This window comes from Bacillus sp. ES1-5 (assembly GCF_022487605.1).
In the GTDB taxonomy this organism is placed as follows: Bacteria; Bacillota; Bacilli; order Bacillales; family Bacillaceae_G; genus Bacillus_A; species Bacillus_A wiedmannii.
Genome location: NZ_JAKVPU010000002.1, coordinates 400,469 through 458,139 on the forward strand (window position 1 = coordinate 400,469; position 57,671 = coordinate 458,139).

At 35.7% G+C, this 57,671-nt stretch carries 45 protein-coding genes and 1 riboswitch (1 of these 46 cut by a window edge); of the genes, 41 read left to right on the plus strand and 4 right to left on the minus strand.

What is annotated here, in order from left to right; all coding sequences use genetic code 11:
• The 39 genes from pnp to MKO96_RS12040 all read left to right on the plus strand — a co-directional run.
• Window positions 1–1,503 carry the 3' portion of a polyribonucleotide nucleotidyltransferase gene (pnp, locus tag MKO96_RS11850; RefSeq protein ID WP_240587521.1) on the plus strand. The gene continues 636 nt to the left of window position 1, outside the view, so only the last 1,503 of its 2,139 coding nucleotides appear in the window; its start codon lies beyond the left edge, outside the window; the stop codon is at window positions 1,501–1,503.
• Between the two features lie 152 nt (window positions 1,504–1,655).
• Window positions 1,656–2,555, plus strand: a complete 900-nt coding sequence (locus MKO96_RS11855) for a polysaccharide deacetylase family protein (RefSeq protein WP_240587522.1) — start codon at window positions 1,656–1,658, stop codon at window positions 2,553–2,555.
• A gap of 86 nt (window positions 2,556–2,641) precedes the next feature.
• Window positions 2,642–3,883, plus strand: a complete 1,242-nt coding sequence (locus MKO96_RS11860) for a M16 family metallopeptidase (protein ID WP_000593005.1) — start codon at window positions 2,642–2,644, stop codon at window positions 3,881–3,883.
• A 129-nt stretch (window positions 3,884–4,012) separates the two neighbouring features.
• Entirely contained in the window at window positions 4,013–4,264 is a 252-nt protein-coding gene (locus tag MKO96_RS11865) for a YlmC/YmxH family sporulation protein (protein ID WP_240587523.1), read from the plus strand.
• Window positions 4,265–4,537: 273 nt separating this feature from the next.
• Window positions 4,538–5,440, plus strand: coding sequence for a dipicolinic acid synthetase subunit A (gene dpaA / locus MKO96_RS11870; RefSeq protein ID WP_098156361.1), 903 nt, complete (start codon window positions 4,538–4,540; stop codon window positions 5,438–5,440).
• A complete protein-coding gene (gene dpaB / locus MKO96_RS11875; protein WP_001049480.1) occupies window positions 5,437–6,036 on the plus strand; it encodes a dipicolinate synthase subunit B in 600 nt (199 codons plus the stop codon). The genes dpaA and dpaB overlap by 4 nt, the downstream gene beginning before the upstream one ends.
• Window positions 6,037–6,186: 150 nt before the next feature.
• Window positions 6,187–7,233 (plus strand): aspartate-semialdehyde dehydrogenase, encoded by a 1,047-nt coding sequence (gene asd / locus MKO96_RS11880; RefSeq protein WP_000414854.1) that lies wholly within the window; start codon window positions 6,187–6,189, stop codon window positions 7,231–7,233.
• A gap of 23 nt (window positions 7,234–7,256) precedes the next feature.
• A complete protein-coding gene (dapG, locus tag MKO96_RS11885; protein WP_000692477.1) occupies window positions 7,257–8,489 on the plus strand; it encodes an aspartate kinase in 1,233 nt (410 codons plus the stop codon).
• An 11-nt stretch (window positions 8,490–8,500) separates the two neighbouring features.
• A complete protein-coding gene (gene dapA / locus MKO96_RS11890) occupies window positions 8,501–9,379 on the plus strand; it encodes a 4-hydroxy-tetrahydrodipicolinate synthase (protein ID WP_000564777.1) in 879 nt (292 codons plus the stop codon).
• 755 nt (window positions 9,380–10,134) lie between these two features.
• On the plus strand, window positions 10,135–11,805 hold the full coding sequence (locus tag MKO96_RS11895) for a ribonuclease J (protein ID WP_240587524.1): 1,671 nt from the start codon (window positions 10,135–10,137) through the stop codon (window positions 11,803–11,805).
• A 103-nt stretch (window positions 11,806–11,908) separates the two neighbouring features.
• Window positions 11,909–12,658, plus strand: a complete 750-nt coding sequence (gene tepA / locus MKO96_RS11900; protein WP_000139828.1) for a translocation-enhancing protein TepA — start codon at window positions 11,909–11,911, stop codon at window positions 12,656–12,658.
• Window positions 12,655–12,858 (plus strand): YlzJ-like family protein, encoded by a 204-nt coding sequence (locus tag MKO96_RS11905; RefSeq protein WP_000605020.1) that lies wholly within the window; start codon window positions 12,655–12,657, stop codon window positions 12,856–12,858. The genes tepA and MKO96_RS11905 overlap by 4 nt, the downstream gene beginning before the upstream one ends.
• A gap of 212 nt (window positions 12,859–13,070) precedes the next feature.
• The gene (locus MKO96_RS11910; RefSeq protein WP_240587525.1) at window positions 13,071–15,455 is read left to right on the plus strand and encodes a DNA translocase FtsK; all 2,385 of its coding nucleotides are present in this window, start codon (window positions 13,071–13,073) and stop codon (window positions 15,453–15,455) included.
• Window positions 15,456–15,658: 203 nt separating this feature from the next.
• Window positions 15,659–15,760, plus strand: a riboswitch (purine riboswitch).
• 233 nt (window positions 15,761–15,993) lie between these two features.
• Window positions 15,994–16,719: a GntR family transcriptional regulator gene (locus MKO96_RS11915; RefSeq protein ID WP_000114178.1), complete on the plus strand. Its 726-nt coding sequence runs from the start codon at window positions 15,994–15,996 to the stop codon at window positions 16,717–16,719.
• Between the two features lie 94 nt (window positions 16,720–16,813).
• Entirely contained in the window at window positions 16,814–17,881 is a 1,068-nt protein-coding gene (locus tag MKO96_RS11920; RefSeq protein WP_240587526.1) for a BMP family lipoprotein, read from the plus strand.
• A 108-nt stretch (window positions 17,882–17,989) separates the two neighbouring features.
• Window positions 17,990–19,522, plus strand: a complete 1,533-nt coding sequence (locus tag MKO96_RS11925; RefSeq protein WP_000456917.1) for an ABC transporter ATP-binding protein — start codon at window positions 17,990–17,992, stop codon at window positions 19,520–19,522.
• Window positions 19,515–20,573 (plus strand): ABC transporter permease, encoded by a 1,059-nt coding sequence (locus MKO96_RS11930; protein WP_240587527.1) that lies wholly within the window; start codon window positions 19,515–19,517, stop codon window positions 20,571–20,573. Before MKO96_RS11925 ends, MKO96_RS11930 begins: the two co-directional genes overlap by 8 nt.
• Entirely contained in the window at window positions 20,574–21,533 is a 960-nt protein-coding gene (locus tag MKO96_RS11935) for an ABC transporter permease (RefSeq protein WP_000008847.1), read from the plus strand.
• A 198-nt stretch (window positions 21,534–21,731) separates the two neighbouring features.
• Window positions 21,732–23,006 carry an EF-P 5-aminopentanol modification-associated protein YfmF gene (yfmF, locus tag MKO96_RS11940; protein ID WP_240587528.1) on the plus strand — a complete coding sequence of 425 codons (1,275 nt, stop codon included), beginning with the start codon at window positions 21,732–21,734 and terminating at the stop codon, window positions 23,004–23,006.
• Window positions 23,007–24,293: an EF-P 5-aminopentanol modification-associated protein YfmH gene (gene yfmH, locus MKO96_RS11945; RefSeq protein WP_087981642.1), complete on the plus strand. Its 1,287-nt coding sequence runs from the start codon at window positions 23,007–23,009 to the stop codon at window positions 24,291–24,293.
• Window positions 24,294–24,396: 103 nt separating this feature from the next.
• The gene (gene ymfI / locus MKO96_RS11950) at window positions 24,397–25,110 is read left to right on the plus strand and encodes an elongation factor P 5-aminopentanone reductase (RefSeq protein ID WP_087981641.1); all 714 of its coding nucleotides are present in this window, start codon (window positions 24,397–24,399) and stop codon (window positions 25,108–25,110) included.
• 75 nt (window positions 25,111–25,185) lie between these two features.
• Complete coding sequence (locus tag MKO96_RS11955) at window positions 25,186–25,434, plus strand: DUF3243 domain-containing protein (RefSeq protein WP_000114455.1); 249 nt, start codon at window positions 25,186–25,188, stop codon at window positions 25,432–25,434.
• A 139-nt stretch (window positions 25,435–25,573) separates the two neighbouring features.
• Window positions 25,574–26,359 (plus strand): DUF3388 domain-containing protein, encoded by a 786-nt coding sequence (locus MKO96_RS11960; protein ID WP_000574107.1) that lies wholly within the window; start codon window positions 25,574–25,576, stop codon window positions 26,357–26,359.
• Between the two features lie 21 nt (window positions 26,360–26,380).
• On the plus strand, window positions 26,381–27,292 hold the full coding sequence (locus MKO96_RS11965; protein WP_087981640.1) for a helix-turn-helix domain-containing protein: 912 nt from the start codon (window positions 26,381–26,383) through the stop codon (window positions 27,290–27,292).
• A 63-nt stretch (window positions 27,293–27,355) separates the two neighbouring features.
• Window positions 27,356–27,934, plus strand: coding sequence for a CDP-diacylglycerol--glycerol-3-phosphate 3-phosphatidyltransferase (gene pgsA / locus MKO96_RS11970; RefSeq protein ID WP_001052972.1), 579 nt, complete (start codon window positions 27,356–27,358; stop codon window positions 27,932–27,934).
• 20 nt (window positions 27,935–27,954) lie between these two features.
• Complete coding sequence (gene cinA, locus MKO96_RS11975) at window positions 27,955–29,193, plus strand: competence/damage-inducible protein CinA (protein WP_087981639.1); 1,239 nt, start codon at window positions 27,955–27,957, stop codon at window positions 29,191–29,193.
• 144 nt (window positions 29,194–29,337) lie between these two features.
• The gene (recA, locus tag MKO96_RS11980; protein ID WP_046956499.1) at window positions 29,338–30,369 is read left to right on the plus strand and encodes a recombinase RecA; all 1,032 of its coding nucleotides are present in this window, start codon (window positions 29,338–29,340) and stop codon (window positions 30,367–30,369) included.
• A 482-nt stretch (window positions 30,370–30,851) separates the two neighbouring features.
• The gene (gene rny, locus MKO96_RS11985) at window positions 30,852–32,417 is read left to right on the plus strand and encodes a ribonuclease Y (RefSeq protein WP_016086643.1); all 1,566 of its coding nucleotides are present in this window, start codon (window positions 30,852–30,854) and stop codon (window positions 32,415–32,417) included.
• Between the two features lie 154 nt (window positions 32,418–32,571).
• Window positions 32,572–33,366, plus strand: a complete 795-nt coding sequence (locus MKO96_RS11990; RefSeq protein ID WP_001221093.1) for a TIGR00282 family metallophosphoesterase — start codon at window positions 32,572–32,574, stop codon at window positions 33,364–33,366.
• A 149-nt stretch (window positions 33,367–33,515) separates the two neighbouring features.
• Window positions 33,516–33,776: a stage V sporulation protein SpoVS gene (spoVS, locus tag MKO96_RS11995; RefSeq protein WP_000404341.1), complete on the plus strand. Its 261-nt coding sequence runs from the start codon at window positions 33,516–33,518 to the stop codon at window positions 33,774–33,776.
• Window positions 33,777–33,834: 58 nt separating this feature from the next.
• Window positions 33,835–34,758 (plus strand): dipeptidase, encoded by a 924-nt coding sequence (locus tag MKO96_RS12000; protein ID WP_240587529.1) that lies wholly within the window; start codon window positions 33,835–33,837, stop codon window positions 34,756–34,758.
• Between the two features lie 227 nt (window positions 34,759–34,985).
• Window positions 34,986–36,743, plus strand: coding sequence for a 2-oxoacid:acceptor oxidoreductase subunit alpha (locus tag MKO96_RS12005; RefSeq protein WP_000625413.1), 1,758 nt, complete (start codon window positions 34,986–34,988; stop codon window positions 36,741–36,743).
• Complete coding sequence (locus tag MKO96_RS12010) at window positions 36,730–37,596, plus strand: 2-oxoacid:ferredoxin oxidoreductase subunit beta (protein WP_000190162.1); 867 nt, start codon at window positions 36,730–36,732, stop codon at window positions 37,594–37,596. Before MKO96_RS12005 ends, MKO96_RS12010 begins: the two co-directional genes overlap by 14 nt.
• Window positions 37,597–38,023: 427 nt before the next feature.
• Complete coding sequence (miaB, locus tag MKO96_RS12015; protein WP_240587530.1) at window positions 38,024–39,553, plus strand: tRNA (N6-isopentenyl adenosine(37)-C2)-methylthiotransferase MiaB; 1,530 nt, start codon at window positions 38,024–38,026, stop codon at window positions 39,551–39,553.
• A gap of 3 nt (window positions 39,554–39,556) precedes the next feature.
• Window positions 39,557–39,988: a YlbF/YmcA family competence regulator gene (locus MKO96_RS12020; protein WP_000649386.1), complete on the plus strand. Its 432-nt coding sequence runs from the start codon at window positions 39,557–39,559 to the stop codon at window positions 39,986–39,988.
• 125 nt (window positions 39,989–40,113) lie between these two features.
• Window positions 40,114–40,656, plus strand: coding sequence for an outer spore coat protein CotE (cotE, locus tag MKO96_RS12025; protein ID WP_001288802.1), 543 nt, complete (start codon window positions 40,114–40,116; stop codon window positions 40,654–40,656).
• Window positions 40,657–40,837: 181 nt separating this feature from the next.
• Window positions 40,838–43,510, plus strand: coding sequence for a DNA mismatch repair protein MutS (gene mutS / locus MKO96_RS12030; protein WP_240587531.1), 2,673 nt, complete (start codon window positions 40,838–40,840; stop codon window positions 43,508–43,510).
• Between the two features lie 8 nt (window positions 43,511–43,518).
• Window positions 43,519–45,462, plus strand: coding sequence for a DNA mismatch repair endonuclease MutL (mutL, locus tag MKO96_RS12035; RefSeq protein WP_240587532.1), 1,944 nt, complete (start codon window positions 43,519–43,521; stop codon window positions 45,460–45,462).
• 252 nt (window positions 45,463–45,714) lie between these two features.
• Window positions 45,715–46,701, plus strand: coding sequence for a choloylglycine hydrolase family protein (locus tag MKO96_RS12040; protein ID WP_240587533.1), 987 nt, complete (start codon window positions 45,715–45,717; stop codon window positions 46,699–46,701).
• Window positions 46,702–47,157: 456 nt separating this feature from the next.
• On the opposite strand, the gene MKO96_RS12045 is transcribed toward MKO96_RS12040, so the two are convergent.
• Entirely contained in the window at window positions 47,158–47,343 is a 186-nt protein-coding gene (locus MKO96_RS12045) for a hypothetical protein (protein ID WP_000461131.1), read from the minus strand.
• Window positions 47,344–47,825: 482 nt separating this feature from the next.
• Between MKO96_RS12045 and MKO96_RS12050 the strand changes: the two genes are divergently transcribed.
• Window positions 47,826–50,609, plus strand: a complete 2,784-nt coding sequence (locus tag MKO96_RS12050) for a dynamin family protein (protein ID WP_240587534.1) — start codon at window positions 47,826–47,828, stop codon at window positions 50,607–50,609.
• A 98-nt stretch (window positions 50,610–50,707) separates the two neighbouring features.
• Here the strand turns inward: MKO96_RS12050 and MKO96_RS12055 are convergent, their stop codons facing one another.
• From MKO96_RS12055 to MKO96_RS12065, 3 genes are all read right to left on the minus strand, one after another.
• Window positions 50,708–52,627, minus strand: coding sequence for an LTA synthase family protein (locus MKO96_RS12055; RefSeq protein ID WP_240587535.1), 1,920 nt, complete (start codon window positions 52,625–52,627; stop codon window positions 50,708–50,710).
• 466 nt (window positions 52,628–53,093) lie between these two features.
• Entirely contained in the window at window positions 53,094–54,431 is a 1,338-nt protein-coding gene (locus MKO96_RS12060) for an NAD(P)/FAD-dependent oxidoreductase (protein WP_240587536.1), read from the minus strand.
• Between the two features lie 265 nt (window positions 54,432–54,696).
• Complete coding sequence (locus MKO96_RS12065; RefSeq protein WP_240587537.1) at window positions 54,697–55,500, minus strand: cell wall hydrolase; 804 nt, start codon at window positions 55,498–55,500, stop codon at window positions 54,697–54,699.
• Between the two features lie 282 nt (window positions 55,501–55,782).
• Between MKO96_RS12065 and MKO96_RS12070 the strand changes: the two genes are divergently transcribed.
• A complete protein-coding gene (locus MKO96_RS12070; protein WP_240587538.1) occupies window positions 55,783–57,621 on the plus strand; it encodes a S8 family peptidase in 1,839 nt (612 codons plus the stop codon).
• Window positions 57,622–57,671 lie beyond the last annotated feature (50 nt).

Consider the following 57,671-nt stretch of genomic DNA (forward strand, 5'->3'; position numbering starts at 1 on the left):
AAACGTCTAATTGCATTCCAAGAAGAGATTGTACAAGCTGTAGGTAAAGAGAAAACAGAAGTGAAACTTTATGAAGTTGACGCTGATCTTAATCAAGCTGTACGTGAAATGTCTGAGAAGGATATGCATTCTGCAATTCAAGTACATGAGAAACATGCACGTGAAGATGCAATTAACGAAGTGAAAAAGCGTGTAATTGAGCATTACGAAGCGCAGGAAGCTGACGCTGATACATTAGGACAAGTAAGTGAGATTTTATATAAAATTGTAAAAGAAGAAGTACGTCGTCTTATTACAGTTGAAAAAATCCGCCCAGATGGCCGTAAAGGTGACGAAATCCGTCCATTAGCATCAGAGGTTGGTATTTTATCTCGTACACACGGTTCTGGTTTATTCACACGTGGACAAACACAAGCATTAAGTATTTGTACATTAGGTGCATTAGGCGATGTGCAAATTTTAGATGGTCTTGGTGTAGAAGAATCAAAACGCTTTATGCACCATTACAATTTCCCATCATTTAGTGTTGGTGAAACAAGACCGATGCGTGGACCAGGTCGTCGTGAAATTGGTCACGGTGCACTAGGAGAACGTGCTCTTGAGCCTGTAATTCCATCTGAAAAAGATTTCCCATATACAGTACGTCTTGTATCTGAAGTTTTAGAATCAAATGGTTCTACTTCACAAGCAAGTATTTGTGGTAGTACTTTAGCAATGATGGATGCTGGTGTTCCACTTAAAGCTCCAGTTGCAGGTATTGCAATGGGTCTAGTTAAAACTGGTGAGCATTACACAATTTTATCTGATATTCAAGGTATGGAAGATCATTTAGGTGATATGGACTTTAAAGTAGCAGGTACAGCAAAAGGTGTAACTGCACTGCAAATGGACATTAAAATCGATGGTCTATCTCGTGAAATTTTAGAAGAGGCATTACAACAGGCGAAAGTTGGTCGTGTGCACATTCTAAATCATATGTTATCTGTTATTGCAGAGCCACGTACTGAATTATCAGCTTATGCTCCAAAGATCATTACAATGACAATTAACCCAGATAAAATCCGTGACGTTATTGGGCCGAGCGGTAAACAAATCAATAAAATTATTGAAGAAACTGGCGTTAAAATTGACATCGAGCAAGATGGTACAGTATTCATTTCTTCAATAAATCAAGAAATGAATGACAAAGCTAAGAAAATTATCGAAGATATCGTTCGCGAAGTACAAGTAGATGAAATCTACGAAGGAAAAGTGAAACGTGTTGAGAAATTCGGTGCTTTCGTTGAATTATTCAGCGGTAAAGACGGATTAGTGCACATTTCTGAACTTGCACTTGAGCGTGTAGGTAAAGTAGAAGACGTTGTGAAAATCGGTGATGTAATTACAGTTAAAGTTATCGAGATTGACAAGCAAGGTCGCGTGAATCTATCTAGAAAAGTATTGCTAAAAGAAGAGCAAGAAAAAGAAGCTGCTAAAGAAGAAAACAAACAAGAGCAGCAATAAGTAAAAGCCAGTTAAACTGGCTTTTTTTGTTATGTAAAAAATATGGTTTATATATATTTTTATGTCAGTATAGGTATAGTTTTCATTATAACGCTCAAATTAACAAAGATAAGAAGAAAAAAGGTTTTTATATAGTTAATGGGAGGGTTTATATGAAAGCTCGTATATTGGCATACATATGTATATTCTTTTTATATGTCAGTGTAGGCTCTTATTCCGTTTTTGCACAGGATAATTTGTATGAAGAAATTCAAAAACATGCAAAACAATATGAGATTGCACCTCAAAATGCGATGATTGATAAAATATGGAAATCAACACCAGGATATAATGGAAGAAAAGTTGATATCGAAGCATCCTATAATAATATGAAGAAGCTAAAGAAATTTGATCAAAAATATCTGGAATTTAGGGAAGTATCACCGGGTGTCCACTTAGAAGATTTATCACCAGCTCCAATTTATAGGGGACATCCAAATAAAAAGATGGTGGGATTAACAATAAATGTGGCGTGGGGAAACGAGTATTTGCCTCGTATATTAGAAATATTGAAAAAACATGATGTGAAGGCGACTTTCTTTTTAGAAGGACGTTGGGTGAAAGAAAATTTACGATTTGCAAAAATGATTGTCGATGCAAATCAAGAAGTTGGAAATCATTCTTACACACATCCTAATATGAAAACGCTATCTTCTGATGAAATACGAGATCAGTTACAAAAAACCAATCGAATGATCGAAGCAGCTACGAATCAAAAGGTAAGATGGTTTGCTCCGCCGAGTGGAAGTTTTCGGGATGAAGTCGTGAAAATTGCAGATGATTTCCAAATGGGAACGATTATGTGGACTGTAGATACAATTGATTGGAAGCGACCGGATCCAGATGTACTATTGCAGAGAGTGATGAGAAAAATACATCCAGGTGCTATCGTATTAATGCATCCAACTTCATCTACAGCAGAAGCATTAGATACAATGATTACAAAATTGAAGGAACAAGGATATAAAGTAGGGAATATAACAGAATTACTGGATGAAAAACGTGTGGATTAAATACATTTGCATGACATTCATCCTTAAACTTGTTATCATTAAATAATAGCACTTATTTAGAGAAACTGGCAGTAGGAGGAAAGTTTTTGATTAAAAAATATACTTGTAAAAATGGTGTAAGAATCGTTATGGAGAATATACCAACCGTAAGATCGGTTGCGATTGGTATTTGGATCCATGCGGGATCAAGAAATGAAAATGAAAAAAATAATGGGGTTTCCCACTTTTTAGAGCATATGTTCTTTAAAGGGACAGAAACACGTAGTGCACGCGAAATTGCAGAATCATTTGATAGCATTGGTGGGCAAGTGAATGCTTTTACTTCAAAAGAATACACTTGTTACTATGCAAAAGTGCTAGATGAGCATGCTAAATATGCTTTAGATGTATTAGCAGATATGTTCTTTAATTCAACATTTGATGAGGAAGAACTGAAAAAAGAGAAGAATGTCGTATGTGAAGAAATTAAAATGTATGAAGATGCTCCAGATGATATTGTGCATGATATGTTAACGAAAGCAACATATGAAACGCATCCACTTGGATATCCTATTTTAGGAACAGAAGAAACGCTTGATACGTTTACAGGTGATACGCTACGCCAATATATTAAGGATCATTACACACCTGAAAATGTAGTTGTTTCAGTTGCAGGAAATATTGATGAAGCCTTCTTACAAACGGTAGAGCAATATTTCGGTAGTTATGAAGGAACAACAAACCGTGAACAAGTACATAGCCCAATTTTCCATTTTAATAAAGTAGCACGTAAAAAGGAAACAGAACAAGCTCATTTATGTTTAGGATATAAAGGCTTACAAATGGGACACGAAGATATTTATAACTTAATTGTATTAAATAACGTTTTAGGCGGTAGTATGAGTAGCCGTTTATTCCAAGAAGTACGTGAGCAACGCGGGTTAGCCTATTCAGTATTTTCTTACCATTCTTCTTATGAAGATACAGGTATGTTAACACTGTATGGTGGAACAGGTAGCCAACAATTAGATACACTGTATGAAACAATGCAAGAAACATTAGACACATTGAAAAATACAGGTATTACAGAAAAAGAGCTTATTAATAGTAAAGAGCAATTAAAAGGAAACTTAATGTTAAGTTTAGAAAGTACGAATAGCCGTATGAGCCGTAATGGTAAAAATGAATTGCTACTTCGTAAGCATCGTTCACTTGATGAGATTATTGAAAGTGTAAACACAGTAACAAAAGAAAATGTTGATGAGTTAATTCGTAACATGTTTACAGATGAATTCTCTGCAGCATTAATTAGTCCAGATGGAAAACTTCCAAAAGGAATAAAACTATAATTGCTTTATATGAAGTATGTAAAAATAACCGTATCTCTTTTAAAAGAGATACGGTTATTTTTTTGGGATATACAGAATAGGTACTAATTATGGATAACTTAAATTCATAATTCGGTAGGGGGAGAGTGTATGCGTTTAAGCGAATTAAGTAGTAAAGAAATCGTAAATTTAGAAAGAGCAGAAAAAATGGGAGTTTTAGGCCATGTGGATTTAGAAATCGATGAGAAGAATGGGCAAATACAGGCTCTTATCATACCGACTGGGAAATGGGGAGGTTTTAAAAAGGAACCACAAGAAGTAAGAGTAACGTGGAGTCAAATTAAGAAAGTGGGGCATGATATGATCCTTTGTGATATTACGGATCGTTCAAATTCGAATTGAAAGATGGCCATTTTGGTCATCTTTTTTTGTTCATTCGCCGCTGAGTAAAAGCTCACATGAATCGAGCTTATACCGGAAATCAATTTCCCGTATAATGTCCTCTCATATGCCGAATGTTGAGGTGGGGTCTAACTGCGTACAAATAGCGGGATAAATCATACGTGCTTTTTGTTTTTCAATCACCTAAAACTCGTACATTACATATGATGTGGAGGAAAAAGAAAAAGTAGGCACTTTTCTTATAAATGACAGAAAAAGAAGGTGAATTAGGGAATGTTGACTGAGATGCATATTGCTGTCATAGGAGGAGATGCAAGACAGCTAGAAGTAATTCGCAAACTAGTTGAATTGGATGCGAAACTTTCATTGATAGGGTTTGATCAGTTAGATCATGGCTTCACAGGGGCAGCAAAAGAAAGTATACAAAATTTAGATTTCACTTCTGTAGATGCAATTATTTTGCCAGTTGCAGGCACAAATGCCAAGGGAGAAGTAGATACTATTTTTTCAAACGAAAAAGTTTCTATAACGAAAGAACAAATTGAAAATACACCAGAACACTTTACTATATATTCAGGTATTGGTACGCCTTACTTGGAAAAACTCGTATCTACTACAAACCGCAAACTTGTTAAATTATTTGATCGTGATGATGTGGCAATCTACAATTCTATTCCAACTGTAGAAGGTACATTAATGATGGTAATTCAACATACCGACTATACAATTCATGGTTCCAATGTAATGGTTTTAGGATTTGGTAGAACAGGGATGAGTGTTGCCAGAGCATTTCAATCATTAGGAGCCCATGTCAAAGTTGGAGCAAGACGATCGGAACATATTGCACGTATTACAGAAATGATGTTTTCTCCTTTTCATATGCAAAACATTGAGAAAGAAGTAGGAAATATCGATATTGTCATTAATACAATTCCGCATCTCGTCGTGACAGCGAATGTCATTTCAAAAATGCCAGCTCATACGTTAGTAATTGATTTAGCTTCTAAACCAGGCGGTACCGACTTTAGATATGCGGAAAAAAGAGGAGTCAAAGCGCTGTTAGCACCTGGATTACCAGGTATTGTTGCTCCAAAAACAGCAGGACAAATTTTAGCGAACGTTCTTTCTCAGTTACTAGCAGAAGACGTAATAGCAAGAAAGGAGAATGGGGAATGAACTTAAAAGGGAAAAGAATAGGATTTGGTTTTACTGGTTCACATTGTACGTACGAAGAAGTAATGCCTCATTTAGAAAAATTAATTGCTGAGGGAGCAGAAGTACGCCCCGTTGTTTCTTACACTGTTCAATCAACAAATACGAGATTTGGCGAAGGAGCAGAGTGGATTAAAAAGATTGAAGAAGTAACAGGCTTTAAAGCGATTAATTCCATCGTTGGTGCAGAACCACTAGGACCTAAAATTCCACTAGATTGTATGGTGATTGCACCACTAACAGGAAATTCTATGAGTAAATTTGCAAATGCAATGACAGATTCTCCAGTATTAATGGCAGCAAAAGCGACGCTAAGAAATGGCAAGCCTGTCGTGTTGGCTGTTTCGACGAATGATGCTTTAGGGCTTAATGGGGTAAATCTCATGCGCCTAATGGCAACAAAAAACATCTACTTCGTCCCATTCGGTCAAGATGCACCAGAGAAAAAACCGAACTCAATGGTAGCTCGCATGGAGCTACTTGAAGATACAGTGTTAGAAGCGCTGCAAGGGAAGCAATTGCAACCGGTTGTCGTAGAAAAATTCAGATATATGAATTAAAAAACGAAAAAAAACGGACAATTTTTGATGAAACCATCATTCTTACTGTAGAATATGATAAAATTAACGTTATTAAGATTAGAAGGGGTATTGTATACTCCTTCTGATTCTAAGTTATAGAAGGATTGGTATCTAGAAAGGGGCATAGTGATGGAAAAGCAAAAAACTTTTCATGTCGCTGTAGTTGGAGCAACCGGCGCAGTTGGTGAACAAATGTTAAATACTTTAGAGAAACGAGAATTTCCAATCGGGAAGTTAACGTTACTTTCATCTAAACGATCTGCAGGTAAGAAACTTGTATTTAAAGGCGAAGAATTTACAGTTCAAGAGGCAACTCCTGAAAGTTTTGAAGGAGTAGATATCGCACTATTTAGTGCTGGTGGATCTGTATCAAAACAATTAGCGCCAGAAGCAGCAAAACGCGGTGCGATTGTTGTTGATAATACAAGTGCATTCCGTATGACAGAAAACGTGCCACTTGTTGTACCTGAAGTAAATGAAAACGACTTAAAAGAACATAATGGTATTATTGCAAATCCAAACTGTTCTACAATTCAAATGGTAGTAGCTCTTGAGCCAGTTCGTCAGCAATATGGTTTAAAACGAGTAATCGTTTCCACATATCAAGCTGTATCAGGTGCTGGTGCGGCAGCGATTGAAGAACTTCATGAACAATCACAAGCAATCTTAAATGGTGAAGAAGTGAAGGCAAATGTTTTACCTGTATCAGGTGATAAAAAACATTTCCAAATTGCTTTTAACGCGATTCCACAGATTGATAAATTCCAAGATAATGGATTTACGTTTGAAGAAATGAAAATGATTAATGAAACGAAAAAAATTATGCATATGCCTGAATTAGAAGTAGCGGCAACATGTGTACGTTTACCAGTTGTATCAGGTCACTCGGAGTCTGTTTACATCGAAGTAGAAAAAGAAGGTGTAACAGTAGAAGAATTCAAGAGCTTACTTGCAAATGCGGAAGGTATTGTTCTGCAAGATAATCCAGAAGAGCAGTTATATCCAATGCCAGCTACTGCAGTAGGTAAAAACGAAGTATTCGTTGGAAGAATCCGTAAAGATTTAAATAACGATAAAGGATTCCATCTTTGGGTCGTATCTGATAACTTATTAAAAGGCGCTGCATGGAATTCTGTTCAAATTGCAGAGCGCTTAGTAAAATTACAATTAGTGTAAACGGCTAAGAGAAGGTGCAAAATATGAAAATTATTGTTCAAAAATTTGGTGGCACATCCGTACGTGATGAAAATGGACGTAAGCATGCGCTTCATCATATAAAAAAATCGCTAGATGCGGGTTATAAAGTAGTTACTGTCGTATCTGCTATGGGCCGTAAAGGTGAACCATATGCAACTGATACTTTGTTAAGTCTTGTAAATCAAGAGGAATCTCGCATTTCTAATCGTGAGCAAGATTTATTATTATCATGCGGAGAATTAATCTCAGCAATCGTCTTCTCTAACATGTTAAATGAGAACGGTATAAAAGCAGCGGCATTAAATGGTGCACAAGCTGGTTTTGTAACAAATGATGATTTTACAAATGCTAAGATTATTGAAATGAACTGCGATCGTATACATGAAGAGCTAGAAAATCTAGATGTAATCGTCGTTACAGGATTCCAAGGACAAACGAAAAAAGGTGATACGACAACACTTGGACGCGGAGGTAGCGATACTTCAGCTTCTGCATTAGGTGTTGCGCTTCATGCTGAATTTATTGATATCTTTACAGATGTAGAAGGTGTTATGACTGCGGATCCTCGCATTGTAAAAGATGCACGTCATCTTCAAACGGTAACATACAATGAAATTTGTAACATGGCATATCAAGGTGCAAAAGTCGTTCATCCACGTGCAGTTGAAATTGCGATGCATGCAAAAGTACCACTTCGTGTACGTTCTACGTATTCTGATAGTGAAGGTACGCTTATTTCAGCATCGGACGGTGCGACAAAAGGCCGTGATGTAGAAGAACGTCCTGTTACAGGTATCGCCCATGTGTCAAATGTGACGCAAATTAAAGTGCTTGCAAAAGAAACGGCATATGATTTACAACAGCATGTGTTTAAAGAAATGGCGAATGAAGGAATCAGTGTCGATTTAATTAACATTTCACCTACTGGGGTAGCTTATACGGTGAGTGATAGTGTATCAAGTCGTGCAGTTGAATTATTAAAAAACCTTGGATATGAGCCAATTGTGACAGAGCATTGTGCAAAAGTATCTATTGTAGGAGCTGGAATGGCAGGATACCCAGGGGTTACTGCGAAAATCGTTACAGCTTTAGCGGAAAAAGGTATTCAAATTTTGCAATCGGCAGATAGCCATACGACAATTTGGGTTCTTGTAAAAGAAACTGATTTAGTGGAGGCTGTAAATGCATTACATAGTGCGTTTGAGCTTTCAAAAGAAAAGCAACTGGAACAATAAGGAGTGAGACCATGATAGATTTTGGGACAATTGCAACCGCGATGGTAACTCCGTTTGATAAAAACGGAAATATCGATTTTGCAAAGACAACGAAATTGGTAAATTATTTAATAGATAACGGTACAACAGCAATCGTGGTAGGAGGAACGACAGGAGAATCTCCTACATTAACTTCAGAAGAAAAAGTAGCGTTATATCGCCATGTCGTATCTGTTGTCGATAAAAGGGTGCCCGTAATCGCTGGAACAGGTAGTAATAATACGCATGCTTCTATTGACTTAACTAAAAAGGCAACAGAGGTTGGTGTTGATGCAGTAATGCTAGTAGCACCGTATTATAACAAACCGAGTCAAGAAGGAATGTATCAGCATTTTAAAGCAATTGCTGAAAGCACGCCGCTTCCGGTTATGCTATATAACGTTCCAGGACGATCTATTGTACAAATCTCCGTTGATACAGTTGTTCGTTTATCAGAAATAGAAAACATTGTTGCGATTAAAGATGCAGGCGGCGATGTGTTAACAATGACAGAAATCATTGAAAAAACAGCGGACGACTTTGCAGTATACAGCGGTGATGACGGCTTAACGTTACCAGCTATGGCAGTTGGAGCGAAAGGTATCGTTTCTGTAGCATCTCATGTGATCGGAAATGAAATGCAAGAAATGATTGCAGCATTCCAAGCAGGAGAATTTAAAAAGGCGCAAAAATTACATCAATTACTTGTAAGAGTAACGGATTCATTATTTATGGCGCCAAGCCCAACGCCAGTAAAAACAGCGTTACAAATGGTTGGATTAGATGTAGGCTCTGTACGTTTACCACTTCTTCCATTAACAGAAGAAGAAAGAGTAACGTTACAATCTGTTATGCAATCTATCCCTCGTTAATAAAAAATGACCTAGTGTAGCACTAGGTCATTTTTTTATGGTATGAAAATCTTTGTTGTTCTTTTTTTACCATATTATCCTATATGTTTGATCGCTTTTTCATTATGTATTGCAACATGTATAAGAAAATAATTGTACCCCTTTAAATGAATCAAAAAAACATAGTTATTATAGGATAAACATTTGTATAAACGTAATAAACTATCGATTCTGTTTTTTAGAGGGATTGTCTCAAATGTGACGTGATTCATAAAAAAGCTTCATTTTATAAGTGTTTTTGTTCGATTCTAGAAAAATATGTTTTGAAAATCCATATTATGAAATTAATGTAGCGTATTTATGGATATTTTTTCAAAAAAATATGGAGTACAAAATCGAAGCAAATATAAAGGAAATACGTTCGATACTTTTGTTGTAATTCCGTTCTTTTACTTTCTCTTTCGCACGATTTAACTTGTGTTCTATTTCTTGTATCAGGTATAATATGGCTAAGTAGCTTAGTACGGGTATGCTTAGCAAAATTGGTAAAAATTATAGTTTGATTACATTTTCATATCATATCGAATAAGATATTTGATTTATATAATGAAAGAGAGGTGAAACCTGGTTTAAAAAATAAACAAGGACATGATATCGCATAACGGTAAGGACATTCGTCTTGGACGGTGAATATATGGTGGTTGTAGAGTTTCCCCTGGTGTCTCTGCAATTTTAGTGAAATCAGTGTTTGAAAGATTTTTAAACCAGGCAACAACATGAAGAGAAAAGAGAATGAGTCTGTTAAAGTATTTGCTCTTGGTGGAGTAGGTGAAATTGGGAAAAACATGTACTGTGTTGAAATTGATTCTGAAATCTTTATTGTAGACGCAGGGTTAATGTTCCCGGGAGATGAAATGTTTGGAATTGATATCGTTATTCCTGATATTACATATTTAGTGGAAAACCAAGAGCGAGTAAAAGGTTTATTTATTACTCACGGTCATGAAGATCATATTGGTGGCATTGTTTACGTACTTCGTAAATTATCAATTCCAGTGTATGCAACGAAATTAACAGTAGGACTTATACAAGAAAAACTTGGCGAAGCGGGTATGTTAGGCCGTGTAGACTTAAAAACGATCGATTCAAATTCAACAGTAGAGTTTAATACTACAACGGTGTCATTCTTTGGAACGACACATAGTATTCCAGATTCTGTTGGTGTTTGTTTCCATACATCAAAAGGTGCTATCGTATATACGGGAGACTTTAAATTCGATCAAACTCCAATTGGAAATAGTGGAGCAGACCTTGGGAAAATGGCACAAATCGGAAATGAAGGCGTACTGTGCTTATTATCTGATAGTACAAATGCTGAGCGTCCAGGCTATACAGGTTCTGAAAAAGAAGTTGGTGTAGAAATTTCTAAAGTGTTCTACGGCGCAGAAGGGCGTATTATTGTTGCTTCATTTGCATCGAATGTACATCGTATTCAACAAGTATTTGATGCAGCTGCTGAAACAGGACGAAAAGTAGCGGTTGTAGGGCGTAGTATGGTGAAAGTGGTAGATATCGCAAGACGTCTTGGTTATTTAGATGTTCCAGAAGGTATGGTTATTTCACTACAAGAAGTAGACAATTTCCCAGAGAAAAAGGTAGCTATTTTAACGACAGGTAGCCAAGGTGAACCGATGGCAGCCCTTTCTAGAATGGCGAAGCAAGCTCATAAACAAATTTCAATTCGTAAAGGCGATACGGTTATTATTGCGGCTTCTCCAATTCCGGGTAATGAAATATCTGTATCGAAAATTATTGACTTGTTATTTAGAGCTGGGGCGGATGTTATTTATTACGGTGAAAGAAAAGTTCACGTTTCAGGTCACGGTAGCCAAGAAGAATTAAAATTAATGTTAAATTTAATGAAACCGAAATATTTTGTACCCGTACATGGTGAGTTCCGTATGCAAAAAGCACATGCATATTTAGCTGAAGATGTAGGTATTGCAAGAGATAATATCTTTATCGTAGAAAAAGGCGATGTAATCGGTTTTGGTGACGATGAAGCGAACTTAGTTGGTAAAGTGCAAGCGGGCAATGTATTAATTGATGGATTAGGTGTAGGTGACGTTGGTAATATCGTTCTTCGAGATAGAAAAATGTTATCTCAAGATGGAATATTAGTAGTTGTTGTAACACTTGGTAAAGATGAAAAGAAAATTGTTTCTGGTCCAGAAATCATTTCACGTGGTTTTGTGTATGTACGTGAATCAGAAGCGTTAATTGACCGCTCTACAGAGATTGTACGTATGATTGTTGAGCAATCGATTAAAGAGTATTCAATTGAATGGTCTATGTTAAAACAAAATATTCGTGAATTATTAGGGCAGTTCTTGTACGAAGAGACAAAGAGAAAACCTATGATTTTACCGATTATTATGGAAGTATAAAAAAGATCACCTTTACGGGTGATCTTTTTTCTTTTTAAACTCTATCGAATGAAATTTATAACTTAAGAAATAATAGTTATATACGAGTGAAAGGGGATGCGATATGACAGAACGTGATCGTTATACAAATGAAGGGAAAGAGGCTGAGCCGAAAGAAACTGGGAAAGAAGCCTCGATAGTGGAAAAAATTCAACAGCTAGGGCAAACGAATGTACCACAAATGAATGAATCGAGTATTCATTGTTTAACAATCATTGGGCAGGTGGAAGGTCATGTTCAGTTGCCGCCGCAAAATAAAACAACAAAATATGAGCATATTATTCCGCAAATTGTTGCGATAGAACAAAATCCGAAAATTGAAGGTTTGCTTTTAATATTAAACACGGTCGGAGGTGACGTTGAAGCAGGGTTAGCAATTTCTGAGATGGTAGCTTCGCTTTCAAAGCCAACGGTATCACTTGTTCTAGGCGGAGGGCATTCTATCGGTGTACCAATCGCCGTCTCTACGGATTATTCATTTATTGCGGAAACTGCGACGATGACAATTCACCCCATTCGTCTAACAGGTCTTGTTATAGGTGTGCCGCAAACATTTGAGTATTTAGATAAAATGCAAGAAAGAGTCATTCGATTTGTGACGAAGCATTCGAAAGTAACCGAAGATCGTTTTAAAGAACTTATGTTTGCGAAAGGGAATTTGACGCGAGATATTGGGACGAATGTAATTGGTGGCGATGCAGTGAAATATGGTCTTATAGATGATGTCGGTGGTATTGGGAATGCGATTCGAAAGCTGAATGAATTAATAGATGCTCGCATGGATGATAGTGCAGAAGGGACAATGTTACAATGATTTTATACACAATTATGCCAGAGCAACTTGTATATCCAGCTGATTATTCGCAATGTGAAAGCCAAAAAGTTGTAAATATAAACGGTGTTGAATTAATGGTTTCTGAAGAAGAACATGGGTGTTATTCTATTGTACGTGTGTTAAGTACGGATCCGCTACACTACTTAGAGTTTGAGCCCGGCCAGAAAATAACCTTTTAGCAAAAAGAAGGATTTTGTTTAGAAGCTATGGTATAATATAAAAAACAAGACGGTTGAGCAGCCATGAGAGGGCTGCTTTCTTCTGTTTATTTAACAATTTACAAGAAGTGTAAAAATAGAAGATATAAGACCTGAAAAAATAGAGAAAACAGACATATAAGTAGAGCTTTTTTTAGGAAGCCCTACTTACATGTAGAACACGAGGTGAAGAAATGGCAAAACAAAAGCAAAGAGGGACGAAGGCAAAAGCAAGACGCACGATAAAGCCAACTTTGTATTATGAAATCGTCGGTTTAACTCTTTTTGCACTTTCAATCATTACGATTTTACAGCTAGGCGTTGTAGGGAAATCGTTTGTGTTATTTTTTCGCTTCTTCTTTGGTGAGTGGTACATAATTGGTGTGTTAGGTGTAATAGCTTTATCGGTTTCGTTTGTTATCAAACGTGGATGGCCGAACCTTTTAAATAAGCGGTTAATCGGTTTTTATTTAATAGTATTGGCGATATTAATGTTTAGTCATATTACATTATTTAACCTTCTTACGAAAGATGGAGCAGTGCAAAATACTTCTGTTATTGTGAGTACGAAAGATAACTTCTTTCTTGAAATGAAAAAGGGACCGGATAGCGTTCATTTAGGCGGTGGTATGTTTGGTGCGCTTATGTTCGCGACGTGTTACTTCTTATTTGACGAAGTAGGAGCTTATATCATTGGTATTATTTTAGTGATTCTCGGCATACTTTGTATAACAAATAAGCATATTGGAGAAGTACTTGCCCCTGTAGGAAGAATCCTTAGAAGTCAATTTGAAGTCATGCAAGGAGATTATAAAGATTGGAGATCCAAAAGGACGGCTGAACAAACAGAAAAGAAAAAAACAACGAGAAGCACAAGGAGCAAACGTGCTGTGGAACAAGAAGAAATTGTTGAGCCGAGGGAAGAAATTTCAATTGACCCTCCCATTATTTCGAATTTCACTGAGAATTATCCAGTAAATGAACAAGAGGATAAACGAATTGGCGAAGAACAGGAAGCAGAGTTAATAACTTCACCGTCTATTGAAGAGACACCGCCTGTTGAAGAAGCTAAGAAAAAGCGTGGAGAAAAGATTGTAGAATCTTTAGAGGCGGAAACAAGTGCCCCACCAATGCAATTTTCAAATGTAGAAAATAAAGATTACCAGCTTCCTGCAATTGATATATTGAAATTTCCTAAGAATAAGCAAGTTACAAATGAAAATGCAGAAATTTATGAGAATGCTCGTAAATTAGAACGTACATTCCAAAGCTTTGGAGTGAAAGCGAAAGTAACAAAAGTACATAGAGGTCCTGCAGTTACAAAATATGAAGTGTATCCTGATATGGGAGTAAAGGTAAGCAAAATCGTTAGTTTAAGTGATGATTTAGCACTTGCTTTAGCTGCGAAAGATATTCGTATTGAAGCACCTATTCCCGGGAAATCAGCTGTAGGGATTGAAGTTCCGAACTCAGAAGTTTCTATGGTAACGCTTAGAGAAGTTCTTGATTCTAAGGCTAATAATCACCCGGAAGAGAAGTTGTTAATTGGTCTTGGACGAGATATTACAGGTGAAGCTGTATTAGCCCGTTTAAATAAAATGCCCCATTTACTAGTAGCTGGTGCGACAGGTAGCGGGAAAAGTGTATGTATTAATGGTATTATTGTTAGTATTTTAATGCGTGCAAAACCACATGAAGTAAAATTAATGATGATTGACCCGAAAATGGTAGAGTTAAATGTATATAACGGTGTTCCTCATTTATTAACACCAGTTGTAACTGATCCGAAAAAAGCATCACAAGCTTTGAAAAAAGTCGTGAGTGAAATGGAACGTCGTTATGAGTTATTTGCTCATAGTGGCACGCGTAACATTGAAGGATATAATGATCATATTAAAGAACATAATAGTCAATCGGAAGCGAAACAACCGGAATTACCTTATATTGTAGTAATTGTGGACGAGTTAGCAGATTTAATGATGGTTGCTTCATCGGATGTAGAGGATGCAATTATGCGTTTAGCACAAATGGCTCGTGCGGCTGGTATTCATTTAATTATTGCAACGCAGCGTCCGTCAGTTGATGTTATTACGGGAGTTATTAAAGCGAATATTCCATCACGTATTGCATTCGCTGTATCTTCTCAAACAGATTCTCGCACAATTCTTGACGGTGGTGGTGCAGAGAAACTACTAGGTCGTGGAGATATGCTGTTTATACCAATTGGTGCATCGAAGCCTGTACGTGTACAAGGTGCATTTTTATCAGATGATGAAGTTGAGAGAGTTGTAGAATATGTTATTGGTCAGCAAAAAGCGCAATATCAAGAAGATATGATTCCACAAGATGTTCCTGATACGAAGCAGGAAGTAGAAGATGAATTATATGATGAAGCAGTTCAGCTCGTAGTGGAAATGCAAACAGCATCTGTTTCTATGTTGCAACGTAGGTTTAGAGTAGGTTATACGCGAGCTGCCCGTTTAATTGATGCAATGGAAATGAATGGTGTAGTAGGTCCGTATGAAGGTAGTAAACCACGAGAAGTGCTCATTAATGATGTACAAGAAAAAAGTTCGTAAAAAAAGCCTAATTGTTTTTACAATTAGGCTTTTTTATATGCTAGTTTTGTTATATACTATATTCAGCGATAAAGAAAGGGCTTACATTTAAAGTGGTTCTTTAGAATACGAATACTTTGATTATGTTTTTAATGAATGTTCGATATTTAATGTAGAAAAATGTTAAATTTTGTTGACACGTATGGGAGCAAGTGGTAAGATTACTTCGAAAAGAATCACTGCCTCATATAATCTTGGAGATAAGGTCCATAAGTTTCTACCTGGCAACCATGAATTGCTGGACTATGAGGGGAAAAGTGTGTAACAAAGGATGTAAGAGATCTTTGTGCCGAACTTTTTCTCGAAATGAGGAATGTTTATGGTGCAAAGTTTTTTTTATGCAGTAAAGAGTGAAAATTTCATTTTAAAAAATTATTAATATTTATTCGACAATTAAGCTTATTTTTAGTATTTAGCAATTTTTATTATGTTGTAAGTTGAAAAAAGAGAAAAGAAGTCTTACATCAGAGGTCGAATAATTGAAATGCGGGGGAGTCTTATGTCAGTAAAATCCGATAGTCGTCACCTATATTTACGGGTGATTGATCACATCAAAGAAAAAATTAAAGATGGAGCTTATAAAGAAAGACAGAAGTTACCATCAGAGTTTGATTTAGCGAAAGAACTTGGTGTAAGTAGGGCGACTTTAAGGGAAGCGCTGCGTATTTTAGAAGAAGAAAATGTTGTCATTCGTAGACATGGTGTAGGAACATTTGTAAATGCAAAGCCATTATTTTCTTCTGGGATTGAACAACTTTCTAGTATTACAGATATGATTTCTAGTGTGGGGAAAACACCAGGAACTATCTTTTTATCATCATCTACAACAAGTTTAACAGAAGAAGAAAAAGAGAAGTTTAATAGTGAAGATGGTTTTAATGCAGTAATGATTGAGCGTGTGCGTACAGCAGATGGGGAACCTGTTGTATATTGTATCGATAAACTTGCAAAAGAAATCTTGCCGGATTTATCGGGATACAATGAAGAATCATTGTTAACGGTAATACATAATAACACGCACAAACGTATCACATATGCGGTTGCGCACATTGAGCCAATTGGCTATCATTCTAAAATCTCACCGATTTTAGAATGTGAACCGGAAACGGCACTGCTAGTTTTAAAACAAATGCACTATGATCAAAATGATGAGCCAATCTTATATTCTATCAATTACTTTAGAGCTGATAAGTTTAGCTTCCACGTATTAAGAAAACGTATGTAGGTAAGTTCCATTTTAGGGAGGTGACAGCAAGAAGTTAGGGACAGCAGCGTAAGAATAAAGAGATATATATATAATTTTAGGAGGGGTTTCTAGTATGAAGAAAAAAACAGGTCTTTTATTATCATTAACATTAGCAGCAAGTGCGGTTTTAGGTGCGTGTGGTAACTCGGATAAAGCGAGTAGCGACAAAAAAGAGTTCAAAGTTGGTATGGTTACAGATGTTGGAGGCGTTGATGATAAATCATTTAACCAATCAGCTTGGGAAGGTTTAACGAAATTCGGTAAAGACAACGATTTAAAGAAAAATGAAGGATATCGTTATCTTCAATCAAGTAAAGATGCAGACTATATTCCAAACTTAACAAAATTTGCGAAAGATCATTATAACACAACATTCGGAATTGGATTTTTAATGCAAGACTCGATTGAAAAGGTTGCAAAACAATATCCGAAAGAGCAATTTGCTATTGTAGATACTGTTGTAAAAGAGCCGAATGTAACAAGTATTACATTTAAAGACCATGAAGGTTCATTCCTAGTTGGTGCTGTAGCAGCAATGACGACAAAATCAAATAAAGTTGGATTTGTTGGCGGCGTGAAGAGTCCATTAATTACAAAGTTTGAATCAGGTTTCAAAGCTGGTGCAAAAGCAGTAAATCCAAATATCGAAATTGTAGCGCAATATGCAGATGCATTTGATAAACCAGAAAAAGGATCTGTATTAGCTTCAGCAATGTACGGTGGTGGAGTTGACGTAATTTATCATGCTTCAGGTGCAACTGGTAATGGTGTATTCACAGAAGCGAAAAATCGTAAGAAAAAAGGTGAAAACGTTTGGGTAATCGGTGTTGACCGTGACCAAAATCAAGAAGGTATGCCTGAAAACGTAACTTTAACTTCTATGGTAAAACGTGTTGATATTGCAGTAGCAAAAGTAGCACAAGAAGCGAAAGATGGTAAATTAAAAGGCGGTAAAGTAGAAGAGTTCGGATTAAAAGATGACGGTGTTGGTATTGCGAAAACTACTGACAATGTGAAAAAAGTAAATCCAGAAATCTTAACAAAAATAGAAGAGTTTGAGAAGAAAATCACTGACGGTGAAATTAAAGTACCTGCAACTGACGAAGAATATAAAACATATGAAGCTTCTCTAAAGAAATAATAATAGAGAAATAGCAAAGGTTAGTTCTTAGAACTAACCTTTGTATATATAAAAATACCTTTAATAGACTGCAATTGGGGAGTGTTCCCTGCTAGAAGGAGGAACAAAATGGAATACGTAATTGAGATGAACAATATTACAAAAGTATTCCCAGGCATTGTAGCGAATGATGATATTACGCTGCAAGTAAAACAGGGAGAGATACACGCTTTACTTGGAGAAAATGGTGCAGGGAAATCAACATTGATGAATGTACTGTTCGGTTTGTATCAACCAGAACAGGGAGAAATTAAAATTAAAGGAAAACCTGTGAAAATTACAAATCCGAATATAGCAAATGACCTTGGTATTGGGATGGTCCATCAGCATTTTATGCTTGTTCATAATTTTACAGTTACAGAGAATATTATTCTTGGAAATGAGCCGAAGAAAAAAGGAAGAATTGCTGTTGAAGAGGCTGCGAAAGAAATTAAACAATTGTCTGAACAGTACGGTTTAGCGGTTGATCCAAATGCAAAGATTGAAGATATTTCGGTTGGGATGCAGCAAAGGGTTGAAATATTAAAAACGCTTTATCGTGGTGCGGAGATTTTAATATTCGACGAACCAACTGCGGTGTTAACTCCTCAAGAAATTCACGAGTTGATTCAAATTATGAAAAAGCTTGTGCAAGAAGGAAAATCTATCGTTCTTATTACACATAAATTGAAAGAAATTATGGAAGTTTGCGATCGTTGCACAATTATTCGTAAAGGTAAAGGAATTGGTACAGTTGACGTTGCGGAAATGAATGAACATAAACTTGCAGAATTAATGGTCGGACGTCAAGTGAATTTTAAAACAGAAAAAATAGAGGCTAAACCGAAAGAAGAGGTTCTATCTGTTTCGAATATTGTCGTTCAGGATGCACGCCAATTACCTGCTGTAAAAGGCCTTGACTTAACTGTTCGTGCAGGAGAAATCGTTGGTATTGCAGGGATTGATGGAAATGGACAAAGTGAATTAATAGAGGCAATTACTGGTTTACGAAAAGTTGAGTCAGGTTCTATTGCAATTAAAGGAAAAGAAATAACAAATTGGCCTGTTCGAAGGATTACAGAGGAAGGAATTGGTCATATTCCAGAAGATCGTCATAAACACGGTCTTGTGCTTGATTTTTCTGTTAGAGATAATATAGTTTTACAAACGTACTATAAAAATCCATTCTCAAAGAAAGGGATTTTAAACTTTAGTCAAATTACACAAAAAGCAAAAGCGCTTATTGAACAGTTTGATGTGCGTACACCTGGTGAACACACATTAACTCGTGCACTATCTGGTGGAAACCAGCAGAAGGCAATTATCGCACGTGAAGTGGATCGTAATCCAGATTTATTGATTGCAGCACAGCCAACACGTGGTTTAGATGTAGGTGCGATTGAATTTATTCATAAAAAATTAATCGAGCAAAGAGATAAGGGGAAAGCAGTATTGCTTCTATCGCTAGAACTGGATGAAATTTTAAATGTAAGTGATCGAGTTGCTGTTATATATGAAGGGGAAATTGTAGCAATTGTTGATGCGAAAGAAACAAATGAACAACAGCTTGGTTTGTTGATGGCTGGCGGAACGGAGAAAGAGAAGGTGAATACAAATGGCTAAAAAATTTTTAACGGAGCGAACAATTAATATTTTAGTTCCTGTATTATCCGTTATTTTTGGTTTACTTGTTGGTGCCATTGTAATGTTATTTAGTGGATATGATCCAATTGTTGGGTATGCAGCGCTTTGGGAAGGAATGGTTGGAAATCCACAAGCAATTGGTGAGACATTACGTACGATGATTCCGCTTGTATTAGCAGGACTTTCTGTAGCATTTGCATTCCGTACAGGCCTTTTTAACATCGGAGTAGAAGGGCAGTTATTAGTCGGGTGGCTTGCTGCTGTTTGGTTTGGATATGCAGTATCATTACCGGCAATTTTACATATTCCGTTGTCAATTTTAGTAGCGGCAATAGCTGGTGGGCTATGGGGATTTATCCCGGGATATTTGAAAGGGAAATTTAAAGTAAATGAAGTAATCGTAACGATTATGATGAATTATATTGCACTTTACGTGACGTATGATTTAATTAAACGCTTTTTACATGAGGCGAATGAGAAGTCATATGATATAAAATCTAGTGCTTCTTTATCTTCTGAATGGTTATCTTCTTTAACAGATGGTTCTCGTTTGCACTGGGGGATTGTCGTAGCGTTATTAGTAGCAATCATTATGTGGTTCTTATTGGACAGAACGACATTGGGATACGAATTGAAATCTGTTGGATTTAATCAACATGCTTCTCAGTATGCGGGGATGAAAGTTTCTCGAAATGTTGTACTATCTATGACGATTGCGGGTGCATTTGCAGGGATTGGTGGTGCTATGGAAGGGCTTGGTACATTCCAAAACATGACAGCGATGTCTTCGTTTACTGGCATTGGATTTGATGGGATTGCGGTAGCTCTACTTGGGGGAAATAATCCGTTTGGTATATTATTAGCAGCTTTACTGTTCGGTGGCTTGAAAAGTGCAGCCCCACAAATGAATTTTGAAGCAGATGTACCTTCTGAGCTAATTAACGTTATTATTGCATGTATTATTTTCTTTGTAGCGTGCAGTTATGTATTACGCTGGGCACTTACACGTATGAGCAAGGAGGGGAAATAAATGAGCTTTTTAGATATTTTAGCCATTCTTGTGACGGGTACGTTATATACGGCAGCGCCACTTATTTTTACGGCGTTAGGTGGAGTGTTTAGTGAACGTTCTGGGGTTGTAAATATAGCGTTAGAAGGTTTAATGTTATTCGGTGCGTTTACTGGTATTGTTACAACGTTATTAATGGGTGATACGTGGGGAGCGATGACTCCTTGGATAGCTCTATTATTTGCAGCGATTGGTAGTGGGTTATTTGCACTTCTTCATGCGGTAGCATCCATTACATTCCGTGCGGATCAAGTAGTGAGCGGGGTAGCGATTAATTTCTTAGCTCTTGGTTTAACGGTATTTGCGATTAAGAAAATCTTTGGCAAAGGACAAACTGATTTCATTCAATACCGTATTGAAAAAATCGATGTTCCAGGTCTTTCAGATATTCCGGTAATCGGAAAAATCTTTTTTTCAAATGTACCGTTAACATCGTATATTGCTATTATTTTAGCGTTTGTCGTTTGGTATGTCATTTATAAAACGCCGTTCGGTCTTCGTCTTCGTGCGGTTGGTGAACATCCAATGGCAGCAGATACGATGGGTATTAATGTATATAAAATGCGTTATATTGCAGTTGCTATATCTGGAATGTTTGCAGGGGTTGGTGGAGCGGTCTTCGCGATGTCGATTTCTGGTAACTTCTCAGGTGCTACAATTACTGGACAAGGTTTCTTAGCGCTAGCAGCTATGATCTTCGGTAAATGGAATCCACTCGGTGCTCTTGGAGCGGCTCTGTTCTTCGGATTTGCTCAATCACTTGGAATAACAGGTGGTACGATTCCGGTACTAAAGGAAATTCCAAGTGTATTCTTAACGATATTACCGTATGTATTCACAATATTAGCACTTGTTGGTTTTGTAGGTCGTTCTGAAGCTCCGAAAGCGTTAGGAACGCCGTATGAAAAAGGAAAACGATAAGTATAAAAAAGCTCGCACATTAGTGCGGGCTTTTTTACATAGAATATATGTAATACGGAATTTTACTATGTTCCTTACATATAAAAGTTTTTAGAAAGAGCCTGATGTAAGTATAGTGAGGAAGAAAAGTTGATTTTTCATTTCTAAAAACTGTATATTGAAGAGGAATATTCCTATATACGTAAAGGAGGGCTATAAATGAAACTAATGGAACAACAGTTACATGAGTTAGGTGGTTTGCGAGTACATATTATTCCGACTGATAAATATAAAACAAATACTTTTGTATTTCGTTTTAAAGCACCTTTAAATGAGGAGACGGTGACAGAGCGTGCCCTATTGCCATACGTATTGCAAAGTGCGACAGAAAAGCTTCCTTCTGTAATTCGTCTGCGTCAATATTTAGAAGAATTATACGGATCTTCTTTGGCAGTAGATGTAAGTAAAAAAGGAGAAGACCATATCATCTCTATTTATGTAGACATTGCAAATGAAGTATATTTACATGATGCACCACCGTTATTTGAAAAAGCGCTTTCTATGTTATCGGATATAGTTTTACATCCAGCAACAGAGGGGAATAGTTTTCTACCTTCTATCGTAGAAAGTGAAAAGAGAGCGCTCTTGCAACGAATTGAAGCTACGTATGATGATAAAATGCGCTATGCAAACGAGCGTTTAATTGAAGAAATGTGCAAAGTAGAACCGTATCGATTAAGTGCAAATGGAAAAAAAGAGAGTGTTGCATCTATTACAAATGAAAGTTTGTATCAATATTATCAAAAAGTGTTAGCGGAAGATGAAATGGATCTATACATTATTGGTGATATTTCAGAAAACGCAGTTGATCTTGTAAGTAAGTATTTTTCTATTTCAGCGCGTCCTGTGAGAGAAAGAAATGTACTTCTTCATAAGAGAAATAATGAAGAAAAAGAAGTTGTTGAAAAACAAGAATTAAAACAAAGTAAATTACACATCGGTTATCGTACGTTTATTACGTATAAGGACGAAGATTATTTTGCGCTACAATTGTTCAATGGATTGTTTGGAGGATTTTCTCATTCAAAGTTATTCGTTAATGTTCGTGAAAAAAATAGTTTAGCGTACTATGCAGCGTCCCGCTTTGAAAGTCATAAAGGCTTATTGTTTGTCATGTCAGGAATCGAAGCGAAAAATTATGAAAAAGCTGTTGAGATTATTAAAGAACAAATGTTGGCGATGCAAAATGGTAATTTTTCTGAAGAAGAGATGCATCAAACGAAAAGTGTCATTCAAAATCAAATATTAGAAGCGATTGATACACCGCGCGGATTTGTAGAAATGCTGTATCATGGTATTATTTCAGACCGTACGCGTCCGGTTGAAGAATGGCTTTCAGGTATTGAAAGTGTGACGAAAGAAGAGATTGTGAAAGTTGCTAAAAATATTGAACTAGATACAATTTACTTTTTACATGGAACGGAGGGAGAATAAATGGAGAAAATTGTTTATGAGCAATTAAAAGAGACACTCTATTATGAAAAACTTCCTAATGGATTAGATGTATATATTTTACCGAAGCAAGGATTTAATAAAACATTTGCAACGTTTACGACAAAATATGGTTCTATGGATAATACATTCGTGCCACTAGGTAAAGAAGAAATGGTTCGTGTGCCTGATGGAATTGCTCATTTTCTTGAGCATAAATTATTTGAAAAAGAAGATCACGATGCTTTCCAATTGTTTAGTAAACAAGGAGCATCAGCAAATGCTTTCACATCTTTCACAAGAACAGCTTACCTGTTTTCATGTACATCAAATGTAGAACAAAATTTAAATACATTGTTAAACTTCGTACAAGAGCCTTACTTCTCTGAAAAAACAGTTGAAAAAGAGAAGGGGATTATTGGGCAAGAAATTCAAATGTATCAAGATAATCCAGATTGGCGTTTATACTTTGGATTAATTGATAGCTTGTTTGTAAAGCACCCAATTAAAATTGATATTGCAGGGACAATTGAGTCTATTAGTAAAATTACGAAAGACTTATTATATGAATGTTATGAAACATTTTATCATCCGAGCAATATGTTATTATTCGTTGTGGGGGCAATTGATCCAGAGAAAACAATGGATTTAGTGCGTGAAAATCAAGCGAAAAAAGATTATAAAAACCAGTCAGAAATTGTACGTTCATTTGAGGAAGAACCAGATGAGGTAAATGAAAAGAAGAAAATTATTTCAATGCCTGTACAAACACCGAAATGTTTAGTTGGTATTAAAGCGACAAATTTAAAAGAAAAAGGGGAAGCCCTTTTAAAACAAGAAATTGCGCTTACGTTACTTTTAGATTATTTATTTGGGAAAAGCTCCGTTCATTACGAATCTTTATATAATGAAGGTCTTATTGATGATTCGTTCTCGTATGATTATACGGAAGAGAATAACTTCGGTTTTGCAATGGTTGGTGGCGATACGAAGCAACCTGATGAGCTGGAAGAGCGTTTGAAAAGCATTTTACTAAATACAAATTATGATCAATTAGATGAGGCGGCATTAGAACGAGTAAAGAAAAAGAAAATAGGTGGCTTTTTACGCTCGTTGAATTCGCCGGAATATATCGCGAATCAATTTACACGATATGCGTTTAATGAATCTAGTCTGTTTGAGGCATTGACTGTATTAGAAAGTTTAACTGTTCAAGATTTACAAGAAGTAGCTAAATTATTATTATCAGAAGAAAGAATGAGTGTTTGTCAAGTTTTACCGAAAAAATAAAAGGTTTCATAATAATACCCTCATCTTATCATTGATAAATTGTAAGATGAGGGTATTATTTATTTGTAGGAAAAAGATTTTGTTGAGATAAGAGAGGAATTATATGAAAAAGTATGCATTAGTAACTGGAGGAAGCGGAGGGATTGGCTCTGCTATTTCAAAACAATTAATTCAAGATGGATATACAGTATATGTTCATTATAATAACGGTGAAGGGCAAGTGAATGAGTTACAGAAAGAGTGGAGGGAAGTGATTCCTGTTCAAGCGGATTTAGCTTCTAGTGATGGAGCAGAGCAATTGTGGGAACAAATTGAACATCCTCTTGATGTTGTCGTATATGCAGCTGGGAAGAGTATCTTTGGACTCGTAACAGATGTAACGAATGATGAATTAAATTATATGGTAGAACTTCAAGTGAAGAGCATCTATAAACTATTATCAATGGCACTGCCATCAATGATTCAGCGGAGAAGTGGTAATATTATACTTGTTTCGTCTATATGGGGCCAAATCGGCGCATCATGTGAAGTGCTTTACTCGATGGTAAAAGGTGCACAAAATTCATATGTGAAAGCTTTAGCGAAAGAAGTTTCATTAAGTGGATTAAGGGTTAACGCGGTGGCGCCAGGTGCAATTGAAACGGAAATGTTACATGTATTTTCAGAAGAGGATAAGAATGAAATTGCTGAAGAGATTCCGTTAGGCCGATTAGGACTACCAGAAGAGGTAGCGAAAACAGTGTCATTTCTCGTGTCACCAGGTGCATCTTACATAACTGGACAAATTATCGGAGTGAATGGCGGTTGGCATTGTTAAAAAATTGTTACATAAAAAATAAAAAACTGTACAAATTAAGCATGATTCTATTACTAAGTAGTGAGGTGCTTAAACATGTCAGTTTTAGATAATTTTGATCAATGGAAGAGCTTTTTAGGAGAACGTTTAGAACAGGCATCAGGAAAAGGTCTTGATGGTGGTGCTGTATCAGATATGGCATTTCGTGTTGGAGATTATTTAGCAAATGAAGTAGAAGCGCGCAACGATCAAGAGAAATTATTGTCTGAGCTTTGGAAAGTCGCTGATGAACAAGAGCAACATACCATCGCAAACTTAATGGTGAAGTTTGTACAGCATAAGTAAAAAATAGAGAGGAGAATCTCCTCTCTATTTTTTTTGTATAATAATAACGCGGGATAGATTATACATTTAGCTTCCCTATTAAGGTGAAATCATATAATATAGTACGTAGGTGTAAAGTAAGCAAGGGGAGTGATCTTGGATGATTGAATGGTATTTTGAATATGAAATACATAAAAACCGACCTGGCTTGCTTGGTGACGTTTCTTCGTTAATCGGTATGCTCGGCATTAATATTGTCACAATTAATGGTGTAGATAATGCACGACGTGGATTACTCCTTATGTGTGATAATCAAGAGCAAATCTCTAGACTTGAATCAATTTTAAATACGATGGATAACATAACGGTAACGAAATATCGTCCGCCAAAGCTAAGAGATAAGCTAGCGGTTAGACATGGTCGGTACATACAACGAGATGCAGATGATAAGAAGACATTTCGATTTGTACGTGATGAATTAGGGTTACTTGTAGACTTTATGGCTGAAATAATGAAAAAAGAAGGTCATAAACTAATCGGGATACGAGGAATGCCTCGTGTCGGAAAAACAGAATCCATTGTTGCCGCAAGTGTTTGTGCAAATAAAAGATGGTTATTTGTATCATCTACTCTTATTAAGCAAACTGTTCGTAGTCAATTGATTGAAGATGAGTATAGCGACGACAATATTTTTATCTTAGATGGAATCGTGTCAACAAAGCGTGCTAACGAAAGGCATTGGCAGCTTGTTCGTGAAATTATGAGATTACCTGCAACGAAAGTTGTGGAACATCCTGACGTATTTGTGAGTCAGTCAGAATACACATTGGATGATTTTGATTATATTATTGAGTTGCGTAACGATTATGATGAAGAAATTCAATATAATTTAGTAGATGAAATTGAGCAAGGTACGCAAAATAATTTCTCTATGTTTGACTTTTAAAGAAATATTGAGGTGTTAGTAGTGACAGAATTAGGACAAAAGCTGAAAGAAGCAAGAGGAACGAAGGGCTTGTCTATGGATCAGCTGCATGAGATTACAAAAATTCAAAAACGCCATTTAGTAGCGATTGAAGAAGGCAATTATGATGTATTGCCAGGAGCTTTTTATGCGCGTGCATTCATTAAACAATACGCAGATGCGGTTGGGTTAAATGGAGAGGAACTGCTTGTAGAATATCAGAGTACGATACCACAATCTGAAAAACGCGACGTTCCACAAGTATCAACAGGACAAAAAACACAAGAAACAATGCAAAAATCTTCATCATGGCCAATTGCAGATCATATGCCGAAAGTTTTAGTTGCGCTATTAGTAATTGCATTTGGAGTGGTGATTTGGTTTGTTTTCCAAGCGTTAACTGGAAAAGGTGATGAGAAAGTTCCGAACGCTCAAAGTGAGAAAATTGAAGTTAAAAAAGCGGAAAACTCTCCGTTAGATACGAAGAAAGATGAAGTGAAAGCGGAAGAGCCGAAAAAAGAGGAACCAAAGAAAGAAGAGCCAAAGAAAGAGGAACAACCAGCACAGCCAACTGGACAAGAAGAAGTGAAAGTAGTTGGGACAACTGGTAAGGTATCTACTTTGGAAATTCATAATAATAAAACATTAGAACTGGAAATATCGGGTAAAGGTGCGAGTTATGTAGATGTTAAAGATGATGCTGGGAATGTGATTCTAAACACTACAGTACAAGAGGGCCAAGTAGAAAAACATAATGTATCAACATTAAAAGAAGTGCGACTTAATATTGGAAATGCAACGAATATTGAAGTTAAACTGAATGGCCAAGTGGTCGCTTATCCATTGGATCCAGAAAAAGAACTTCACCAAAGATTGGTGATAAAAAACCAAGGGATAGAGCAACCTGCACAATAACAGTCATCGCCTCGATGACTTTTTTCAATGAACAAATGTTTTTGATATGATGGAGGAATAGCTGTGAATTTACCAAATAAAATTACAATATCTAGAATCTTCTTAATTCCAATTTTTATGGTAATTATGTTAGCGCCCTTTGATTGGGGTTCATACACAATTGGTGATGTTGATTTACCAATTCAACATTTGGTAGGGGCACTTATCTTTATTATTGCTTCGGCTACAGATTGGATTGATGGATATTACGCAAGAAAGTATAATCTTGTAACGAATTTAGGGAAGTTTCTTGACCCGTTAGCTGATAAATTACTTGTTTCAGCAGCACTTATCACGTTAGTTGAGATGCAATACGTACCTGCTTGGATCGTTATTGTAATTATAAGCCGTGAGTTTGCAGTAACAGGTTTACGCCTTGTACTTGCTGGAACAGGAGAAGTAGTGGCAGCAAATCAGTTAGGGAAAATTAAGACGTGGACACAAATTATTGCGATTGCAGCGTATTTATTACACGATGTACCTTTAAATCTAATCCATATCCCAGTTGCTGATATCTTTATATGGATTGCATTATTCTTTACTGTTATTTCAGGATGGGATTATTTCTGGAAAAATAGAGCTGCTTTTGTAAACTCAAAATAGAAGTTTATGGGGGAATTGGGATGAATGCTGAAATTATTGCGGTTGGAACTGAATTATTACTTGGACAAATTGCAAATACAAATGCCCAGTTTTTATCTGAAAAGTTAGCTTCAATTGGAATTGATGTGTACTACCATACTGTAGTTGGAGATAATAACAAGCGATTACAGCAGGCGATTGAAGTTGCGGAAGAACGTGCTGACATACTTATTTTTACAGGTGGATTAGGCCCGACAAAAGATGATTTGACGAAAGAAACGATATCTTCTAGTTTGGGTGAAGAGCTTGTGTATGATGAAAAGGCATTAGCATCGATAAGCGATTATTTTAAGCGTACAGGTCGCGAGTTCACGGAGAATAACAAAAAGCAGGCGCTCGTTTTGAATGGAGCAACTATATTTGCGAATGATCACGGCATGGCACCTGGTATGGGATTAAATAAGAACGAAAAAGTTTATATTTTATTACCAGGACCACCGAAAGAGATGAAGCCGATGTATGTAAGTTATGTAGAGCCTTTTTTACGTAACTTTACAACAGGAGAAAACATTTATTCTCGTGTGCTTCGCTTCTTCGGGATTGGGGAATCTCAATTAGAGGTGAAAGTTCAAGATTTAATTGATGGACAAACGAACCCAACAATCGCCCCCCTTGCGAATGATGGAGAAGTGACACTACGTTTAACTGCCAAACATCAAAATGCTGATGAAGCGGCGAAACTCATTCAGTATATGGAAGATTTGATTTTAGAAAGAGTAGGAGAATTTTTCTACGGGTATGATCAAGAGTTTCTGCATGATAAGGCGATAGAGTTATTGAAGAAAAAAGGATTAACTTTAGCGTGTGCAGAAAGTTTAACAGGTGGTCTCTTTGGCAATCAAGTAACAGAAAGTGCTGGTGTGTCTTCAGTATTTAAAGGCGGTGTCATTTGTTATCATAATGATGTGAAGCAACATGTTTTACAGGTACCTGAGGGAGTGTTAGCTACTGATGGTGCAGTTAGTAAAGAATGTGCTCGTTATCTTGCTGAAAACGTTAAGGGCTTATTAAAAGCGGATATCGGAATTAGTTTCACTGGGGTAGCAGGGCCGGATGCTTCAGAACATAAAGAGCCGGGAACAGTGTTCGTTGGATTGGCAATGAAGGATGAACCAACTGTAGTCTTTTCTCTAAATTTAAGTGGAAGTCGTCAACAAATTAGGGAACGTTCAGCGAAATATGGATTTTATCATTTATATAAAAAGCTAGAAGAGATATAAGTCTCTTCTAGCTTTTTTTAATGCTTAAATGCAGTTTTATTTAATGGAAAATAAAAAAATCGAATAAATGTTCGATTTTTGTTGGCAAATTGAATTGAAAATAGGTATAATAAGATTAGCAATTCAGTTAAGGAGGAATTTTGAATGAGTGATCGTCAAGCGGCGTTAGATATGGCGTTAAAACAAATAGAGAAGCAATTCGGTAAAGGTTCAATTATGAAATTAGGAGAACAAGCGGAGCGTAGAATTTCTACAATTTCAAGTGGTTCTTTAGCACTTGATGTGGCACTAGGGGTAGGCGGATACCCACGTGGCCGTATTATCGAAATTTATGGACCAGAAAGTTCAGGTAAAACAACAGTTTCATTACACGCAATCGCTGAAGTACAGCGTCAAGGTGGACAAGCAGCGTTTATTGATGCGGAGCATGCAATGGATCCTGTATATGCACAAAAATTAGGCGTTAACATAGATGAATTATTATTATCACAACCTGATACAGGGGAGCAAGGACTAGAAATCGCAGAAGCACTTGTACGAAGTGGCGCGGTTGATATTATCGTAATTGACTCTGTAGCAGCTCTTGTACCAAAAGCTGAGATTGAAGGAGACATGGGTGACTCACACGTAGGTTTACAAGCTCGTTTAATGTCTCAAGCACTTCGTAAGCTGTCAGGTGCAATCAATAAATCAAAAACAATAGCAATCTTTATTAACCAAATTCGTGAAAAAGTTGGGGTTATGTTCGGGAACCCAGAAACAACTCCAGGTGGTCGTGCGTTGAAATTCTATTCAACAGTTCGTCTTGAAGTACGTCGTGCGGAGCAATTAAAGCAAGGTAACGACATCGTTGGTAATAAAACAAAAGTAAAAGTAGTTAAAAATAAAGTGGCACCACCATTCCGTGTTGCTGAAGTTGATATTATGTACGGAGAAGGTATTTCAAGAGAAGGTGAAATCTTAGATATGGCTTCTGAACTTGATATCGTTCAAAAGAGTGGTGCTTGGTACTCTTATAATGAAGAGCGTTTAGGGCAAGGTCGTGAAAATTCGAAGCAATTCTTAAAAGAGAATACGGATTTAAGAGAGGAAATTGCCTTCTTTGTTCGTGACCATCACGGAATTGGTGAAGACTCTGGTGCTGAAGACACGGAAGATTCAAATCTTCAAGATTAAAAAATAAAAGACACGGTTCCGTGTCTTTTATTTTTTAATCATTATGAAAGCGTTGTATATCGTTGGAGATAAAATATTTAATCTGCCTAAAAGTCTATGTATAAAGAGGGATATATGCATGTTTTGTATGCATAAACTGGAATTTACTAAGGTTTTCCAGGATAATATGTTGTCTTCTTTTTAAATTCATATATGAATTAGCGCTGAAGGTAAAGAAAGTAAAAGTAGACAACGCTTGACAATGAAAATTGCGATAGATACAATGAGAATGTATATTTTTTCTTATATACGAAACACTCTTCTCAAGAAGAGAAGTAATATTCGGAGTAAGACTTAAATCTTGCCGAAATAATAATATGACATTTTAATTGTGAAATGAAGAAAGTCCCTTAAAAAAGTGGGACGACGGTCTTTGCTGTATGTTGGTATTCAATGTACATGCCGACAGTCTTTTTTCATTCATAGCAAGGGGAGGTGAAATCATGAGTAGTACTACAGTTTGGATACTCATCTCCATTTTGCTTGCAACAGTCGGTGCAGTTGTTGGCTTTTTTGTTCGAAAGTCTATTGCTGAAGCGAAGATTAATGGTGCAGCTAACGAAGCGAAACGTATTATAGACGAAGCGAATCGTGAGGCTGAAGCACTTAAGAAAGAAGCGCTTTTAGAAGCAAAGGATGAAATTCATACACTTCGTACAGAAGCTGAATTAGAAATTCGTGACCGTAGAAGCGAATTACAAAAACAAGAAAATCGTTTAATGCAAAAAGAAGAGAACCTTGATCGTAAAGACGAAACGCTCGATAAACGCGAGCTACAGTTAGAAAAGAAAGAGGATTCTCTTGTAGCGAGACAACAACAGATTGAAGAGTTGGAAAGCAAAGTGGGAGAGTTAGTTCAAAAGCAACAAACAGAATTAGAGCGCATTTCCAATCTGACACGCGAACAAGCGAAAGCAATTATTCTTGGTAAAGTAGAAAGTGAAGTTTCTCATGAAATTGCCGTAATGGTAAAAGAAAGTGAAGTTCGTGCGAAAGAAGAAGCGGATAAGAAAGCAAAAGAAATCTTATCTCTTGCAATGCAAAGATGTGCAGCTGATCATGTTGCTGAAACAACCGTTTCGGTTGTAAATCTTCCAAATGACGAAATGAAGGGACGTATTATCGGACGTGAAGGTCGAAATATTCGTACGTTAGAAACGTTAACAGGTATCGACCTTATTATCGATGATACACCAGAAGCGGTTATCCTTTCTGGATTCGACCCAATTCGTCGTGAAACAGCTCGTATCGCTCTTGATAAACTAGTACAGGACGGACGTATTCATCCAGCGCGTATTGAAGAGATGGTCGAAAAATCAAGACGTGAAGTGGACGAGTATATTCGCGAAGTCGGAGAGCAAACAACGTTTGAAGTGGGTGTTCACGGATTACATCCAGATTTAATTAAGATTTTAGGTCGTTTAAAATACCGTACAAGTTACGGACAAAACGTCTTAAAGCACTCTATGGAAGTTGCATATTTAACTGGACTTATGGCAGCGGAGCTTGGTGAGGATGAAAAACTAGCAAGACGTGCTGGCCTATTACATGATATCGGTAAAGCGATTGATCATGAAGTAGAAGGTAGCCACGTTGAGATTGGTGTCGAACTCGCAACGAAGTATAAAGAGCATCCTGTAGTTATAAACAGTATTGCATCTCACCATGGGGACACAGAACCAACTTCTATCATTGCAGTTTTAGTTGCAGCAGCAGATGCATTATCAGCTGCAAGACCTGGAGCTCGTAGTGAAACGCTTGAGAACTATATTCGTCGTCTTGAAAAGTTAGAAGAGATTTCAGAGTCTTATGAAGGCGTAGAAAAATCTTTCGCAATTCAAGCAGGACGAGAAGTTCGTATTCTGGTAAAACCAGATACAATTGATGATTTAGAAGCTCATCGTTTAGCTCGTGATATTCGAAAACGTATTGAGAATGAACTGGATTATCCAGGACATATTAAAGTAACTGTTATTCGTGAAACACGTGCAGTGGAATACGCAAAATAAAGTGGTGAAACACCACTTTATTTTTTTGTGTTGGAATTGGTTAAAATAAAGAAAATTAGCATACAAGTGAAACAAACTTATAATACATATATTGTAAGGGAATCACTTGAAGCTATAGTAATAAAAAATGTAGTACATAGGAAGGGTAAGACATATGAGAATATTATTTGTTGGGGATGTAGTAGGATCTCCTGGTAGAGGTATGATTCAACAATACGTACCGGCATTAAAGAAGAAATATACACCTACAGTAACCATTATTAATGGAGAAAATGCAGCAGGTGGACGTGGAATTACGGAAAAAATATATCGAAACTTTTTAGAATGCGGGGCACAAGCGGTTACACTTGGAAACCACGCTTGGGATAACCGTGAAGTATTTGAATTTATTGATGACGCAAAATATCTTGCAAGACCAGCTAACTTCCCAGAAGGAACTCCAGGAAAAGGACTTATCTTTGTGAACTGCAATGGAACAGAAGTTGCAGTTATTAACTTACAAGGACGTACATTCCTTCCTCCAATTGATTGTCCATTCCGTAAAGTGGATGAATTAATTAACATTGCAAAAAAACGTACGAATATTATCTTTATTGATTTTCATGCGGAAACTACAAGTGAAAAACAAGCGTTAGGTTGGTATGTAGATGGTCGTGCTACAGCAGTAGTGGGTACACATACACATGTTCCTACAGCAGATAATCGTATTTTACCAAGCGGAACCGCATATATCACAGATGTTGGTATGACAGGGCCTTACGATGGGATTTTAGGTATGGATCGAGAAGCGGTATTGAAGAAGTTTTTAACAAACTTACCAGTACGATTTGAAGTGACAAGTGGTAGAACACAATTAAGTGCAGTGCTAGTTGATGTTGATCCTAATACAGGAAAAGCTAAGAAAATCCAGCGTATCTTAATTAATGATGATCAGCCATTTTTTGAGTAATTCCTGGATAAATTTTAGAAAAGTTGTTATTTTTTAATTTTTTAGAAAAATTACAGAAATTTAGCAGGAATACGCGTCATTCCTCGTGAATATAAGTTAAAGTGAAATAATTGCTAATACTTTTTATAGAAACGAGGAGGAAACGCGGAATGGAAATATTAAAAGTTAAAGCAACGTCGGTCCCTAATTCTGTAGCTGGTGCACTTGCAGGTGTTATTCGCGAACGCGGAACAGCAGAAATTCAAGCCATTGGTGCAGGTGCATTGAACCAAGCGGTAAAGGCAGTAGCAATTGCAAGAGGATTTGTAGCGCCTAGTGGTTTGGACCTGATTTGTATCCCAGCGTTCACAGATATTATGATTGATGGGGAAGAGCGTACAGCAATAAAATTAATTGTAGAACCTCGTTAAGTTTAAACAACCTGTTTGCAGTATGCAAACAGGTTGTTTTTATAATGGAGGAATGGAAATGAAAATTTTTGATGCTCATTGTGATGTACTCTTTCAGTTATGGAGTGCACAGGGGAAAAAGGATTTTAAAAACGATCCGCAATTACATATTACATTTGAACAGTTAAAGAAAAGAAAAGGAAGTATACAATGTTTTGCTATATATGTGCCAGAAACGGTGCTATATGAAAAACGATTTGAAGCGGCATTACAAATGGTAGATATTTTTTATAATGAAATTTTATCATTACCGGGTGTAAAGCTTATTCAGACAAAAAATGATATTAACATGTTAAAACAGGACGAGATTGGAGCGATATTAACACTAGAAGGATGCGAAGCAATTGGAAAAGATGCAATGAAATTACGGTTGTTTTATCGTCTAGGAGTACGTTCTTTTGGACTAACATGGAATTATGCCAATTTATTAGCTGATGGTGCGTTAGAGACACGTGGGGCGGGTTTAACGACCTTTGGTAAACATGTTGTACAAGAACTTAATATGTTACATGTGTGGACTGATGTTTCGCATCTGAATGAAAGAAGCTTTTGGGATGTGATAGAAATTGCAAAAAATCCTATTGCCTCCCATTCAAATTGTATGAAACTTTGTCAGCACCCACGTAATTTAAACGATGAACAACTTAGAGTTCTTATAAAGCGAAATGGCATGATCGGTGTTACTTTCGTACCACAGTTTCTAACAAGTGAAAAACAAGCGAATATAGCAGATATAGTAAAACATATCGAATATATTTGTTCATTAGGTGGAGAGAACAATATAGGGTTTGGTTCGGATTTTGATGGGATATTAGAAACAGTTGTAAATGTATCAGCGTATGGAGAATATGAAAATGTAATTAATGAGCTTTGTAAACACTATGCTGCATCTACTGTAGAGCGATTTTTATATGATAATTTTGTTGAACATATAAGCTTTTAAGATTTTTGTTTTAAAAATCCAGAAAAATTAGAATTAATTCATTTGATATTATTGCTTTTTTTAAGACCTAATACTAGAATGAAAAACAAAATAGCTTTATACTAAAGATTCAGGGAAATCAGAAGAGGTATAATTTGCGTCCGTTGTAGTTTATTTGTATAAAAAATGCTAAACTATTACTGTAAAAAAATACACTACAATGAATGCAGCCAAAAGGGGTGTAGGAGATGATTAGTCAACTTTCATGGAAAGTTGGAGGCCAACAAGGTGAAGGAATTGAAAGTACAGGAGAAATCTTCTGTATTGCATTAAACCGATTAGGATATTACCTATACGGTTACCGCCACTTCTCATCACGTATTAAAGGCGGCCATACAAATAATAAAATTCGCGTAAGTACAACAGAAGTACGCGCGATTTCAGATGATTTAGATATTCTAATTGCTTTTGATCAAGAAACAATTGATTTTAACTTCCACGAACTACGTCCAGGTGGAATTGTAGTTGCGGATGCGAAATTTAATCCAACAATACCTGATAATACAGATGTAAATCTATATGTGATACCGTTTACAGATATTGCTTCAGAATTAGGCACATCATTAATGAAAAACATGGTTGCTGTTGGGGCATCAAGTGCGGTATTAGGATTAGATGAAACAGCTTATTTAGATGTTGTTGAAGAAATTTTTGGTCGTAAAGGAGAGCAAGTTGTTCAAAAGAATATGGACGCAATTAAGCGCGGCTCTCAATATATGAAAGAATTGCTAGGTGAGAAAGTAAACATGATGCAGCTTGAAAAAGCTGATGGTAAGAAACGCATGTTTATGATTGGAAACGATGCAATCGCATTTGGTGCGGTAGCTGGTGGTGCTCGCTTTATGTCTGCATATCCAATTACACCTGCATCTGAAATTATGGAATACTTAATTAAAAAATTGCCAAAAGTTGGCGGAACAGTAATCCAAACTGAGGATGAAATCGCAGCTTGTACCATGGCAATCGGTGCAAATTATGCTGGTGTTCGTACATTAACTGCATCTGCTGGTCCGGGTCTATCTTTAATGATGGAAGCGATTGGTTTAGCAGGTATTACAGAAACACCATTAGTAATTGTTGATACACAACGTGGTGGTCCAAGTACAGGATTACCAACGAAACAAGAGCAGTCTGATTTAATGGCGATGATTTACGGTACGCACGGTGAGATTCCAAAAATCGTAATGGCGCCAAGTACAGTTGAAGAAGCTTTCTATGATATTGTAGAAGCATTTAACCTAGCTGAAGAATATCAAGTTCCTGTTATTTTCTTAACAGATTTACAGCTTTCTTTAGGAAAACAAACGGTAGAACCGCTTACGTTAGATAAAGTGGAAATCCGTCGCGGTAAGCTTGATTTAGAAGCGGAATTACCAGAACGTGAAAATAAAGCATACTTCAAGCGTTATGAAGTAACAGAAGATGGCGTTTCACCACGTGTTTTACCTGGTATGAAAAATGGTGTTCACCATGTTACAGGTGTAGAACATGATGAAACTGGTAAACCATCTGAATCAGCAATAAACCGTAAAGATCAAATGGACAAACGTTTCCGTAAAATGGAGAACTTGAAGTTTAACACCCCTGTCTATAAAAATGTTAAGCATGAAGAAGCAGACGTATTGCTTGTTGGATTTAACTCAACTCGTGGTGCGATCGAAGAGGCAATGGAGCGCTTAGAACAAGAGGGTATGAAAGTAAACCATGCTCATGTACGCTTAATTCACCCGTTCCCAACAGCTGAAATCGATCCACTTGTGAAAAATGCAAAGCGTGTTGTAGTGGTAGAAAACAACGCAACAGGTCAGCTTGCTAACATTATGAAAATGAATCTTGGTAACGGTGAGAAAATTTCTAGTCTTTTAAAATATGATGGGAACCCATTCTTGCCGAAAGAGATTTACAACGAATGCAAAAAAGGGGTTGTATTAAATGGCAACATTTAAGGACTTTCGTAACAGCGTAAAACCAAACTGGTGCCCAGGTTGCGGAGACTTCTCGGTGCAAGCTGCAATTCAACGTGCGGCAGCTAACGTTGGTTTAAATCCAGATGAACTTGCTGTTGTCTCCGGTATCGGCTGTTCAGGTCGTATTTCAGGTTATATTAATTCATATGGTGTGCATAGTATTCATGGTCGTGCCCTTCCAATTGCACAAGGTGTGAAAATGGCAAATCGTGATTTAACAGTTATCGCATCAGGTGGTGACGGTGATGGATTTGCGATTGGTATGGGACATACAATCCATTCTATTCGTCGTAACATCGACATTACGTATATCGTAATGGATAACCAAATTTACGGATTAACAAAAGGGCAAACTTCACCGCGTAGTGAAGCTGGATTTAAAACGAAAAGCACACCACAAGGTTCAATTGAACCGTCATTAAATGTTATGGAAATGGCTTTAACAGCTGGTGCGACATTTGTGGCGCAAAGCTTTTCAAGTGATTTAAAAGAATTAACACAAATTATTGAAGCTGGTATTAACCATAAAGGATTTTCATTAATTAACGTATACAGCCCATGTGTTACTTACAATAAAGTAAATACTTACGATTGGTTTAAAGAAAATTTAACAAAACTAAGCACAGTAGAGGGATATGATCCGTCTAATCGCATGATGGCTATGCAAACGTTAATGGAAAATAACGGATTAGTAACAGGTTTAATATATCAAAATACAGCGCAACCTTCATACCAAGAACTTGTAAAAGGCTATAGTGAGAAGCCTTTAGTGCAAGCTGATTTAAATATGGATCAGAAAATGTTTGATGAACTTGTTGCTGAATTTATGTAATGTAAGAAGAGAAGGTTGCCATTTGGCAACCTTTTTTTATGAGAAAAATATTGGATAGTCTTATTTACTTAGAAAATTCAGAATGGTAAAATAATATATAAATCGTTGTATGAAAATGGCGAGTTCATTGCTTATGAAATGTAAGATTAGACAGAGCCTCTTTCTTGTTAAAATTGGCGCAACGCTTCATACTATGGTAATGTTTATAGGGATAAAGCAATATGCTTTTGGATAGGACAAAAAGAAGTATGAAAAGGGAATGTCTATTTGTGTGGGGAAGACTTCATTCTTATGAATGATTAGATTGATTACTCAAGTTTCAAAGGACAAGTTATCTCTCAAGCTATCTAACCATTTTTGAGGTGAGTCAAAGCGCATTAAAATGGACTATAGAGTGTGTATAGTTAAGGGTGAAAGGAGATTACCGATGAACGAGCAACAACGATTAGCAAGTCAACAAGCAAATTCCTCTACGAAAAAAGAAGAGAAAGATTATAGTAAATACTTTGAAAGTGTATACCAACCACCTTCCTTAAAAGACGCGAAAAAACGAGGGAAAGAAGAAGTTAAAATTGAACGGGATTTTGGCTTACCTGAAGAATTTCGCAATTTTGGTACAGGAAGAAAGTTCTATATTCGTACATATGGTTGTCAAATGAATGAGCATGATACGGAAGTAATGGCGGGTATTTTCACCGCACTTGGATATGAGCCAACCTTTTCAACTGAAGATGCAGATGTAGTTTTATTAAATACTTGTGCAATTCGTGAAAATGCTGAAAATAAAGTGTTCGGTGAACTAGGTCATTTAAAGTCATTAAAAAGAAGAAATCCGGATCTTTTAATTGGTGTATGTGGTTGTATGTCTCAAGAAGAATCTGTTGTAAATAAAATTATGCAAAAAAATCAGCATGTAGATATGGTGTTTGGAACGCATAATATTCATAGATTGCCGTATATTCTAAAAGATGCAATGTTCTCGAAGGAGACGGTAGTTGAAGTTTGGTCAAAAGAAGGGGATATAATTGAAAACCTTCCGAAAGTACGCCGTGGTGATATTAAAGCTTGGGTAAATATTATGTATGGCTGTGATAAGTTCTGTACATATTGTATCGTGCCGTATACACGTGGAAAAGAGCGAAGCAGACGTCCGGAAGACATTATCCAAGAAATTCGTCATTTAGCTGCGAATGGTTATAAAGAAATTACATTACTTGGCCAGAACGTAAATGCATATGGTAAAGACTTTGAAGATTTTGAATACGGACTTGGCGATTTAATGGACGAACTCCGTAAAGTTGATATTGCCCGTATTCGTTTTACAACGAGCCATCCACGTGATTTCGATGATCACTTAATTGAAGTGCTTGGAAAAGCTGGAAACTTAGTAGAACATATTCACTTACCAGTTCAATCTGGAAGCACAGATATGTTAAAAATTATGGCGCGTAAATATTCACGTGAGCATTATTTAGAACTTGTAAGAAAAATTAAAGAAGCAATTCCAAATGCAGTATTCACAACTGACATTATCGTTGGTTTCCCAAATGAAACAGATGAGCAATTTGAAGAAACGATGTCGTTATATCGTGAAGTCGGATTTGATACTGCCTTTACCTTTATTTATTCTCCGCGCGAAGGTACACCAGCTGCAAAAATGAAAGATAATGTACCGATGGAAGTGAAAAAAGAACGTCTTCAACGCTTAAATACACTAGTAAATACGTTGGCAATTGAAAAGAATAATCGTTACAAAGGTCAAATTGTAGAAGTGTTAGTTGATGGGGAAAGTAAAAATAATCCAGAAGTACTCGCAGGTTATACTCGTACGAATAAACTTGTAAACTTCGTCGCTTCAAAATCTTTAATTGGTCAGCTTGTGAAAGTAAAAGTAACGGAAGCAAAAACTTGGTCTCTTAACGGGGAATTAGTTGAAGAGCCGATTGAGGTGGAATAATAGATGAAAGCATATTCGAAAGATGAAATTGTTGAACAAGCGAAAGAATTAGCAAAAATGATTTCTGAAACAGAAGAAGTTGATTTCTTTAAGAAAGCAGAGGCGCAAATTCATAAAAATGAAAATGTAAAGCGCGCAATTGATGAAATTAAAGCACTGCAAAAACAAGCAGTAAACTTGCAGCATTACGGGAAATGGGAAGCTTTGAAAAAAGTAGAAGCTGACATTGATGCATTGCAAGATAAGTTGGATAGTATCCCAGTTGTGCAAGAATTTAAATCTTCACAAACATATGTAAATGACTTACTACAGCTAGTTGCAAGTACGATTTCTAACAACGTAACAGATGAAATATTAATTTCAACTAATGGCGATGTATTGAAGGGTGAAACGGGTGCGGCGGTAGAAAGTAAAAAAGGAAATTGTGGTTGTTAAAGAGATGTCGAATTGACATCTCTTTTTTTAGTGGGTTAAACGTAAGTTCTTCTCGAAAAAAGAATGACACATTCCGCTATTGTCACGCATATGATTAAGTGAATAGTGATTGAGGAGGGTTACGAATGTCCGAATTTAGAGAGATTATTACAAAAGCAGTGGTTGGAAAAGGACGTAAGTATACAAAGTCAACGCATACATGTGAATCGAATAATGAGCCAACAAGTATTTTAGGGTGCTGGGTAATTAACCACTCGTACGAAGCAAGAAAGAATGGAAAGCATGTGGAAATTGAAGGTTTCTATGATGTGAACACTTGGTATTCATTTGATGGTAATACAAAGACAGAAGTTGTAACAGAACGTGTGAACTACACTGATGAAGTGAGTATTGGGTATCGTGATAAAAACTTTTCTGGTGATGATTTAGAAATTATTGCTCGTGTCATTCAGCCACCAAATTGTTTAGAAGCTCTTGTATCACCAAATGGTAATAAAATTGTTGTAACTGTAGAACGTGAATTTGTAACAGAAGTAGTTGGGGAAACGAAAATTTGTGTAAGTGTAAATCCTGAAGGTTGCGTAGAATCAGACGAGGATTTCCAAGTCGATGATGATGAGTTTGAAGAATTAGATCCGAACTTTATCGTCGATGCAGAAGAAGAGTAATAGAAAGCTAGGGAGAAGTTCTTCCTAGCTTTTTACTTTACATAAGTGATGCTTGAATGAACATGATTCCTTATGAAATGTGCTATAATGAGGAAAGACTCCTGAAATAGGAGATATGGATGTCCGTGAAGTGTGACATATATGAAAATTGATTACTATGTAAGAATTATGGAGGAAAAGTATGACGCAATATACCCCTATGATACAGCAATATTTAAAGGTTAAGGCAGACTATCAAGATGCCTTTTTATTTTTCCGATTAGGTGATTTTTATGAAATGTTCTTTGAAGATGCGGTTAAAGCAGCTCATGAACTTGAAATTACATTAACGAGCCGAGATGGTGGTAGTAGTGATCGTATACCGATGTGCGGTGTACCGCATCATGCAGCTAAAAATTATATTGAACAACTTGTTGAAAAAGGATATAAAGTAGCTGTTTGTGAGCAAGTGGAAGATCCAAAAACAGCTAAAGGTGTAGTGCGCCGTGAAGTCGTACAACTAATTACGCCAGGAACGATGATGGAAGGGCGTACTATTGATGAGAAAGAAAATAACTTCTTAGCAGCATTAACACATTTTGAAGATGGATCGTATGCTTTAGCTTGTAATGATTTAACGACTGGACAAAATACAGTAACGTTGTTAACAGGTTCAGTAGAAGATATTTTATTAGAAGTGTATGCAACTGGTTCAAAAGAAATTGTTGTAGATTCTACATTTTCAAAAGATGAATTAAATAAATTGACTGCAACATTAAAAATGACGATTTCGTATGAAGATGCAACAACGATTCCGGAAGGGTTAGAACATCTTGTAAAAAACGTGTCGCAAGCAAAGTTAATTAAAGCAGTTGGACGCTTATTTAACTATGTGATAAGAACGCAAAAACGTTCGTTAGACCATTTGCAACCAGTGGAAATTTATTATACGAACCAGTTTATGAAAATTGATGTGCATTCAAAGCGAAATTTAGAGCTGACAGAAACACTTCGAACGAAAGAAAAAACAGGATCATTATTATGGCTATTAGATAAAACGAAAACAGCTATGGGTGGTCGTATGTTAAAACAGTGGATGGAACGTCCGCTAATCCAAAAAGAAAAGGTAGAAGAGCGTTTAGAAATGGTTGAAACATTTGTAAATGATTACTTCTTACGTGAAGATTTAAAAGAAAAATTAAAAGAAGTATATGATTTAGAACGTTTAGCAGGGAAAGTTGCATTTGGTAATGTGAATGCACGGGACTTATTACAGTTAAGACGATCTTTACTTCAAGTACCAGCTATTTTAGAAGCGATTAGTCTGTTAGATAATGCTTATGCAGCAAGGTTAATTCAAGGTGCGGATCCATGTGAGAGCTTAACTGAATTGTTAGGAAGAAGTATTCAAGAAAACCCACCGCTTTCTATTAAAGATGGAGATATTATTAAAGACGGCTATAATGACAAGCTTGATCAATATCGTTACGTTAGTAAAAACGGGAAAACGTGGATCGCTGAGCTTGAAAAAAGAGAGCGTGATATTACAGGAGTTAAATCATTAAAAATCGGGTACAACCGTATTTTCGGCTACTACATTGAAGTGACGAAGGCGAATCTTACAGCACTTCCAGAAGGCCGCTATGAGCGTAAACAAACGCTTGCTAATGCGGAACGTTTCATTACAGATGAATTAAAAGAAAAAGAAACATTAATCTTAGAAGCAGAAGAGAAAATTGTACAATTAGAATACGATTTATTTACAGCGCTTCGCGAAGAAGTCAAAGTATTTATTCCGAAATTACAACATTTAGCGAAAGTAATTAGTGAATTAGACGTACTGCAAAGTTTCGCGACAGTTAGTGAAGAAGAACAGTTTGTAAAACCTGTTTTAACAACTAAGCGCGAAATCTTTATTAAAGATGGTCGTCATCCTGTCGTTGAAAAAGTATTGAACGGGAAATTGTATGTACCGAATGATTGTATTATGCCGGAGAAGATGGATGTCTTTTTAATTACAGGACCGAACATGTCTGGTAAAAGTACGTATATGAGACAATTAGCCCTTGTAACTGTTATGTCACAGATTGGTTGTTTCGTACCAGCAACAGAAGCGGTATTACCTGTATTCGATCAAATCTTTACGAGAATTGGTGCAGCGGATGATTTAATTTCGGGTCAAAGTACATTTATGGTCGAAATGTTAGAAGCGAAAAATGCAATTGCAAATGCATCAGAAAGAAGTTTAATTTTATTCGATGAAATTGGACGCGGTACATCTACGTATGATGGTATGGCACTTGCACAAGCAATCATTGAACATATTCATGACCAAATTGGTGCGAAAACGTTATTCTCTACGCATTATCATGAATTGACGGTGCTAGAAGAAAGTTTAGGACAATTGAAGAATGTACACGTTTCAGCTATTGAAGAGAACGGAAAAGTAGTATTCCTTCATAAAATTCAAGATGGAGCAGCTGATAAAAGTTACGGAATTCACGTTGCGCAACTTGCGGAGCTTCCAGATAGCTTAATCGCTCGTGCGAAAGAAGTGTTAGCGCAACTAGAAGGACAAGAAGAAATTATTATTCCAAAGCGTACAGAAGTGAAAGTACAAGAAGTGGCTCCAGAACCAGCTGTTGTAAAAGAAGAACCAGCAGAAATACAAGAGACGAAAGTAGAGACTGAGGAAGAATCGCAATTATCATTCTTTGGTGGAGAACAGTCTTCGAAAAAACAAGACAAGTCAGTTCTAGATGCAAAAGAAACGGCAGTACTTGCGCAAATTAAAAAAATTGATTTACTTGATATGACACCTTTAGAGGCGATGAACGAATTGTATCGCTTGCAGAAAAAGTTAAAGAAAGGATGAGTAAGTAGATGGGGAAAATTCGCAAACTCGATGATCAACTCTCTAACTTAATTGCGGCAGGGGAAGTAGTAGAGCGCCCTGCTTCAGTCGTAAAAGAACTTGTGGAAAATTCTATCGATGCGAATAGTACATCTATTGAAATCCACTTAGAAGAAGCTGGTTTATCAAAAATTCGCATCATTGATAATGGGGATGGCATTGCAGAAGAAGATTGTATCGTCGCTTTTGAACGACATGCGACGAGCAAAATTAAAGATGAAAACGATCTGTTTCGCATTAGAACACTCGGTTTCCGCGGTGAGGCATTGCCGAGTATTGCTTCAGTTAGTGAATTAGAATTAATCACTAGCACAGGTGATGCACCTGGTACACACCTTATGATTAAAGGTGGAGACATTATAAAGCAGGAGAAAACAGCGAGTCGAAAAGGAACAGATATTACAGTACAAAACTTATTCTTTAATACACCAGCGCGTCTTAAATATATGAAAACCATTCATACAGAGCTTGGGAATATTACAGATATCGTGTATCGTATCGCAATGTCACACCCAGAAGTATCGTTAAAGCTGTTTCATAATGAAAAGAAATTGCTTCACACATCAGGAAATGGTGATGTAAGACAAGTACTTGCATCAATTTACAGTATTCAAGTTGCGAAGAAGCTTATTCCAATTGAAGCTGAATCTTTAGATTTCACAATTAAAGGTTATGTAACATTACCAGAAGTAACGAGAGCATCTCGAAATTATATGTCAACAATCGTAAATGGTCGCTATGTTCGAAATTTCGTATTAATGAAAGCCATTCAGCAAGGATACCATACATTATTGCCAGTCGGACGATATCCAATCGGCTTCCTATCGATTGAAATGGATCCAATGCTTGTTGACGTTAACGTACATCCAGCGAAATTAGAAGTTCGTTTTAGTAAAGAACAAGAATTGCTAAAGCTTATCGAAGAAACATTGCAATCGGCATTCAAAAAAATACAGCTCATTCCAGATGCAGGTGTAACAACGAAGAAAAAAGAAAAAGATGAAAGTGTGCAAGAACAGTTCAAGTTTGAGCATGCGAAGCCGAAAGAGCCATCTATGCCGGACATTATTTTACCGACTGGCATGGATGAAAAACGAGAAGAACCACTGGCAGTGAAACAGCCAGCACAACTGTGGCAACCGCCGAAACAAGAATGGCAGCCACCACAGTCGCTCGTAAGAGAAGAACAAAGTTGGCAGCCATCTACTAAACCGATAATGGAAGAAACAATTCGAGAAGAGCAATCGTGGAACAGTAACGATGAAGACTTTGAATTAGAGGAATTGGAAGAAGAAGTTCAGGAAATAGAAGAGATTGAAATGAACGGTAATGACTTACCACCGCTTTATCCAATTGGACAAATGCATGGAACATATATTTTCGCTCAAAATGATAAAGGCTTATATATGATTGACCAACATGCCGCGCAGGAACGTATTAATTATGAATACTTCCGTGATAAAGTAGGAAGAGTAGCGCAAGAAGTACAAGAACTACTTGTACCGTACCGTATTGACCTATCTCTTACTGAATTTTTACGTGTCGAAGAGCAACTAGAAGAACTGAAAAAAGTTGGACTGTTCTTGGAGCAATTCGGTCATCAATCCTTTATCGTCCGCTCACATCCAACATGGTTTCCAAAAGGACAAGAAACAGAAATTATCGACGAAATGATGGAACAAGTTGTCAAACTAAAAAAAGTTGATATTAAAAAATTACGTGAAGAAGCAGCCATCATGATGAGCTGTAAAGCATCTATTAAAGCAAATCAATATTTAACGAACGATCAAATATTTGCTTTACTGGAAGAACTACGTACAACAACAAACCCGTATACATGCCCGCACGGAAGACCAATTCTTGTGCATCATTCTACTTATGAGTTGGAGAAGATGTTTAAGAGGGTTATGTAGGGATACTGTTCATAGAGAAAAATGATTTCTGGTTATTTTAGTAAAATATAGAATTATATGAAAAAGGAGCGATAGTAACAAGTCGCTCCTTTTTCATATAATTCTTTTGCAACTATAAACTAGAGATAACCTCAACCTATTTGTAATGTATATGTGCTTTCTCATTTTTTTTGTAAGGAAAGAGGTTTTTAATTTACAGATTTATCAGAATTATGTAAAGTGTAGATAAAACCATAAAATGGGGTGTTCTTTATGTGTACGAGTTTGACATTACAGACAAAAAACGGTCAGCATCTTTTGGCAAGAACGATGGATTTTACATTAGATATGAATCAAGAAGTAATAATCATTCCACGGCATTACCAATGGAATAATATAACTGGTGAAATCATTAATACGAAACATGCTACGGTCGGAATGGGAATTAATCATCAAGGAAGGATCATTATGGCGGACGGAGTAAATGAAGCAGGTATGACATGTGCAACACTCTATTTTCCAGGATTCGCAACTTATAGTCAAAGCATAGATGACAACAAAACGAATTTGGCTCCATTTGATTTTGTGACTTGGAGTCTCACACAATTCAATTCTGTCAAAGAGTTAAAGAAATCTGTAGATAGCATTACCTTTTTGGATATACCATTACCGGATTTAGGACTTACACCACCACTACATTGGATTTTAGCGGATAAATGGGGAGATTGCATTGTACTGGAGCCGACAAATGAAGGATTAAAAATGCATGACAACCCACTAGGAGTGATGACGAATAGTCCGGAGTTTAGTTGGCATTTACAAAATTTAAGACAATATATTGGCCTTAAATCGCAGCCATTCGCGCCAACAGAGTGGAGTAATGTACCATTAAGTGCTTTTGGTCAGGGTTCAGGCTCAATGGGACTTCCAGGAGATTTCACCCCGCCATCAAGGTTTGTGCGGGCAGCATATGGCAAACAAAACATTCAAGGTATAGATAGTGAAGAAGAGGGAGTATCGGCTCTATTTCATATCTTATCAAATTGCGAAGTTCCTAAAGGCGGAGTAATAACAGAAGAAGGTGCATTAGATAATACCATTTATACAAGCGTAATGTGTATGGAGTCCGGAACATATTATTATCATACCTACGATTGTAGACAAATTATAGCCATTCATTTATTTCATGAAAATTTAGATACAGATGAGATTAAAGCCTATCCATTCCAACGGAAACAAAAAATATTTTATGAAAACTAAGTAGCTTTGAAACAACGCTTGGTAAATTTTAAAATATATATAATAGAGCAATAATGGCCTATATAATTCTTGGGTGCTTCTTTAACTTTGTAATCCATCATAAATCTACTCCTTTCTCCAATGACTCCAACCAGTAAAATTCTGCTGGTAGGAGCATTGGCTAAGAAACTTACTTTTTTATTAAACTAGCTTTTATTTCTTCTAGAAGGTCCATTAAAGTGCTATTAGGTAAAATAAGCATGGACGTACTCCATTTATAAATAGTAAAGAACAAAAAAGGTGTGGAAAATATCCATACCTTTTTTGTTCTTCTATTATCTATGTATAAAAAAGCGCCGTATATCAGCACTTTTTAAAAATACGTGGATTGTATAAGAAAGATTTATATATTACCTATAACTATGCAAGGTCTAATATAGATTCTTATTTGATTAATTGTTATAAAAGTGTATAAGGTTATTTGTTTTTATTATTATTAATTTTTTCCGTATATAACACCTGTTCTTTATAGTGTTTTTTAATTGGGAAAGTATGTGTACCAGAGCCGTTTTTGTATGTTTTATTGATGGGGTTTTTTAGAGGGATTGTTGTAGTTTCAGTAAATTCATATGGGTAGTTTATTTTAGATTTATCTTCAAACATGAAAATGCCTCCTTTTAGGATTTCCTGAATTCTTTACTATAACATGATATGCATATAGATTTTTTTTGGACTAGTTATTTATAGAGGTTAATGGAATTAAATTACGTAACTACTGAAATATTTTAAAGGAAAACAATGTGAGAAATATATGATAATGCTTCTTTTATTTATTAGGGAAAGAAATATTGCATATATATTCGTTATAAATTGTTTTTATAATATGGTTTATATAGACTTTTCCTGATAATATAATGCGGGAGATTATAGTCTTATTAGGTTATTAGGAACATTTAATGCTGTTTCACAACTGAAAGGAAAATGAAAAAAAACTGAAACTTTTCTCATAAAAATTCAATCTAACTTGAAAAATGAAAGGAAAATGAAATTTTCCAAAAGATATTCTTTGTTAAGATAAAAAGCATACATACAAAAAGTATTGACATATCTGAAAAATGTATTTTCAAGATATAGTGGGGGAAAAGATGAGAGTAGAAAAACAATTAATAAAAAAGATGTATTATGAAACATTCCTAATGGAGAATGAAACAAAATCACCTCTTGACGTACTTGGAGAAGCTTATGTAAACGAAGAAAGAAATGAGATTTCTGATGGATCTTACATTCGCTTTGCACAAGGTGAATTTTATTATCGCCATCAAGATTTTGAAGCAGCTATTTTTAAATGGGAGAAAGTTAGTAATGAATTAGCACCATGGGCACAAAAAAATATTGCCGATGCTTATTTCGAGCTTAATCAATTACCAGTTGCTGAAAATGTTTATACTTCCATTACTACTGATAATATAATATTGATGACGGAGATTAGATTACAATTACTTTCTCTTTACATAGAGCAAAATAATTTTGACTCTGCTTTCGCTGTTATTAAAGAAGCAGTTTCTTTAAATCCAGATTATCCAAATGTCACAAAAATTGCCCGTTCCTTTTATGAGGAGCAGCAAGATTTTGATAGTGCAGTAGAGCTTGCTGTGAATGAGCTAATTCGAACAGAATCTTATCCGTGGTTTGAGGTTTTAAAAGGATATATCGATAAAAGATTTACTAAACATATTTCACCAGATTATTTTTATGAAGTATTAGTTACGTTAAATAATGTAGATCAAGTACAATTTACGCAAATGGTTTCATCACTTTGGAATAGTTATAAAAACGAACAAAATTACTTATTATGGCTTAACACAATAAATGAATTTTTCTTACATATTGAAATACATTCGTCCGATATATGGGACAAAATTTCTTCTCTTTACGAAGGAACGTACTTTGAATTAATTCAAGGTCAATATATCCTTAAACAATTGCACGATATCATTCCAAACTTGTTAACAAATTGGTTAAAGGTAGTCAATCCATCTTATGCTGTATTTCCATCAGCAGCTGTATTGGCATGGGATGAGATTTTCCCTTCTAAAATAGATTCAGCAAATATAAAACATGCGGAAAACCTGTTGTTATATTCTATTAATCATGTGGATGGCTTAGAGTATAGTTTGCATCTTTTTGAATCTATTACAGAGTGGGCACAAAAACATAATATAGAAATGGGTCACCGATTTAGATGGTTAGTTGGCGAGCTCGCAGATTTAAGCACAAATCGCATTTTAGTAACGGGAACTTCAGGAAACGGAAAAACTACATTTATTAACTCTATATTAGGAGAAAATATATTAGAAAAATCAATTTCAAATGTAGTAGTTTTAAAAAATGATGCGCACACAGAAATTAACGCCATAACAGACTCTACAATTACAACAACTGAAGATGTCTCCGATTACCATCATATGATGTCGCAGCACCATCAAACATATAGAGACAGAGCATGTGTTGAATTTAAATTACCATGCAGATTTTTAAGTGAAAATAAACTTACATTTGTAGTTACACCTGGATTTAATAGGAATAACGATACTAGAGATGAGGTATTCGAATATTTAAATTCTGTAGACGAATTGCTATTCGTATTGAATGCGGATTCACCTTTTACTGACAAAGAACGTGATATTCTATTAAGCATTCAAGAACATACACCAAATTTACAACTGCATTTCTTATTAAATAAAATCGATAACATTTACAGTGATGCAGAAGTGAAAAGAGTATTACATGATACGCAAGCGAGAATAAACACATATTTCCCGCATGCGAGAATTTTCCCTTACTCTTCGTTATATACAAGTAGTCAACAATTAAATGATTTAACGGAGTTTATTCATTTTAACTTTAATCATAAAAATATCGATGCAGCACGTACGGAGAAGCTATTGTTTTTCATTCGAAAAACAATTACATATCTATTGGATAAACGCGTTGAGAAAGAAAACAATTTAGTGGATTCTATTCATTGGAATGAAGATATGCTAGTGAAACTAAATGGTAGCATTAATAATCTTACTACTTTTGAGAAGGAAAAAATTCATTTCATTACAAAATCATATCGCACAATGAAAACGGAAATTACGAATGATCTTACTGAAAATATTCCGAAGATATTACAGAGTTGTTCGGATTTAATTAGTGAAGAAAGCGATTTCGGGCACATTGATACGGAACTAAATAAAGCGATGAATGAAAGAGTACATAAATATTTAGAACAAACTGTATTACCTAATTTTGCTCTTTCTATGCAAAATTGGATTGCGATTTCTAATAATGAGCTACTTCAAAGTCAATCGTACCTAGAAGAACTTAGTGAAGGACTTAATTCTTTATTTGGAGAAAATCGAATACAGTTAGAATGTGATTTTAAAGTGCTTGATGACTGGCGCAGAGATACTGACAGAATGACGACTAGAATACAAATGGATGAAGTAAATATTTTACGTCGCTTTACGCCAGCACAATTTTTACTGAAAAGTGCCGGTAAATTATTTGGAGTTCTTCCTAAAAACAAAGGTATGCTATATAATAAATACAAACAGTATGTAGAAAATGAAGATTATACCGAAGTAACGGCTTCTATTATGAAGAAATTTTTCTTGCAATTTGAGCTATTTGAAAACACGCAAGAGCGGGATATTAACATATTCTTTAGGAATCCATTTAACTCCTTGAAACAAGCTGTAGAAAACACTCATTTAGAAATACAAGAAAAACAAGAGATGTTACATAAGATGAAATCACAACCTGAAGTTTACCATGATTCTATCATGCTCTTTGAATTGAGATTACGTCAATGTGAAGTGATTTTAAATATAGGTGATGATCATACCTATACAGATGTAACTTTAGAAACAAACGTAGAATAAAAGTAAAATATACAAGGTTTTTATATGCCATTGCATCATGTGTTATAAGAGAGTAAAAGGGAGCAACTGTAATAAGTTGCTCCCTTTTCATATTTAGATTATTTTTCAGTCTCTTTAATTTTAGTTTGTACTTCGCCAGTTTTAATTTTATTACTTTCTGAGAAACGTAATAAATCGCCTTCAATAATTTTGTCAGACATTCGTAATTCATTTTGTGCACGGTTAATGAGTGCTTGCGCTTCTTTTTTTGGTAAATCTACAATTTCACCTGTTATGCGGTCATAGAAAGTGTTGTTTGTGTATACATACTTGTCTGTAATAAAGCTACCATCACGTAAAACAACAAAACCGGTATATTCATCTGAAAACATATCATGGCCAAAACGAATATCGTTCGTAATATCAATTCCTAATAAATTTAGAATCGTAGGTTTCATATCGATTTGTCCCGTAGGCTTTGAAATTGTTTGACCTTCTGTTTGGCCAGGCATATGAATATATAAAGGTGTGCGTTGTAAATTTAAAGTATCAAATTCTGTTATTTGATCTTTTTCTAAAAACTGTGCCATTGCGCGATTGTGTTTTTCAGAAATGCCATAATGATCACCATACAATACAATAATAGAATCATCATACATTCCTTCGGCTTTTAAGCGCTCAATAAATTTTTTAATTGATTCATCTAAGTAACGTGCTGTTACGATATACCGATCAAATACGCCATTACCAGAGTTGTATGGTTCAATGAATTTTGTATCTTCATCATACGTAAATGGATAATGGTTCGTTAAAGTAAGAAAACGAGCGTAAAATGGTTGATCAACAGTTTTTAATATATCTACTGATTGATCAAAGTATTCGATATCTTTTAATCCCCAATTTAAATTTGTTTCGGGTGTAATTTTGTAATCAAGTTCATTATAGTAACGATCATAACCGAGAGCAGAGTACATAATGTTACGATTCCAAAATGTTGCGTTATTCGCATGGAATACAGAAGTGAAATAACCTTGCTGACGTAAAATTTCTGGAGTCGCAGTATAATCATTGTTACCGTGCGTGAAAAATACAGCTCCTCGATTTAATGGATACAACGACGTATCGATTAGAAATTCAGAATCGGATGTTTTTCCTTGCCCAGTTTGATGGAAAAAGTTATCAAAGTAATAGCTTTCATTTATGAATTCATTCAAGAATGGTGTAACTTCTTGGCCATTGACTGATGCGCCTATTAAGAAGGTTTGCAGGGATTCAAGAGTAACGACAATTACGTTTTTTCCTTTCGCTGCACCAAACATGTTAGGGTTTGGCTCACTTTGGTTGGCCTTTACGTAATTTTCAGTTTCTTGTAATTTACTACTATCAGCAAGTGCCTTTTGTGATCCTGCTTTTACTTGCAGTGTTAAATCATATACTTGATGAGTATATAGTCCTAAATTTTTAACAAGCATGACTCGGTCGAATGATCGCGTTAATAGTTCAGGTCGTTCTTTTTCTGCAAGGTGTAGATTCGCAAAAAATACACCAAACGTTAAGAGAAAATATACGAGGCGTGCCGGATGAGTTACACGTCCTGTTTGGAAGACTAGTGCCTTCTTCTTTAACAAAATAAAGAAGAAAATAATGTCTACGAATGCGAGAATAATTTTGTAGTTCAATATTTCTATAATACTGCCGCCTAATTGGCCAAAGTTTGATGTTTGTCCAAGTACTGGTAACGTAACGAAATCACTATAAAAATCATAGAACATTACATTCCCAACAAGTACGATTGTTAATAAGAGATTAATACATAACGCTATATAATTTCGCTTTTCACCGGTTGCAAATAATGCTAATCCGACAAAAGCCAATGATGCAGCAAGAGGGCTAATAAACAAAATAAGCTCTTGTGTAGAAGACTCAATTTTTAAATCAAAACTGAATCTTGTAATGAGATATGTTTTTAACCATACTGCTAACGCAATTATTAAAACAAAGCTTATATTTTGCATTTGTAAATTGATTTTATTTTTCATTTTTACACCTTCTTTATACAATTTATTTAACTCGTGTTATATATTATGTTTTCATAACTATTAGAGTGTAATGAACCATTTAATGGTTTCTAAAGGTAATAATATGAAGTATTCATATACGTACAATGAGGAATTTTAAAGTATAAATCTATTTTTTAGAAACAGAGCAGAAAAAGTCATAGTTGTAGTAAAAAATACTTATAGACATCCTAACATATTAAACACTATGATGATGTTACAAAATATCGAACAAATGAAAGTGGAAATAAATAGAGGCTTTTAAAACTGTTGACATTCAATTTGTTAGAATTGAATGTCGATAGTTTTACCATACATAGTTATGTTACATATGTATCTCGTAAAATCCCGATTCTTGGCGGGATAATCATTAGCGGGGGAAGGACAAAGTACATAAATAAAGCGTTATGGAAGTTAAAATATTTGATTGCTATCTTAATGAAAGAAATTAAATATGAGATAAATATTTTCCAACATATAACCCACTTGCAGCAGCTTGAGATAATGAATGAGTGACGCCTGAACAATCTCCAACTAAAAATAGTCCATGCACACTTGTTTCAAAATGGTTATTGATTTTTATCGTAGGAGCATAGAACTTTCCGTCAATTCCATATAATAAAGTATCTTTATCGATCGGTTCTTGGATGAATTGTTCTAAGCGTAATAAAAACTCATTAAGCCCTTCAATATATAATGGAGGGATTTCTGTATGCAAATCTCCATAATCTCCTTGTAGTGTAGGCTGTATACGGTTATGTTTCATGCCGTTCTTTGTTGTAGGCTGTTTATTTAGTAAGTCCTCTAAGCGCTGTATAACAATCCGATCTCGTCCTTGGTTAATGTTTTTTATAATTGAACTTGCGTATATATTTGCTTCTTTGAGAGTTGAAAAATAGCGCGGGATAAATAAAGTGAAATTTAAGTTAGGTGTGCCAGTTCCTTTCTCTCGAAAATTTTGACCATCAGGCATAACTAAACCTTCTTCGTACTTTCTAATGATGTGTCCTTTTGGATTCATACAGTATGTAGTTGCGGTGAAGTGTTCATGCTCATAAGAAAGTTTTGTCTCAAATGTGTCTTTTAATATAGAACGTAATTGGTGTTCTTTCATCTCTACTCTAATCCCTAAATCTACACGGGTTTGCTCCTGAGAAATTTTAAGGGAAGTGCACATTTTTTTTAACCAATCCGCTCCGGAACGCCCAGTTGCAAATACTAGTTGCTTAGATTGAACTATTCCTTCATTTGTCTCTATTGTAAAATAATCTTTCTGTTTCATAATATGTTGTACATCTATATGAAATTGGATATTTATTTTCGTAAGTAAAAATTCATAGAGCTGCTGAAAAATTTTACTTGAAAGGGTAGTGCCAAGATGCCTTACTTCTGTTGTTAGCATTTGTAAACCACACGCTTCAGCTCTCGTATTGAGAGTTGGATTTTCTGTAGAGTATTTTGAAACAGAACTTCCTCCGAACTGACATAGAATTTCATCTACTTCAGCCATGAGTTGAATAAAGCTTTCTTTACCGACTTTTTGCTCAAGTTCTCCGCCAAATCCGTTTGTATAATTAAATTTCCCTTCAGATTTTCCTAAACCACCAAACCCGAAATATTTATCACATGTAGTACAAGTACACACTTTTCCTTCGTCTAAAGGACAATGGCGATCTTCTAGCGCTTTACCTTTATCAAGAATTAAAACCTTTTTGTTACTTTTAGCTAGTGAATAAGCCATAAAAATGCTACTTACTCCAGCGCCGATAATTGTAACATCATACATATTCTTTCACCTGCTAACGAATAGTTTGTTTTTATTTTTCTAGTGTATAACAATTTTATGAAGTTAAGAAATAGCTTTTATTAATAAAGAGGGAGTTTTTGAACTTGATGTTATTTTAATTTCTCCGAGTGGTGGGGTAAATACAAATGTTTTTATTTGAAAGAAGAAATAGTTATAAATGATCACTATGTCATATGATTAATAAAATCTAACATATAAAAAAACAGACCTTTCAAGTGAAGAGGTCTGTTAATGATTTCAACTCTTATTTAGCAAACACGTGGTTACCAATTACTGCTACTGTTTGACGTGTCGTAATCCATTTGTCTGTTGCTGTTTTTGGATTATAGAAATAAAGCCAATCAGAATGTATGCCATTTGTGGAGATAGCTTCTTCTACTGCCATTTTTGCTTCTGGGCTTGCAGGCTGATTAATTCTTCCATCTGTAACAGGAGTAAAGGCATATCCGTATTTAATAGGTTCATAAATAACGCCTGTTATTGTATTTGGAAAACCTTTTGTGTTTACACGATTTAGTATAACTTTTGCTACAGCTACTTTACCTTTATAGGATTCGCCACCTGCTTCAGCGGTAACTAAGCGTGCCATTAAGTCTTTTTCTTTTTCTAAAATGCTTGAGTTAATTTTTAAATGTTGTCCTGAATAAAGCTTGTTTCCGGCTGTATTGTTAATTTGCTTTATAGATTGAACGGTAACATTGTAACGCTTTGCTATCGTTTCTAATGAATCTCCCGGTTGTACTTGATAAATAATTTGTCTAGAAATGTTCGCAGGTTTTGGTTTGGCACTTTGACGAACGGTGATTTCATTTGAGTTCGTGGACCCTGGAATATTTAACTGTTCACCAATAAAGGTTTGATCGTTTCCTTTATTATTAGCTTGTTTAATGGATTGTATTGAAACCCCGTATTGTTTACTAATGCCCCAAAGTGTATCATTCTTTTTTACTGTATGAATGGTAGATGCTTCAGCTGTACTTTGATGACATACGAATGTAATTGCGGCTGCAAATATAGGGGTTATATGTTTTATTTTTAATAATTTCATTGTAAATCCTCCTAAGAAAAAATTAAGGTGAAACTGTTAAGTAATGTTTATATACGTTATATATTAATGTAAGTATATTAGCACATATAAAATAAATAATCATCAAAAGTTTCTTATTCATGTAGTGTAGAGTCCGAATATGAAATATTGCATATGAAAATACATTGAAGTTCATATTTCTGATTACTATAATCTATTTAGTAGAAAGGGAATACGTAATAGAAATAAAATTATTATAGACTAATATAATGATTAATAATTATTAATAGGAGGATTGATGTAATGAAAATATTTCAAAAAATGTGTGCGTCAACTGTAATCATTACAACACTTTTAGGAATAGGAGGCACTGTCAATAGTGTACATGCTGATTCTATAGAACAGCAGAGTAAATTAGGAATAGAACAAGAAACAGATAAGCAAATCATTGTGAAATTTAAAGCGGATTTGAAATTTCCATATGAAGATGGTATTGAAAAACAAATACAATCTCAAACGAACGATAAAGTAATAAAAGATCTTTTGACAGAATATCCAGATGTAACATTTACTCGTTTATTCACATCTGTAAGCCCGGAACAAATACAAAACCTTGAAGTGAAAGCACCCAATAATGTATCTACAAGTTTATTAAACTACTATATTCTTCAAACTCAAAATAGTGGGCATGAAGAACTAGTAGATAAGTTAAAGAGATCTTCTTTAATAGAAGATGTGTATATGAAGAAACAAGAAAAAATAACACCACCGGAGGTACAACCATTAAGTGTATCTTTTAATCCGAATAACAATCCTAGATATGAAAAACAAGGTTATCTTGAAGCAGCACCATACGGTATTAATGCGCCTTTCGCCTGGGGAGTTCAAGGCGGTAAGGGAAGCGATGTCACCTTTGTTGATATGGAATATGGATGGTTATTAAATCATGAGGATTTAGTACACCAAAATATTGAATTAATGTCTGGAATAAATATAGATCAACATGTCGGTCATGGGACGTCTGTATTAGGAATTGTATCCTCTGAGGACAATAAAGTTGGGAATATTGGGATTGCGCCAAAAGCAAAAGCAAAGGTGATTTCTCAAATAAGAGATAACGGACAGTATAATACAGCTGATGCAATATTAAGTGCTGTGAATCAGTTAGAAGCTGGGGATGTTTTATTATTAGAGGCACAGGCTTCCTTTGATGGATACGGTGATAAATATTTACCTGTTGAGGTACAACCAGATATCTTTGATGCAATTCGTGCTGGTACAGATAAAGGTGTTGTCATTATAGAAGCTGGAGCAAATGGTTGGAATGATTTAGATCAATTTAAAGATAGAAATGGTAAACAAATTTTAAATCGTAATAGTAAAGATTTTAAAGATTCAGGTGCAATTATGGTAGGAGCGGGCTCCTCATCTTTCCCTCATGAGCGTATGTGGTTTTCGAATTATGGAAGCCGTATTGATGTGTATGGCTGGGGAGAAAACGTAGATACAACTACAGCTGAGCAAAGTAGAAGTGCTGTAAATCTTTATACTACAAGCTTTAGTGGAACATCTAGTGCTTCGCCAATTATTGCTGGGGCAGCGACTTTAGTACAAAGCATTGCTAAAAAAAATTTAGGACAACCGTATAGACCAAGTGAATTAAGAACGATATTAAGTAACCATAACACTGGAACGAAATCTAAAAATCCATATGCAGATAAAATTGGTGTTTTACCAGATTTGAAGTCTATACTAGTAAACTTAGGGTATGAACAAAGAGAACCGAACGGTGGGAATGAGTTACAAGTAACAGAAAATGAACCAAATAATGAACCTAGACAGGCAAATAAAGTTAACTTTCATACACCAATGAAAGGAACACTACATAATCGTGATAAGGTAGATGTATTTACTTTCCAAATTGACTCGCCAGAAAATATTAATATTTCTCTACTAAATGAACAAAACATTGGAATGACATGGGTACTTCATCATGAATCAGATTTAAACAACTATGTAGCATATGGTGAAAATGAAGGGAATGTAGTTAAAGGAACTTATAATGCAAAGCCAGGTAAATATTATTTATATGTTTATAAGTATGAGAATAAAGATGGTTCATATATATTGAATATAAAATAAACGAAAGGAACTTCAGATGAAGTTCCTTTAAATTTTTCTAATTCATATGT

Excerpts from the sequence above, each read along its gene's own strand:
- MKO96_RS12050 (WP_240587534.1), top strand. The coding sequence starts at position 47,826 with ATGAGAGTAGAAAAACAATTAATAAAAAAGATGTATTATGAAACATTC.
- MKO96_RS12040 (WP_240587533.1), top strand. The coding sequence starts at position 45,715 with ATGTGTACGAGTTTGACATTACAGACAAAAAACGGTCAGCATCTTTTG.
- rny (WP_016086643.1), top strand. The coding sequence starts at position 30,852 with ATGAGTAGTACTACAGTTTGGATACTCATCTCCATTTTGCTTGCAACA.
- MKO96_RS12065 (WP_240587537.1), bottom strand. The coding sequence starts at position 55,500 with ATGAAATTATTAAAAATAAAACATATAACCCCTATATTTGCAGCCGCA.
- cotE (WP_001288802.1), top strand. The coding sequence starts at position 40,114 with ATGTCCGAATTTAGAGAGATTATTACAAAAGCAGTGGTTGGAAAAGGA.
- MKO96_RS11955 (WP_000114455.1), top strand. The coding sequence starts at position 25,186 with ATGTCAGTTTTAGATAATTTTGATCAATGGAAGAGCTTTTTAGGAGAA.
- MKO96_RS11960 (WP_000574107.1), top strand. The coding sequence starts at position 25,574 with ATGATTGAATGGTATTTTGAATATGAAATACATAAAAACCGACCTGGC.
- MKO96_RS12070 (WP_240587538.1), top strand. The coding sequence starts at position 55,783 with ATGAAAATATTTCAAAAAATGTGTGCGTCAACTGTAATCATTACAACA.
- recA (WP_046956499.1), top strand. The coding sequence starts at position 29,338 with ATGAGTGATCGTCAAGCGGCGTTAGATATGGCGTTAAAACAAATAGAG.
- dapG (WP_000692477.1), top strand. The coding sequence starts at position 7,257 with ATGAAAATTATTGTTCAAAAATTTGGTGGCACATCCGTACGTGATGAA.
- MKO96_RS11930 (WP_240587527.1), top strand. The coding sequence starts at position 19,515 with ATGGCTAAAAAATTTTTAACGGAGCGAACAATTAATATTTTAGTTCCT.
- miaB (WP_240587530.1), top strand. The coding sequence starts at position 38,024 with ATGAACGAGCAACAACGATTAGCAAGTCAACAAGCAAATTCCTCTACG.
- MKO96_RS11910 (WP_240587525.1), top strand. The coding sequence starts at position 13,071 with ATGGCAAAACAAAAGCAAAGAGGGACGAAGGCAAAAGCAAGACGCACG.
- MKO96_RS12000 (WP_240587529.1), top strand. The coding sequence starts at position 33,835 with ATGAAAATTTTTGATGCTCATTGTGATGTACTCTTTCAGTTATGGAGT.
- dpaB (WP_001049480.1), top strand. The coding sequence starts at position 5,437 with ATGAACTTAAAAGGGAAAAGAATAGGATTTGGTTTTACTGGTTCACAT.
- ymfI (WP_087981641.1), top strand. The coding sequence starts at position 24,397 with ATGAAAAAGTATGCATTAGTAACTGGAGGAAGCGGAGGGATTGGCTCT.
- MKO96_RS11865 (WP_240587523.1), top strand. The coding sequence starts at position 4,013 with ATGCGTTTAAGCGAATTAAGTAGTAAAGAAATCGTAAATTTAGAAAGA.
- MKO96_RS12010 (WP_000190162.1), top strand. The coding sequence starts at position 36,730 with ATGGCAACATTTAAGGACTTTCGTAACAGCGTAAAACCAAACTGGTGC.
- MKO96_RS12020 (WP_000649386.1), top strand. The coding sequence starts at position 39,557 with ATGAAAGCATATTCGAAAGATGAAATTGTTGAACAAGCGAAAGAATTA.
- MKO96_RS12045 (WP_000461131.1), bottom strand. The coding sequence starts at position 47,343 with ATGTTTGAAGATAAATCTAAAATAAACTACCCATATGAATTTACTGAA.
- asd (WP_000414854.1), top strand. The coding sequence starts at position 6,187 with ATGGAAAAGCAAAAAACTTTTCATGTCGCTGTAGTTGGAGCAACCGGC.
- yfmF (WP_240587528.1), top strand. The coding sequence starts at position 21,732 with ATGAAACTAATGGAACAACAGTTACATGAGTTAGGTGGTTTGCGAGTA.
- mutS (WP_240587531.1), top strand. The coding sequence starts at position 40,838 with ATGACGCAATATACCCCTATGATACAGCAATATTTAAAGGTTAAGGCA.
- MKO96_RS12060 (WP_240587536.1), bottom strand. The coding sequence starts at position 54,431 with ATGTATGATGTTACAATTATCGGCGCTGGAGTAAGTAGCATTTTTATG.
- MKO96_RS11895 (WP_240587524.1), top strand. The coding sequence starts at position 10,135 with ATGAAGAGAAAAGAGAATGAGTCTGTTAAAGTATTTGCTCTTGGTGGA.
- MKO96_RS11990 (WP_001221093.1), top strand. The coding sequence starts at position 32,572 with ATGAGAATATTATTTGTTGGGGATGTAGTAGGATCTCCTGGTAGAGGT.
- spoVS (WP_000404341.1), top strand. The coding sequence starts at position 33,516 with ATGGAAATATTAAAAGTTAAAGCAACGTCGGTCCCTAATTCTGTAGCT.
- tepA (WP_000139828.1), top strand. The coding sequence starts at position 11,909 with ATGACAGAACGTGATCGTTATACAAATGAAGGGAAAGAGGCTGAGCCG.
- MKO96_RS11925 (WP_000456917.1), top strand. The coding sequence starts at position 17,990 with ATGGAATACGTAATTGAGATGAACAATATTACAAAAGTATTCCCAGGC.
- mutL (WP_240587532.1), top strand. The coding sequence starts at position 43,519 with ATGGGGAAAATTCGCAAACTCGATGATCAACTCTCTAACTTAATTGCG.
- MKO96_RS12005 (WP_000625413.1), top strand. The coding sequence starts at position 34,986 with ATGATTAGTCAACTTTCATGGAAAGTTGGAGGCCAACAAGGTGAAGGA.
- MKO96_RS11935 (WP_000008847.1), top strand. The coding sequence starts at position 20,574 with ATGAGCTTTTTAGATATTTTAGCCATTCTTGTGACGGGTACGTTATAT.
- MKO96_RS11905 (WP_000605020.1), top strand. The coding sequence starts at position 12,655 with ATGATTTTATACACAATTATGCCAGAGCAACTTGTATATCCAGCTGAT.
- MKO96_RS12055 (WP_240587535.1), bottom strand. The coding sequence starts at position 52,627 with ATGAAAAATAAAATCAATTTACAAATGCAAAATATAAGCTTTGTTTTA.
- MKO96_RS11920 (WP_240587526.1), top strand. The coding sequence starts at position 16,814 with ATGAAGAAAAAAACAGGTCTTTTATTATCATTAACATTAGCAGCAAGT.
- MKO96_RS11855 (WP_240587522.1), top strand. The coding sequence starts at position 1,656 with ATGAAAGCTCGTATATTGGCATACATATGTATATTCTTTTTATATGTC.
- yfmH (WP_087981642.1), top strand. The coding sequence starts at position 23,007 with ATGGAGAAAATTGTTTATGAGCAATTAAAAGAGACACTCTATTATGAA.
- MKO96_RS11915 (WP_000114178.1), top strand. The coding sequence starts at position 15,994 with ATGTCAGTAAAATCCGATAGTCGTCACCTATATTTACGGGTGATTGAT.
- cinA (WP_087981639.1), top strand. The coding sequence starts at position 27,955 with ATGAATGCTGAAATTATTGCGGTTGGAACTGAATTATTACTTGGACAA.
- dpaA (WP_098156361.1), top strand. The coding sequence starts at position 4,538 with ATGTTGACTGAGATGCATATTGCTGTCATAGGAGGAGATGCAAGACAG.
- dapA (WP_000564777.1), top strand. The coding sequence starts at position 8,501 with ATGATAGATTTTGGGACAATTGCAACCGCGATGGTAACTCCGTTTGAT.